The sequence below is a fragment of the Virgibacillus halotolerans genome, from assembly GCF_016908515.1.
GTDB classification, from domain to species: domain Bacteria; phylum Bacillota; class Bacilli; order Bacillales; family Amphibacillaceae; genus Virgibacillus_M; species Virgibacillus_M halotolerans.
Map to the genome: position 1 here is coordinate 346,028 of NZ_JAFBEA010000003.1, position 57,671 is coordinate 403,698.

The 57,671-nt window shown below is 39.7% G+C and carries 63 protein-coding genes and 1 other annotated feature (1 of these 64 cut by a window edge); of the genes, 39 read left to right on the forward strand and 24 right to left on the reverse strand.

Going from position 1 to position 57,671, the window contains the following annotated elements:
* Positions 1–132: 132 nt before the first annotated feature.
* From JOC34_RS10455 to JOC34_RS10480, 6 genes are all read left to right on the forward strand, one after another.
* Positions 133–843: a DsbA family oxidoreductase gene (locus JOC34_RS10455; protein ID WP_205136694.1), complete on the forward strand. Its 711-nt coding sequence runs from the start codon at positions 133–135 to the stop codon at positions 841–843.
* 270 nt (positions 844–1,113) lie between these two features.
* A complete protein-coding gene (locus tag JOC34_RS10460; RefSeq protein ID WP_205136695.1) occupies positions 1,114–2,067 on the forward strand; it encodes an ABC transporter permease in 954 nt (317 codons plus the stop codon).
* The gene (locus JOC34_RS10465; protein ID WP_205136696.1) at positions 2,057–3,007 is read left to right on the forward strand and encodes an iron chelate uptake ABC transporter family permease subunit; all 951 of its coding nucleotides are present in this window, start codon (positions 2,057–2,059) and stop codon (positions 3,005–3,007) included. The genes JOC34_RS10460 and JOC34_RS10465 overlap by 11 nt, the downstream gene beginning before the upstream one ends.
* Complete coding sequence (locus JOC34_RS10470; protein WP_205136697.1) at positions 3,001–3,756, forward strand: iron ABC transporter ATP-binding protein; 756 nt, start codon at positions 3,001–3,003, stop codon at positions 3,754–3,756. The genes JOC34_RS10465 and JOC34_RS10470 overlap by 7 nt, the downstream gene beginning before the upstream one ends.
* Positions 3,757–4,098: 342 nt before the next feature.
* A complete protein-coding gene (locus JOC34_RS10475) occupies positions 4,099–5,064 on the forward strand; it encodes a siderophore ABC transporter substrate-binding protein (protein ID WP_205136698.1) in 966 nt (321 codons plus the stop codon).
* 238 nt (positions 5,065–5,302) lie between these two features.
* Entirely contained in the window at positions 5,303–6,043 is a 741-nt protein-coding gene (locus JOC34_RS10480) for a SurA N-terminal domain-containing protein (RefSeq protein WP_205136699.1), read from the forward strand.
* A 42-nt stretch (positions 6,044–6,085) separates the two neighbouring features.
* Here the strand turns inward: JOC34_RS10480 and hisC are convergent, their stop codons facing one another.
* The 8 genes from hisC to hisZ form a co-directional block, all read right to left on the reverse strand.
* The gene (hisC, locus tag JOC34_RS10485) at positions 6,086–7,141 is read right to left on the reverse strand and encodes a histidinol-phosphate transaminase (protein WP_205136700.1); all 1,056 of its coding nucleotides are present in this window, start codon (positions 7,139–7,141) and stop codon (positions 6,086–6,088) included.
* Positions 7,134–7,775: a bifunctional phosphoribosyl-AMP cyclohydrolase/phosphoribosyl-ATP diphosphatase HisIE gene (gene hisIE, locus JOC34_RS10490; RefSeq protein WP_205136701.1), complete on the reverse strand. Its 642-nt coding sequence runs from the start codon at positions 7,773–7,775 to the stop codon at positions 7,134–7,136. The genes hisC and hisIE overlap by 8 nt, the downstream gene beginning before the upstream one ends.
* 98 nt (positions 7,776–7,873) lie before the next feature.
* Positions 7,874–8,611, reverse strand: coding sequence for an imidazole glycerol phosphate synthase subunit HisF (gene hisF / locus JOC34_RS10495; RefSeq protein WP_205136702.1), 738 nt, complete (start codon positions 8,609–8,611; stop codon positions 7,874–7,876).
* Positions 8,601–9,323, reverse strand: a complete 723-nt coding sequence (hisA, locus tag JOC34_RS10500; protein ID WP_205136703.1) for a 1-(5-phosphoribosyl)-5-[(5-phosphoribosylamino)methylideneamino]imidazole-4-carboxamide isomerase — start codon at positions 9,321–9,323, stop codon at positions 8,601–8,603. Before hisA ends, hisF begins: the two co-directional genes overlap by 11 nt.
* Before the next feature lie 286 nt (positions 9,324–9,609).
* Positions 9,610–10,194 (reverse strand): imidazoleglycerol-phosphate dehydratase HisB, encoded by a 585-nt coding sequence (gene hisB / locus JOC34_RS10505; protein WP_205136704.1) that lies wholly within the window; start codon positions 10,192–10,194, stop codon positions 9,610–9,612.
* The gene (gene hisD / locus JOC34_RS10510; RefSeq protein WP_205136705.1) at positions 10,187–11,476 is read right to left on the reverse strand and encodes a histidinol dehydrogenase; all 1,290 of its coding nucleotides are present in this window, start codon (positions 11,474–11,476) and stop codon (positions 10,187–10,189) included. The genes hisB and hisD overlap by 8 nt, the downstream gene beginning before the upstream one ends.
* Before the next feature lie 5 nt (positions 11,477–11,481).
* Positions 11,482–12,108 (reverse strand): ATP phosphoribosyltransferase, encoded by a 627-nt coding sequence (hisG, locus tag JOC34_RS10515; RefSeq protein ID WP_205136706.1) that lies wholly within the window; start codon positions 12,106–12,108, stop codon positions 11,482–11,484.
* Complete coding sequence (gene hisZ, locus JOC34_RS10520) at positions 12,109–13,362, reverse strand: ATP phosphoribosyltransferase regulatory subunit (RefSeq protein ID WP_205136707.1); 1,254 nt, start codon at positions 13,360–13,362, stop codon at positions 12,109–12,111.
* A gap of 110 nt (positions 13,363–13,472) precedes the next feature.
* Here hisZ and JOC34_RS10525 point away from each other — a divergent pair, with 110 nt between their 5' ends.
* The 3 genes from JOC34_RS10525 (at position 13,473) to murB (ending at position 16,325) form a co-directional block, all read left to right on the forward strand.
* Complete coding sequence (locus tag JOC34_RS10525) at positions 13,473–14,261, forward strand: histidinol-phosphatase HisJ family protein (RefSeq protein ID WP_205136708.1); 789 nt, start codon at positions 13,473–13,475, stop codon at positions 14,259–14,261.
* Positions 14,262–14,476: 215 nt separating this feature from the next.
* Positions 14,477–15,289: an alpha/beta fold hydrolase gene (locus JOC34_RS10530; protein ID WP_205136709.1), complete on the forward strand. Its 813-nt coding sequence runs from the start codon at positions 14,477–14,479 to the stop codon at positions 15,287–15,289.
* 133 nt (positions 15,290–15,422) lie between these two features.
* Positions 15,423–16,325 (forward strand): UDP-N-acetylmuramate dehydrogenase, encoded by a 903-nt coding sequence (gene murB, locus JOC34_RS10535; protein ID WP_239544249.1) that lies wholly within the window; start codon positions 15,423–15,425, stop codon positions 16,323–16,325.
* Between the two features lie 48 nt (positions 16,326–16,373).
* Here the strand turns inward: murB and ehuA are convergent, their stop codons facing one another.
* From ehuA to ehuB, 4 genes are all read right to left on the reverse strand, one after another.
* A complete protein-coding gene (ehuA, locus tag JOC34_RS10540) occupies positions 16,374–17,144 on the reverse strand; it encodes an ectoine/hydroxyectoine ABC transporter ATP-binding protein EhuA (RefSeq protein WP_239544250.1) in 771 nt (256 codons plus the stop codon).
* A 4-nt stretch (positions 17,145–17,148) separates the two neighbouring features.
* Positions 17,149–17,868 carry an ectoine/hydroxyectoine ABC transporter permease subunit EhuD gene (gene ehuD / locus JOC34_RS10545; protein ID WP_205136711.1) on the reverse strand — a complete coding sequence of 240 codons (720 nt, stop codon included), beginning with the start codon at positions 17,866–17,868 and terminating at the stop codon, positions 17,149–17,151.
* Positions 17,868–18,533, reverse strand: coding sequence for an amino acid ABC transporter permease (locus tag JOC34_RS10550; protein WP_205136712.1), 666 nt, complete (start codon positions 18,531–18,533; stop codon positions 17,868–17,870). Before JOC34_RS10550 ends, ehuD begins: the two co-directional genes overlap by 1 nt.
* A gap of 130 nt (positions 18,534–18,663) precedes the next feature.
* Positions 18,664–19,527: an ectoine/hydroxyectoine ABC transporter substrate-binding protein EhuB gene (ehuB, locus tag JOC34_RS10555; protein ID WP_205136713.1), complete on the reverse strand. Its 864-nt coding sequence runs from the start codon at positions 19,525–19,527 to the stop codon at positions 18,664–18,666.
* A 522-nt stretch (positions 19,528–20,049) separates the two neighbouring features.
* Between ehuB and JOC34_RS10560 the strand changes: the two genes are divergently transcribed.
* Positions 20,050–20,481: a GNAT family N-acetyltransferase gene (locus JOC34_RS10560; RefSeq protein ID WP_205136714.1), complete on the forward strand. Its 432-nt coding sequence runs from the start codon at positions 20,050–20,052 to the stop codon at positions 20,479–20,481.
* A 9-nt stretch (positions 20,482–20,490) separates the two neighbouring features.
* On the forward strand, positions 20,491–20,652 hold the full coding sequence (gene ytzI, locus JOC34_RS10565) for a YtzI protein (protein ID WP_205136715.1): 162 nt from the start codon (positions 20,491–20,493) through the stop codon (positions 20,650–20,652).
* Between the two features lie 61 nt (positions 20,653–20,713).
* Here ytzI and JOC34_RS10570 read toward each other — a convergent pair whose 3' ends face one another.
* Positions 20,714–21,268 (reverse strand): M15 family metallopeptidase, encoded by a 555-nt coding sequence (locus JOC34_RS10570; protein ID WP_239544251.1) that lies wholly within the window; start codon positions 21,266–21,268, stop codon positions 20,714–20,716.
* A gap of 488 nt (positions 21,269–21,756) precedes the next feature.
* On the opposite strand from JOC34_RS10570, the gene JOC34_RS10575 reads away from it, so the two are divergent.
* The 16 genes from JOC34_RS10575 (at position 21,757) to JOC34_RS10650 (ending at position 35,177) form a co-directional block, all read left to right on the forward strand.
* Positions 21,757–22,059, forward strand: a complete 303-nt coding sequence (locus JOC34_RS10575; protein WP_205136716.1) for an urease subunit gamma — start codon at positions 21,757–21,759, stop codon at positions 22,057–22,059.
* Positions 22,060–22,109: 50 nt separating this feature from the next.
* Positions 22,110–22,433 carry an urease subunit beta gene (locus tag JOC34_RS10580; RefSeq protein ID WP_205136717.1) on the forward strand — a complete coding sequence of 108 codons (324 nt, stop codon included), beginning with the start codon at positions 22,110–22,112 and terminating at the stop codon, positions 22,431–22,433.
* Positions 22,430–24,148 (forward strand): urease subunit alpha, encoded by a 1,719-nt coding sequence (gene ureC / locus JOC34_RS10585; RefSeq protein WP_205136718.1) that lies wholly within the window; start codon positions 22,430–22,432, stop codon positions 24,146–24,148. The genes JOC34_RS10580 and ureC overlap by 4 nt, the downstream gene beginning before the upstream one ends.
* A 10-nt stretch (positions 24,149–24,158) precedes the next feature.
* A complete protein-coding gene (gene ureE / locus JOC34_RS10590; RefSeq protein ID WP_205136719.1) occupies positions 24,159–24,614 on the forward strand; it encodes an urease accessory protein UreE in 456 nt (151 codons plus the stop codon).
* On the forward strand, positions 24,607–25,293 hold the full coding sequence (locus JOC34_RS10595) for an urease accessory protein UreF (RefSeq protein WP_205136720.1): 687 nt from the start codon (positions 24,607–24,609) through the stop codon (positions 25,291–25,293). The genes ureE and JOC34_RS10595 overlap by 8 nt, the downstream gene beginning before the upstream one ends.
* Before the next feature lie 36 nt (positions 25,294–25,329).
* Positions 25,330–25,950 carry an urease accessory protein UreG gene (ureG, locus tag JOC34_RS10600; RefSeq protein WP_205136721.1) on the forward strand — a complete coding sequence of 207 codons (621 nt, stop codon included), beginning with the start codon at positions 25,330–25,332 and terminating at the stop codon, positions 25,948–25,950.
* Positions 25,943–26,767 (forward strand): urease accessory protein UreD, encoded by an 825-nt coding sequence (locus JOC34_RS10605; RefSeq protein WP_205136722.1) that lies wholly within the window; start codon positions 25,943–25,945, stop codon positions 26,765–26,767. The genes ureG and JOC34_RS10605 overlap by 8 nt, the downstream gene beginning before the upstream one ends.
* 100 nt (positions 26,768–26,867) lie before the next feature.
* The gene (locus JOC34_RS10610) at positions 26,868–28,469 is read left to right on the forward strand and encodes an ABC transporter substrate-binding protein (protein ID WP_239544253.1); all 1,602 of its coding nucleotides are present in this window, start codon (positions 26,868–26,870) and stop codon (positions 28,467–28,469) included.
* A 156-nt stretch (positions 28,470–28,625) separates the two neighbouring features.
* Positions 28,626–29,624 (forward strand): ABC transporter permease, encoded by a 999-nt coding sequence (locus tag JOC34_RS10615; protein ID WP_239544255.1) that lies wholly within the window; start codon positions 28,626–28,628, stop codon positions 29,622–29,624.
* Entirely contained in the window at positions 29,617–30,480 is an 864-nt protein-coding gene (locus JOC34_RS10620) for an ABC transporter permease (protein ID WP_205136723.1), read from the forward strand. Before JOC34_RS10615 ends, JOC34_RS10620 begins: the two co-directional genes overlap by 8 nt.
* An 11-nt stretch (positions 30,481–30,491) precedes the next feature.
* Entirely contained in the window at positions 30,492–31,973 is a 1,482-nt protein-coding gene (locus JOC34_RS22095; protein ID WP_205136724.1) for an ATP-binding cassette domain-containing protein, read from the forward strand.
* Positions 31,974–32,093: 120 nt separating this feature from the next.
* Positions 32,094–32,540, forward strand: coding sequence for a DUF5342 family protein (locus JOC34_RS10630; protein WP_205136725.1), 447 nt, complete (start codon positions 32,094–32,096; stop codon positions 32,538–32,540).
* An 86-nt stretch (positions 32,541–32,626) separates the two neighbouring features.
* A complete protein-coding gene (locus JOC34_RS10635) occupies positions 32,627–33,112 on the forward strand; it encodes a DUF456 domain-containing protein (protein WP_205136726.1) in 486 nt (161 codons plus the stop codon).
* 30 nt (positions 33,113–33,142) lie between these two features.
* Complete coding sequence (gene thiD, locus JOC34_RS10640) at positions 33,143–33,976, forward strand: bifunctional hydroxymethylpyrimidine kinase/phosphomethylpyrimidine kinase (protein WP_205136727.1); 834 nt, start codon at positions 33,143–33,145, stop codon at positions 33,974–33,976.
* A 13-nt stretch (positions 33,977–33,989) separates the two neighbouring features.
* A complete protein-coding gene (locus JOC34_RS10645) occupies positions 33,990–34,541 on the forward strand; it encodes a cysteine hydrolase family protein (RefSeq protein WP_205136728.1) in 552 nt (183 codons plus the stop codon).
* Positions 34,542–34,637: 96 nt separating this feature from the next.
* Complete coding sequence (locus JOC34_RS10650; protein ID WP_205136729.1) at positions 34,638–35,177, forward strand: GNAT family N-acetyltransferase; 540 nt, start codon at positions 34,638–34,640, stop codon at positions 35,175–35,177.
* A 341-nt stretch (positions 35,178–35,518) separates the two neighbouring features.
* On the opposite strand, the gene nikR is transcribed toward JOC34_RS10650, so the two are convergent.
* The 9 genes from nikR to folE all read right to left on the reverse strand — a co-directional run bounded on the left by nikR (position 35,519) and on the right by folE (position 44,031).
* Positions 35,519–35,938, reverse strand: a complete 420-nt coding sequence (nikR, locus tag JOC34_RS10655; protein WP_205136730.1) for a nickel-responsive transcriptional regulator NikR — start codon at positions 35,936–35,938, stop codon at positions 35,519–35,521.
* A gap of 223 nt (positions 35,939–36,161) precedes the next feature.
* The gene (locus tag JOC34_RS10660) at positions 36,162–36,905 is read right to left on the reverse strand and encodes a class I SAM-dependent methyltransferase (RefSeq protein WP_205136731.1); all 744 of its coding nucleotides are present in this window, start codon (positions 36,903–36,905) and stop codon (positions 36,162–36,164) included.
* Positions 36,906–36,923: 18 nt separating this feature from the next.
* On the reverse strand, positions 36,924–38,516 hold the full coding sequence (locus tag JOC34_RS10665; RefSeq protein ID WP_205136732.1) for a nickel ABC transporter substrate-binding protein: 1,593 nt from the start codon (positions 38,514–38,516) through the stop codon (positions 36,924–36,926).
* A 21-nt stretch (positions 38,517–38,537) separates the two neighbouring features.
* Complete coding sequence (locus tag JOC34_RS10670; protein ID WP_205136733.1) at positions 38,538–39,488, reverse strand: oligopeptide/dipeptide ABC transporter ATP-binding protein; 951 nt, start codon at positions 39,486–39,488, stop codon at positions 38,538–38,540.
* Between the two features lie 24 nt (positions 39,489–39,512).
* Complete coding sequence (locus tag JOC34_RS10675) at positions 39,513–40,301, reverse strand: ABC transporter ATP-binding protein (protein ID WP_239544256.1); 789 nt, start codon at positions 40,299–40,301, stop codon at positions 39,513–39,515.
* A complete protein-coding gene (gene nikC, locus JOC34_RS10680; protein WP_205136734.1) occupies positions 40,294–41,220 on the reverse strand; it encodes a nickel transporter permease in 927 nt (308 codons plus the stop codon). The genes JOC34_RS10675 and nikC overlap by 8 nt, the downstream gene beginning before the upstream one ends.
* A gap of 17 nt (positions 41,221–41,237) precedes the next feature.
* Entirely contained in the window at positions 41,238–42,173 is a 936-nt protein-coding gene (gene nikB, locus JOC34_RS10685) for a nickel ABC transporter permease (protein WP_205136735.1), read from the reverse strand.
* A gap of 387 nt (positions 42,174–42,560) precedes the next feature.
* Positions 42,561–43,322 carry an SDR family oxidoreductase gene (locus tag JOC34_RS10690; protein ID WP_205136736.1) on the reverse strand — a complete coding sequence of 254 codons (762 nt, stop codon included), beginning with the start codon at positions 43,320–43,322 and terminating at the stop codon, positions 42,561–42,563.
* Between the two features lie 70 nt (positions 43,323–43,392).
* On the reverse strand, positions 43,393–44,031 hold the full coding sequence (folE, locus tag JOC34_RS10695; protein ID WP_205136737.1) for a GTP cyclohydrolase I FolE: 639 nt from the start codon (positions 44,029–44,031) through the stop codon (positions 43,393–43,395).
* 180 nt (positions 44,032–44,211) lie between these two features.
* Positions 44,212–44,438: a binding site (T-box leader), on the forward strand.
* A 117-nt stretch (positions 44,439–44,555) separates the two neighbouring features.
* Here folE and proS point away from each other — a divergent pair.
* The 5 genes from proS (at position 44,556) to JOC34_RS10720 (ending at position 49,532) form a co-directional block, all read left to right on the forward strand.
* Complete coding sequence (gene proS / locus JOC34_RS10700; protein ID WP_205136738.1) at positions 44,556–45,995, forward strand: proline--tRNA ligase; 1,440 nt, start codon at positions 44,556–44,558, stop codon at positions 45,993–45,995.
* Positions 45,996–46,153: 158 nt separating this feature from the next.
* The gene (locus JOC34_RS10705) at positions 46,154–47,314 is read left to right on the forward strand and encodes a M20 family metallopeptidase (protein WP_205136739.1); all 1,161 of its coding nucleotides are present in this window, start codon (positions 46,154–46,156) and stop codon (positions 47,312–47,314) included.
* Positions 47,315–47,343: 29 nt separating this feature from the next.
* Positions 47,344–48,126, forward strand: a complete 783-nt coding sequence (locus JOC34_RS10710; protein WP_205136740.1) for a transporter substrate-binding domain-containing protein — start codon at positions 47,344–47,346, stop codon at positions 48,124–48,126.
* A 31-nt stretch (positions 48,127–48,157) separates the two neighbouring features.
* Entirely contained in the window at positions 48,158–48,817 is a 660-nt protein-coding gene (locus tag JOC34_RS10715; protein ID WP_205136741.1) for an amino acid ABC transporter permease, read from the forward strand.
* A complete protein-coding gene (locus tag JOC34_RS10720) occupies positions 48,810–49,532 on the forward strand; it encodes an ATP-binding cassette domain-containing protein (RefSeq protein WP_205136742.1) in 723 nt (240 codons plus the stop codon). Before JOC34_RS10715 ends, JOC34_RS10720 begins: the two co-directional genes overlap by 8 nt.
* A gap of 89 nt (positions 49,533–49,621) precedes the next feature.
* On the opposite strand, the gene JOC34_RS10725 is transcribed toward JOC34_RS10720, so the two are convergent.
* On the reverse strand, positions 49,622–50,101 hold the full coding sequence (locus JOC34_RS10725; RefSeq protein ID WP_205136743.1) for a glutathione peroxidase: 480 nt from the start codon (positions 50,099–50,101) through the stop codon (positions 49,622–49,624).
* A gap of 216 nt (positions 50,102–50,317) precedes the next feature.
* On the opposite strand from JOC34_RS10725, the gene JOC34_RS10730 reads away from it, so the two are divergent.
* Positions 50,318–50,554 (forward strand): TM2 domain-containing protein, encoded by a 237-nt coding sequence (locus JOC34_RS10730; RefSeq protein ID WP_205136744.1) that lies wholly within the window; start codon positions 50,318–50,320, stop codon positions 50,552–50,554.
* 57 nt (positions 50,555–50,611) lie between these two features.
* Here JOC34_RS10730 and trhO read toward each other — a convergent pair whose 3' ends face one another.
* Positions 50,612–51,583 (reverse strand): oxygen-dependent tRNA uridine(34) hydroxylase TrhO, encoded by a 972-nt coding sequence (gene trhO / locus JOC34_RS10735; RefSeq protein WP_205136745.1) that lies wholly within the window; start codon positions 51,581–51,583, stop codon positions 50,612–50,614.
* A gap of 412 nt (positions 51,584–51,995) precedes the next feature.
* On the opposite strand from trhO, the gene JOC34_RS10740 reads away from it, so the two are divergent.
* From JOC34_RS10740 to JOC34_RS10765, 6 genes are all read left to right on the forward strand, one after another.
* Entirely contained in the window at positions 51,996–54,035 is a 2,040-nt protein-coding gene (locus JOC34_RS10740; RefSeq protein ID WP_420856126.1) for a heavy metal translocating P-type ATPase, read from the forward strand.
* Between the two features lie 49 nt (positions 54,036–54,084).
* Positions 54,085–54,633, forward strand: coding sequence for a YdhK family protein (locus tag JOC34_RS10745; protein ID WP_205136746.1), 549 nt, complete (start codon positions 54,085–54,087; stop codon positions 54,631–54,633).
* Between the two features lie 185 nt (positions 54,634–54,818).
* Positions 54,819–55,145, forward strand: a complete 327-nt coding sequence (locus tag JOC34_RS10750; RefSeq protein WP_205136747.1) for an ArsR/SmtB family transcription factor — start codon at positions 54,819–54,821, stop codon at positions 55,143–55,145.
* A 44-nt stretch (positions 55,146–55,189) separates the two neighbouring features.
* Positions 55,190–56,137: a cation diffusion facilitator family transporter gene (locus JOC34_RS10755; protein WP_275577692.1), complete on the forward strand. Its 948-nt coding sequence runs from the start codon at positions 55,190–55,192 to the stop codon at positions 56,135–56,137.
* A gap of 391 nt (positions 56,138–56,528) precedes the next feature.
* Entirely contained in the window at positions 56,529–56,831 is a 303-nt protein-coding gene (locus tag JOC34_RS10760; protein ID WP_205136748.1) for a metal-sensing transcriptional repressor, read from the forward strand.
* A 12-nt stretch (positions 56,832–56,843) separates the two neighbouring features.
* Positions 56,844–57,671, forward strand: partial view of a heavy metal translocating P-type ATPase gene (locus tag JOC34_RS10765; protein ID WP_205136749.1) — the 5' end (the start) only. 1,572 nt of this gene lie beyond the right edge of the window; only the first 828 of its 2,400 coding nucleotides appear in the window; its start codon is at positions 56,844–56,846; its stop codon lies beyond the right edge, outside the window.

Consider the following 57,671-nt stretch of genomic DNA (forward strand, 5'->3'; position numbering starts at 1 on the left):
GCGGGTCAGTCCCCCATCACACTATTGCTTTATCACTTTAGTGTGGTGGGGGACTGACCCCTTTCAACAAGCACATTGTTTAATCATTCTGGTGACCTATGCTACAATATTTGTGAGAAACGAGGTGTAGTGATGAAAATTGAAGTATGGTCAGATTTCGTATGTCCTTTTTGTTATATCGGGAAAAGGAGGATGGAATTTGCACTAGAAGATTTTCCCCACAAAGAAAAGGTAAGTGTACAATACAAGAGTTATGAACTTGATCCCAATGCAGATAAAAATCCCGGAATGAACATGCACGAATTGCTTGCTAAAAAATTTGGTATGCCGATAGAAAAGGCTAAAAATATGAATGAAGATGTTGGAAAACAAGCTGCAGAAGTTGGTTTGACTTACAACTTTGATGATATGAAAAGTACCAATACATTCGATGCACACCGTGTTGCACAATATGCTACAAAACACGGAAAAGGCAAGGAACTAACGGAGCGACTCTTATATGCTTACTTTACAGAGTCAAAGCTGATAAGTGGTCATGAAACACTCATCGAATTGGCAAAGGAAGTTGGTCTGAATCCTGAAGAAGTGGGAAACCTACTTCAATTAAATAAATACGCAAATAAGGTTCGCGATGATGAAGACCAGGCACGACAGATTGGTGTACAGGGTGTACCGTTTTTTGTCTTTAATGAAAAGTATGCTGTATCTGGTGCCCAGCCAACAGAAGTATTTAAAGAAGTACTTGAAAAAGTATGGGAAGAGGAAAATAAAGAACCAACAATCCAATCGTTGAATCCAAAGAATTCGGATACAACCTATTGTACGGATGAAGGATGTAAATGAAAGATAACCTGTCACAATGTAAACTTGTGCCAGGTTATTTTATTATGGAAAAGAAGACAGGATTCACGGAATTGTTGAAGAAATCGCTGTATTGATATTGACGAACATTATATATATGGTATACTAATATTTGAATCTAATTGATAATGAATATCATTCTTAATTAGATTGATTAGAAGGTAATAATTATTTTAAATAACCACGTAATATACGATGTAAATGGAAAACTGCTATTGTGGTTGAAGGCGTTTTTCGAGTAGAGGTTATGATATGAAGATACGGTATTTAGTTATAGCATTAGTTGTTCTTTCTGTTGCTTCTGTTTTTATTGGCGTTTCAAATGTTTCGCCACTAGATATATTTAGTCTGACAGAAGATCAGAAACAGGTTCTTTTAGTAAGCAGGCTTCCCAGGCTTTTTAGTATTTTAGTTGCAGGGATGAGCATGAGTATATGTGGTCTAATCATGCAGCAGTTGAGTAAAAATAAATTTGTATCACCGACAACTGCAGGTACACTTGATGCAGCAAGACTTGGAATTCTAGTTTCCATGATGGTGTTTACATCAGCAAGTCCACTTCAGAAAATGTTTGTATCTTTTATTTTTGCACTGTTAGGTACTTTTGTTTTCATGAAGATATTGGAGAAAGTGAAATTTAAAGATGCCATATTCATTCCATTAGTTGGTTTAATGTTTGGAAATATTATTAGCTCTGTATCAACCTTTTTCGCTTATCGAAATGATCTGATTCAAAATATGTCATCTTGGATGCAAGGCGATTTTTCAATGATCATGAGTGGGAATTATGAACTGATGTTTGTAAGTATCCCCATACTGCTTGTGGCTGTTTTTTATGCAAATAAATTTACCATTGCAGGAATGGGCGAAGACTTCTCCAGAAACTTAGGTCTGAATTATCGGCAGGTGGTCAACCTTGGATTAATTATTGTTGCGCTTATTACAGCTTCTGTTGTGCTGTCGGTTGGTGTGATTCCGTTTCTTGGTTTGATCATTCCAAATATCGTAACGATTTATCAGGGCGACCACTTAAGAAAAAGTTTATTACATACCGCGCTCTTAGGGGCAGTATTTGTGTTGATGTGTGATGTCATCGGCAGAGTTATTATTTATCCTTATGAAATTCCAATAAGTTTAACCGTTGGGGTGATAGGTAGTGGAATATTTATCTATCTATTATTAAGGAGAAAGAAATATGGATTATAAGAAAAAAACAATTATCCTCGCCGCAATCGCAACAATACTGGTGCTGTTATATTTGTTTTATGACCTAAGCGGTAACATTGGTTACATATTACCAAGACGTATTATTAAGATCGTTGCAATAATTCTAACTGGTGGGGCTATCGCATTTTCCACAACCGTCTTCATGACGATTACGAACAATCGAATACTAACACCGAGTGTACTTGGACTTGATTCCCTGTACTTATTAATTCAAACGGTGTCCATCTTCGTATTCGGTTCAAGGTCATTAGTGATGATGAGCAGTAAAATCAATTATTTAGTTTGTATTGGATTCATGGTGTTATTCGCTTTAGTCCTTTTTCGCTTATTGTTTAGGGGGGAAAAGAACAACATTTACTTCCTTTTACTCATCGGGATGATCTTGGGTACATTCTTTGGCAGCTTTACATCGTTTATGCAAATATTGATTGATCCAAACGAATTTATGGTCGCCCAAGATAAAATGTTTGCAAGTATTAACAACGTAAATACGGATCTTGTCTATCTGTCAATTGGTCTGGTTCTGTTAATTACACTATATTTTATGCGCTTCTATAAATATTTGGATGTGCTGGCATTAGGGAAAGATGAGGCGATCAATCTAGGGGTTCCTTACGATTATGTCGTAAAACGCTTATTGGTTGTTGTTGCTGTATTAATTTCTATATCTACGGCACTGATTGGTCCGATTACGTTTTTGGGATTGCTGGTGGTAAACATTACGTATGAGTTTATGAAAACATACCGGCACTTTTATATTATTATTGGATCCATACTAATCAGTGTTATTGCCTTAATTGGTGGACAGTTTATTGTAGAGAAACTATTTTCGTTTCAAACAACGGTAAGTGTTATTATCAATTTCATTGGTGGCGTGTACTTTATATATCTTTTGTTAAAGGAGAATAAATCATGGTAGATATAAAAAATGTATTCAAAAAATATAACAAGAAAACCGTTATAGAAGATGTGTCGGTAAAGATTGAAAAAGGGACGATTACATCTTTTATCGGTCCGAATGGTGCAGGTAAAAGTACGTTAATTTCAATGATCAGTCGTTTGATATCAAAAGATAATGGCGATATTTCAATTGATGGGGAAGACATTCTACAATCGAAAAATAAGGAATTTGCCAAAAAGATATCCATTTTAAAACAATCCAATGCAATTAATTTAAAATTGACGGTGCGTGAACTTGTAGCATTTGGACGCTTTCCATATTCACAAGGTAAATTGAAAAAAGAGGATTGGGAAAAAGTAGAAGAAGCAATAGACTATATGGAACTTCGTGACATGCAGGATCAATTTTTAGATGAGTTGAGTGGCGGGCAACGTCAACGGGCACATATCGCAATGGTTATTGCCCAGGATACGGAGTATATTCTACTGGATGAACCGTTAAATAATCTGGATATGCGTCATTCCGTTTCCATTATGAAAACCTTGCGCAGACTTGTCAACGAAATGGGAAAAACAATCGTTATTGTTATTCATGACATCAATTTTGCATCTTGCTATTCTGATAATATTGTTGCACTAAAGGACGGTAAAATTGTTAAACAAGGTCCAACCTGTGATGTGATTGATAAATGTGTGCTAAAAGATATTTATGACATGGATATTGATATTAAAGAAATTGATAACCAACGCATTTGTGTTTATTTTTAATCACTAGTGTTGCATGGATGACGAATAGACCTAAGATTGATTTTAAACAAAAAAAGTCCCTCATACTGGAATGGCACGGCCATGCCGAATCCAGTGTGAAGGAACCCTATTACAATTCATCATACCTTACCCTTGAGATTTGGTAAAAGAATTTGCCTGATTGATTTTGAAACGGTAAAAAGCCGTGTATTTTAATCAGTGTAAAATGATATAAATGCATGGATATATATGTAATGTACTTGAGCGCTCGAGTACATAGAATACTATTTTACGGAATATTCGTTCTAATTCATGCAACATTAGTTATTTAAAATAAAAATTGAAAAAAGGGAGTTTATTTATATGAAGAAACTTGCATTATTTCTAGCAATGGGATTTTTAGCGTTAGTACTCGCGGCATGTGGTTCATCAGATTCAGCAGATGATGCTGATAAGAATACAGATGCTGATAATGGAAAAGACGAAGAAACAACAATTACTGTTAAGCATGAACTTGGTGAGACTGAAGTAGAGAAAAAACCGGAAAAAGTAGTCGTTTTCGATTACGGTACGCTAGATACTTTAGATGAACTTGGTGTTGATATTGCAGCTGTTCCACAAGGGAACTTGCCAGAATATCTGGATAAATATGAAAGTGACGATTATGTTAATGTTGGTAGTTTGAAAGAGCCTGATTTTGAAGCAATTGCTGAAGTGGATCCGGATTTAATACTTATTTCTGGTCGTCAATCTGATGCTTATGATGAATTAGAAAAACTTGGACCGACGATTTATCTTGGTGTGGACACAACGCGTTACATGGATTCATTTAAAGAAAACCTAGCTACAATTGGTGATATTTTTGATAAACAAGATGAAATCGATAGTGAAATAGCAGATATTGAAGAATCTATTTCGGCATTGAATGAGAAAGCAGAAGAAGCAGATAAAGATGGACTTATCATTTTAGCGAATGACGATAAGATTAGTGCGTATGGTCCTGAATCTAGATTTGGTCTGATTCATGATGTGTTTGGTGTTCCTGCATCAGATGAAGGCATTGAAGCTTCTACACACGGTCAGAACGTATCCTTTGAATATGTAACGGAACAAGATCCAGATTTGTTATATGTTGTGGATAGAGGTGCAGCTATTACAGATGGTGAACCATCTGCTAAGAAAATCGTAGAAAATGATTTAATGAAAGATACCAAAGCATATAAAAATGATGATATTACTTACCTTAACCCAGAATATTGGTACCTTTCTGGTGGGGGACTTGTTTCTGTAAAAGAAATGATAGCGGAAGTTGATGAAAGTCTGAACTAATTAACAAAAGAAAAAACAGGCAGCTCCTATATTGGGAGCTGCCTGTTTGTATATATCACGGAAATGTGGCAAAAGTAAGGTATATAAAGGAATAAATGTTACGTAAACGTAAATAAGCCTTCCGAACAATTGGTGTAGAGCGGTTTGTACGGGTTTTACTGTTTTTGACGACTTGAAATCACCATATGAACTGTGATTGAATGGAAACAGACTTAATTAGAAATGAGGGAAAAGATAAATGAAAAAGTTAATGTTATTAGGATTATCACTATGTTTGGCATTGGTACTAGCTGCTTGTGGCAATGATGATGATTCTGCAAAGAAAAGTGATAAAAAAGATGATGAACAAAAGCAGACAGAAGAGCAAGCAGATCCATCTGAACAAGCACAGGAGCCAGTTGAAATTACAGACAAAGAAAAAGTAGATGAAAAAGACCCAGTAGTTAGTGTTAATGGCGACGAAGTAAAAGGTGACAAATACAATTCAATCTATACACAAATAAAAACATCCATGCAACAATATGGACAAGATGTCAGCGATCTGGATGGGTTGAAAGATCAGACACTAGATATTCTTGTTGAACAACAATTAATTAAACAGGATGCTGCAGATAAAGGTTTAGAGGCTTCAGATAAAGAAATCGAGTCCGAATATAAATCCCTGAAGGAAGAAAATGGGGAACAATTGACAGCGGTACTGGAACAATTTGATTTATCGGAGGATGACTTTAAGAAACAATTAGCTGATGATATCATCACCAATAAATATATGGATAAAGAGCTTGAGGTTAAAGTGACTGATGATGAAGTAAAAGAATACTATGATCAGTTAAAAGAGCAAGGTGGAGATGAAGTCGGTGAATTGGATGAAATGAAAGATATGATTAAGGATCAATTGAAACAGCAAAAAGGGCAAGAAGAATTACAAGCCAAAGTAGATAAACTTAAAAAAGATGCCAAAGTAGATAAACTCATATAAAGTAAGGAACACCTCTCCAGATCTGGAGAGGTGTTTTTTTAACTATAGGATTTCATCTAATTTTAGGATAAACTTTGCCATGTCATCTTCTGTGCCAATTGTAATGCGCAAATAGTTATCAATTGTCGGCTGATTGAAGTACCTGATAATAATACCATTATCTTTCAAAATGGTATACAATGCTTCGGCAGATTGATTATAATGACTGGCAAAAACAAAGTTGGTCTGCGAGGGGAGGACATAAAAGCCTCTCTTTTTTAATTCTGCTATTAACCATTCCCTTGTTTGAACAATTTTTCTGGTTGTTTCTTTAAAATAAGCTGTATCTTTGATGGCCGCTTCAGCACCTGCGAGTGCAAGGCGATCGAGTGTGTAAGAATTAAAAGAATCTTTTATGCGAATGAGCGCCTCAATTAAATGCGGATTTCCTAAAGCGAACCCAACTCGTAAACCTGCGAGGGATCGAGACTTTGACATCGTTTGTACGACTAATAAATTATCATATGTTTCCACAAGTGAAACAGCAGATTCAGGCGCGAAATCGATATAGGCCTCATCAATGATCACTGGCTGGTCCGGATTGTTTTCCACAATTTCTTTAACTGCATCTAATCCTAAATAAACACTTGTTGGCGCATTTGGATTGGGGAAAATAACCCCACCATCGGATTGGAAGAATGCTTCCGCTGGCAATGAGAAATCACGTTGTAATGGCACTTCCTCATAAGAGATGTCGAACAGTTTTGCATAGACAGGATAAAAACTGTACGAAATAGCAGGGAATCGAATGGCTTTTCCCGGTTCGAAAAAAGCCATAAATGAAAAGGCAAGCACTTCATCCGATCCATTTCCAACAAAAACATGATCGCTTGATAGTTGGTAGTATGCTGCAATTTCCTGCTTTAGCTGATCAGCAGTAGGGGAGGGATATAGATTTAATTTCCCCTCTACCTCTGATTGGATGGCTTTAACCACATGCGGTGATGGCGCATACGGGTTTTCATTCGTATTCAGCTTTAAAATCTGCGGCTGATTCACCTGCTCACCTGGAACATAAGGGACACTGCGTTTGGCTGCAGTACTCCAAAATTTATCCATTGTTCTGTCCTTCTTTTTGTACGTGCCGTTTATATAATTCTTGTTTAATATTGCTTACGGAAACACCTAATACGTTCATTAAAACCAGGGTATGGTAGGTAAGATCTGCAATTTCTGCTGTCACTTCCTGTTGATCGTTATTTTTCGCTCCAATGATAACCTCACTCGATTCTTCGCCAACCTTTTTCAGGATCTTATCGATACCTTCTCTAAAAAGGTACGTTGTGTAGGAACCGTCTACAGGATGATCACGACGTTCCACGATTTTATCTACCACTTGGGGCAGGATATCGAAGTAAGGGGTTGCCTCCTTCACTAGTGTGTTATGGAAGCAGGATTCCTCTCCTGTATGACAGGCAGGACCAAGTGGATCAGCCTGAATCAATAATGCGTCTGCATCACAATCGTAAGTAATTTGTTTAACAGCTTGTTTATTGCCGGAGGTTTTACCTTTATTCCAAAGTGCTTGTCGCTTACGGCTGAAAAACCAAGTTTCCTTTGTTTGGATTGTTTTTGTTAATGCTTCCTCATTCATATAGGCAAGTGTTAATACTTTACCAGTTTCCGCGTTTTGTACGATGGCCGGAATCAGACCATTTTCATCAAATGAAAGTGCTTCGATGTTTATTTCCATTTAGCATTCCTCCTGATTCAGATTATCAATGGCAGTAAAGAAAGTATAGGTCCCTTTCTTTCTGCATAAGTGTAACTAAGGCAAGCGCCGCCAAGTTTCTAATTCTCTAGATATGCTTTTAATGTAGGTATTTGAATCTCATCGTAATGAAACACAGAAGCTGCGAGGACTGCATCTGCTCCACCTGCTTGTAATGCTTGAGCGAAATGCTCGTGCTTTCCGGCACCGCCACTTGCGACAACTGGTATGGAGACAGCGTCAGCGATGGCTCTTGTTAAGGAAAGATCATAGCCATTTCTTTCGCCATCGGTATCAATCACATTCGCAACGATTTCACCAGCGCCGAGTTTTTCTCCTTCGATTGCCCATTCAACCGCGTCGATGTCTGTTTTGGTTTGGCCACCATGCTTATACACTTGCCACTGGTTATTAGCAGTTTGTTTGACATCCATGGCAAAAACAATGCATTTGGAACCGAATTTGTCTGCCGCTTCTTCGATAAATTGCGGGTTAGCAATGGCTGCACTATTAATCGATACTTTATCTGCACCGGCCTGCAAGACGCGCTCAATGTCATCGACCGTAGCGATACCACCACCAACGGTAAATGGAATGTCGATTGCGTCTGCAATCTCTTTAATTACATCGATAAAGAGATCTCTATTTTCCATAGAGGCAGTAATATCATAAAAAACAAGTTCGTCTGCGCCCGCTTGATTGTACTTTTTTGCAAATTCCACTGGATCTGCTACATCCTGAATATCCTTGAATTTTTTCCCTTTCACAACGCGACCATTGGCAACATCCAGGCATGGTATAATTCGTTTAGTTGGCATGTTCATCCGCCTCCATTAACTTTTCAAGGTTTAGGGTGCCATCGTATAAGGCTTTGCCAATAATAGCACCATATAAATCGAGCGATCTTAATTTGCTAATGTCTTCTGTGGAGCTGACTCCGCCTGAGGCAATCACATCCATCGTTGTTGCTTCATTTACTGCTTGCAACTCTGTGAAATTAGGACCTTGCATCATGCCATCCTTCAGTATATCCGTATATACGATGGTTTTTACACCTAGCGCTTCCAATTCTTTAACAAGATCGATTGCTTTAATGGTACTTGTTTGGGTCCATCCATCGGTTGCGACGAAGCCAGTGCGCGCATCAATGGAAACGGCGATTTTATCTCCGTATTTTTCCACAGCTGCACTTAGGAAAGCTTTATCTTGAATGGCAGCTGTGCCAATAATGACGCGATCGACACCAGCAGCAATATACGTTTCGATGATGTCTAAAGAACGTATTCCGCCGCCAACTTGGACCGGAATCGTGGTCGCTTCAGCAATGGCTTGGATGGCGTTCTTGTTTATTGATTCACCTGTTTTGGCGCCATCCAGATCAACAATATGGATGAATGTTGCCTGTTTACTTTCCCACTTTTGTGCTGTTTCGGTTGGGAATTCGCTATAAATCGTTTCCTGTTTATAATCGCCCTGAATGAGACGGACGCATTTCCCGTTGCGAATATCAATTGCCGGAAAAAGAATCATGAAATCATCTCCCTAACATTTTTAGTTGGTAGCCTTATGGCTCTTTTCGTATAGATTGTTGTTATTCAGCCCGCTGCACTGAATACACTTCGCTTTCCGCGGGTGACCCGTGAGCCTCCTCGAACTCCGTTCTGTGGGGTCTCACTCTGGCCACTAGTCCCGCAGGAGTCTACGTGTATTCGTTCCGCTCAAAGTGTCAATAAATGATGCCCACCAGTAGAGGAACGAGCTTATTTCCACTGTGGCACGATAAGACTAAATAAAATTTTTTTAGAAAAAGCCTTGCTTATAGAGATCCTTTTGTGGAAGGTATGCCTTCAATTCTTGGGTTCTTTTGGGTTGCTTGATCGAGTGCTCTTCCGAATCCCTTGAAAATAGATTCAATGATATGGTGGCTGTTTTTTCCGTAAGCCACATTAATATGCAGCGTTACTTTGGCATGGCTGGCAAATGCTTGGAAAAACTCCTCAACGAGTTCCGTATCAAACGCACCAACTTTATCTTTTAAGCCCTCGACATGATAAACAAGGTACGGGCGGCCACTAATATCCAATGAAATAGTGGATAAGGCTTCATCCATTGGTGTTGTGACCGTTGCATAACGTGTAATGCTCTCTTTGCTACCTAAAGCTTTCTGTACAGCCTGACCAAGGACAATCCCGATATCCTCTACGGAATGATGCTGATCAACCTGTAAATCGCCATTACAGACAAGATTTAGGTCAAAGAGTCCATGCCTAGTCATAAGGGTTAACATATGATCGAAAAAGCCAATTCCTGTCTCTGTTTGAGCATTTCCTGATCCATCAATGGAAAAGTCCAATGCAATCGCCGTTTCTGTTGTTTCGCGTTTTATTGTCGCGTTACGCATGCGGATCATCCTTTCTTATCTTAATAGCATTCGCGTGGGCTGTTAATCCCTCTACATTTGCCAGTGTTTCAATCGCAGTACTTGCTTTAAGTAAAGCATCACGGGAATAGTGAATCATGCTCGATTTTTTCAAGAAATCATAAACGCCAAGTGGGGAAGCGAAGGCCGCTGTTCCGCTTGTTGGCAAGGTATGATTTGGACCGGCAAAATAATCACCTAGCGGCTCTGGAGAATAGTTCCCCATAAAAATGGCGCCTGCATTTTTAACCAAGCCTAATTGTTCCATTGGATTTGCTATCATCAATTGTAAATGTTCTGGTGCAAGCTCATTGACGATGGAAAATGTTTCTTTCTGATTTTCCGTGATAATAATTTTTCCGTTCTGTTTTAAGGATTTTTCAATGATTGTTTTTCTTTCTAGTTCGGCTGTCTGTTTTTCGACCTCATTGATTACTTCATCTGCTACCTGTTTACTGGTAGTTATACAAATCGCACTTGCTTGTTCATCATGCTCGGCTTGTGACAGTAAATCTGCAGCAACAAACCTTGGCGGTGCGGTTTCATCTGCCACTACGCATATCTCGCTTGGGCCTGCGATCATATCGATCGCAACATCACCATAGACCCACTTTTTTGCCCGAGCAACGAATGCATTTCCAGGTCCGACGATCTTAACAACCTTTTCAACAGTTTCCGTACCGTATGCTAAAGCCGCTACTGCTTGTGCACCACCGACTTTATAAATGGTATCGACACCAGTGATCTGCGCCGCAGCAAGTACGTAAGGATTGATTTTTCCATTAGCCTGTGGTGGGGTCGTGATGACGATTTTTTCGACGCCTGCAAGTACTGCTGGAATGACATTCATTAATACGGTTGATGGGTATGCGGCTTTGCCACCGGGTATATAGATGCCAACCCTCTCCAGTGGAGTTACTTTTTGGCCAACCATGATACCATCCTGTTGGTTCATAAACCACGATTGTTCCATTTGCCCTTGATGGAAGGCGGTGATATTTGCCTTTGCTTGCTGCAATGCATCTAAAAATGCGGGTTCAACACTTTCCTTTGCTTCGGTAAATTCCGCAGCAGAGACAATGAAATCATCCAATTTAACACCATCAAATTTTTCGGTATAGTCAAATAATGCTTGATCACCACGCGATTTTACTTGTTGAATGATATCTAAAACGGTTTGATCCAGTGCCGCATCACGTGCTGATGTTTCGGATTGCGCTTCCTTTTGTTGCTGTTTATACTGCTCGGCCGTTATTATTTTCATCGTCATCACTCCAGCGTTTCTTTCAGTCTATTGATAAAATCTTGAATGGTAGCCGTCTTTGTTGCAAAACTTGCCTTGTTAACAATTAATCTCGTACTGATTGTTTCTATTTCTTCTAAAATTGTTAAACCATTTTCATCAATTGTTGTTCCTGTTTCAACGATATCAACGATACAATCGGCCAGCCCTATAAGTGGTGCAAGTTCAACAGATCCATTTAGCTTGATCGTGTCAATCGACCGGTTATCCTTTTGAAAATGGTTTCTGGTGACTGTAGGATATTTGGATGCGACCATCAATTTTTGCTTATCCTTTAAATCAGGATCGGCATACCCGGCTACAACAAATCGGCACTTTCCAATTCCGAGATCTAGCATTTCATATACATCTGCCTGTGCTTCCAAAATATTGTCTCTGCCCACGATGCCGATATCTGCAGCCCCTTTTTCCACATAGGTTGGGACATCAACAGCTTTAACGAAAATCAGTTTCACTGCTTTATCTGTACTATGAAAAACAAGTTTTCTGCTCTTCTCATGAAACTCCTTAAAAAAGATGTCCATTTTTTCTAGCAGAGCGATCGAGTCCTTGGCAGTTCGACCTTTGGCTAATGCCAATGTGATGGTATCCATTTATCGACCCGCCCCCTCTTTTTGAATAAGTTTTGTCAGTTCCGTAAAGTCTGATAGTTTCTGTTCCAACTGGTAGCCGTTCACTGTACATCGTCCCTTATCAAAATAAATGACATTAATAGAAGGAATTGGACCAACATCATCCATTGCATCGATGGGGAAGGTTAAAACTTGATAGCCCGCTTCCCGTAACCTGTACGCTGTTAAAAGTGCTTCCCTTTGCTTCGCTTGTTCATAATAAATGATGATCTCTGCGATCGTATCGTTGGTGGTTAGCGAACCTTGCTGGTCAAGCACCTCTTTTAGAAAATCTACATCGAAAGCAAAACCGATAGCTGTCATTGGATTACTATATTGTCCACCAAAGTTGTCGTATCTTCCGCCCATCAGTACCGGTTTACCAACATCTTCAGTGAATCCTTGGAAGATAATATCCGAGTAATAGTTCATATTGTTAATCAAACCAAGATTACAAACAATAGAATCATCCACACCATAATCACTCAGAATCGTAATAACCTGCTCAAGATTATTTAACTCTTTTTGCATACGCTCGTTTAAAACAATATCTTTTGCCTGTTCGATCACCTGACTAGGTCTTCCATACAGTAACGGGATGCTTTGAATGCTTGCACGCAACGCACTGCTCAATGATAAGCTGGAAAGAAACGTATCTAACTCTGCAATGTTTTTGGATTGAATCAGTGTTTTTAAATGCTCTAACTCCGTATCATTCAATGCCGCCTCTGCGATCAGTTCCTTAAAAAACCCTGCATGCCCAATTTCTATTTTGAAATGCTTGAAATTTAGGTCTGTTAGCGTATGGATGGCTAACATCAGAACCTCGGCATCTATTTCTGGTGTGTTTTGCCCAAAGCATTCAATACCTGCTTGTGTACTTTCTTTCTTGCCATTTTGATCGAAGGTCTGCCGGAAGATATCCAATACGTAAAACAAGCGTAAATGATCATTGTATTGTTGCTTATTTAGTGCTGTCATCCGTGAGATAGGGATGGTTACATCTGGCCGCAGCACTAAAACTTTACCGGAAGCATCAACTACTTTGATCATGTCATCTTTATTTACGGTTCCAGTAATAGCGGAATACATATCATAATCTTCAAAAGTAGAGGTTCTTATTTGCTGATATCCGTAAGTATAAAAGCGATTTTTTAATTTATTGATTAGATCTTCTCTCATTTGAAAATCTGCTACAAGCGGAATAGGCTTGCCGTTGGATGTATTTGATTTCATTTTAAAACTCCTTTCTCACTTTATTGCTTTATTACTTTACCTAATTAAAGTTATACTGTATTCTAAATAATATAAAAGGAAATGTCAACCACTAAAGGAGTGAAATATACATGTTCGATTATCATATTCACAGTAATTTTTCTGCTGATTGCACGACACCAATGGAGAAAACGATTGAACAAGCAATAAGACAGGGGTTGGAAGAAATTTGTTTTACCGATCACATTGACTACGATTATCCGGATCCGACGATTCAATTTGAATTTGATCTGGCTGCCTATGATCAAAAGATAAAAGAAATGCAGGCAAAGTATGCATCATCTATTTGTATTAAAAAAGGAGTTGAGATTGGTGTCCAACCATATCTCTTGGGTAAATATAAGCAGCTCTTAAGCGAAGAATCCTTTGATTTCATTATTTGTTCAATGCACACAACAGAGAAAAAAGATCTTCATTCTGGTGCTTTTTTCAAAAATAAGACCATCGAGGAAGCGTATCAAATATATTATGAAGAACTGCTCTATTGTGTAAAAGAATTCAAGGATTTTCAGATCTTGGGACATTTGGATTTGGTGAAGCGTTATACAAAGCAGGCGAGCAAAAGTGATTTCCATGACTTAATGAGACAAATATTTGCTGAAATCATTCCGAATGGTAAAGGAATTGAGTTGAATACGTCCGGTTTTCGTTACGGTTTGGACAGTGGCATGCCGAGTAAGGATATTTTAAAGTTATACAAGGAATGTGGTGGAGAAATCATTACGCTTGGATCTGATTCCCATGTGGAGACGACCTTAGGTTATCAATTTAGAGAGTCAAAAGAACTTTTGAAATCGATTGGATTTTCTTATCTAGCCACATTTGAAGATGGTAAACCAATCTTTCATCCGATTGAATGATTGATAGTTATGGTGTTTATGACCAATTATTGCAAGCTATGGGGAACGGTATTGTATCACACAATATCAGTTCCTTTTTTATTTTATTCGGTGATGTAAAAGTTTTTCATGATTTGGGAAAGAAAATGTCTAAGATGTAAAGTAATCAAGCCTGGAAAGTGCTATAATGGGGGCAATTATTTCTAAAAACAAATTTGCATAAATGGGGTAAGGTTTTGAAGAAACAACATATTATAGCTATTACATCGTCTTGCATTATTTTACTTGGCGTGCTTACCATTTTATATTTGCCAAATAAGGCAAGCTCCGGTTTCCATACACAACAACCTACCGTGTTTGTTCACGGCTATAAAGGTACTGCTAATTCGTTTGGTTTTATGCTTGACCGGTTTGAACATGAGTACCATTGGGGAAATAAGGCCTTGGTATATTATGTTGCTGAAAATGGAGCAATCCATGTGCATAATCTCAATGAAGGGCAGGGAGATCCAACCTTTATTCAGGTAATCTTTGAAAACAACCGGGCAAGTCTCGAGGATGGAGCAAAGTGGTTAGCGGCTGTGTTTGATCATATGCAACAAAATTATTATATTGATAAGGTGAATCTAGTCGGACATTCCATGGGAGGACTTGTCTCTGTGAAATATCTTGAAAGTTACCAGGGGGATGTACACCCAAATGTTAAGAAGTTAATTACGATAGGCAGCCCATTTGATGGTATATATGCAGAAGAATACTTTCAAATTAATCAAGATGCAGCCGCAACAGATTTAAAGCCGAATTCTGCGGCATTGAAGCTATTACACGAAGGGGATTTCCCTAAAAATATTGATGTGCTAAGTATTGGGAGTACAGGAGATATGATTGCCGTACCCGAAAGTGTGCAGTCATTACGAACCATTGTACCTGATAACCAATTGCAGGAAGTGATGATTAACAATGAGGATTTAGGTCATAGTGGATTACATGAAGATGAAGCGGTAGATAGACTGATACATTCATTTTTATGGAAAGATACGGAAAAATAATCTACAATGTAACAGGTAAGTTAAATTAGGAATGCGCGTTCAAAAGGAGGATAAAAAGGATCGAACTTTTTAAACAACCTCTAGGAATGCAATTAATTTTAAGGGAATGATCCAGGTGGTAAATTATCATCATATGTACGAAAAGCTAACAGCCATCATACCTGAAGAAGATGTGATGGTGGATGAACCATTAAGAAACCATACGTATACCCACTTGGGGGGGATGGCGGATTTTCTAGTAACGCCAGAAACATATGAGCAAGTACAACAAATTGTTAAATTAGCAAATAGAGAAACAATTGCTTTTACGCTTTTGGGTAAAGGTTCTAATTTAATTGTTAAAGATGGCGGTATTCGTGGAATTGTTATGAATCTGAAGAGATTAAAGGAAATAACAACGGATGAAACAACATTGGTCGCGCAAAGTGGTGCAAGGATCATTGATGCTTCACGTGCAGCTTTAAAGCATAATTTGTCAGGGTTAGAATTTTCCTGTGGGATCCCAGGGTCTGTTGGTGGGGCCTTATACATGAATGCAGGCGCATATGGTGGGGAAATAAAGGATGTACTTGTCAGCACAGTTGTTGTTGATCGAGATGGAGAGCTACGAACGCTGACTGCGGAAGAATTGGATTTGGATTACCGTACAAGTAATATTCCGGACAATGATTATATTGTATTGGAAGCTACTTTTGGTTTAAAGACAGGCGAACATAAGGATATCAAGGCAGTGATGGACGATTTGACACATAAGCGTGAAACAAAACAGCCGCTTGAGTATCCCTCATGTGGGAGTGTATTTAAACGCCCGCCAGGTTTTTTCGCGGGTAAATTAATTCAGGATAGTCATCTACAAGGGAAACAAATTGGTGGTGCGCAAGTTTCATGGAAGCATGCCGGATTTATTGTGAATGTGAATGAGGCAACTGCAAGTGAATACATTAATTTAATCCATTTTGTGCAGGACACGGTCAAAGAAAAGTTTGATGTCAATCTGGAACGTGAAGTAAGGATTATCGGCGAAGATTTGATTTAAATAAAATGTAAAAAGGAGCTCCTACCGGTGACGGCGGGAGCTCTCTTCTTAATTGTTGAATCGTTGCAGAAAGTTTTGCAGACGTTCATTTTCTGGATTTGCAATTACTTCTTGTGGTGTTCCTTGCTCAGCGATGACGCCGTTGTCCAAGAACAGTACTTTATCAGCGATATCAAGTGCAAAGTCCATTTCGTGTGTCACAAGTACCATAGCCATTTCGCCTTCTTTCGCTATATCGCGAATGACCTCAAGTACTTCTCCGACTAATTCCGGGTCAAGTGCGGAAGTGACCTCATCAAATAGCATTACTTTCGGACGCATTACAAGGGCGCGCGCCATTGCTACACGTTGTTTTTGTCCTCCGGATAGTTGGCTAGGGTACATTTCCAACTTTTCACCAAGTCCAACTTTCTCAAGCATTTCTGCTGAACGCTGCTTTGCTTCCTGTTTATCAATCTTTTTTACATTTACGAGTGCTGTCATACAGTTTTCCAAAATAGTCATATGTGGGAACAAGTTAAAATGCTGAAACACCATTCCAATGTCACTGCGGACGCTACTCAGATGCTTTTCATTTGCTTGCACCATTTTTCCGTTCTTTTCCATTTTCCATAGATTTTTTCCGTCTACGATGATGTCCCCTGATGTTGGTTCTTCCAGTGTCATTAATAACCGGATAATGGTTGTCTTTCCGGAACCACTTGGACCGATAACCGCTACTTTTTCCGCCGGTTTAATATCTAAGTCAATGCCTTTTAGAACTTCCACATCACCAAAGGATTTTTGTATATTTTGATAGCGTACAATAGGTTCTGTCATTGCATTATGCTCCTTTGCCTTCTGGAATAGGCTTGCTTCCAGATGGTTCTTTTTTATCAAATCGCCGATTCATTTTCTTTTCCAGTTTACCAATCAAAATAGCAGAAGGATAGCTTAATACTAGGAAAAGAAGTGCCACAATCGTTAAAGGTTCTAAGTAATTAAAGTGCTGTGCACCATAATTCTTCGCTAATTGCAGGATGCCAACAACACCAATCGTTGATGCCAATGGAATTTCTTTAAACATGATAATTAAATAGTTACCCAGCATTGGAATCGTTGGTGGAATGGCTTGTGGCAAAATGATTGTAGACCACTTCTTCCGTGTGGAAAAGTTTAATGCTTTCGCGGCCTCCCACTGCCCTTCATCTATACCGTCAATACCTGAACGATAAACCTCACCAATATACGTACTAAAATGAATGCCAAGTCCTAAAATGGCACAGGTGAACGGCGATAGTGTCATGCCGATAACAGGTACGGATGGAAAGGCATAATAGATGAAAAATAATTGAACAAGTGGTGGGGTGGATCGGATAAATTCCATTATCCATCGGATCAACCAGCTCACCGATTTAATCGGAATTCGCTGCATAAATGTCCAAAAGAAACCAAAGATAAGGGCAAAAAGAAAACAGGCAACAGTTAGTCCAGCAGTTATCCCAAGACCTTGGACAACCATTGGAAATGCATCAAAAAATGTATCCCAACTCCACTTTTTCATCAGTTAGCTACCCCCTTTTTAGAAAACTTCTCCATTTTACGCGTCAAGAAGATTAAAGGAAGTGCAAGAATGAAGAAAAAGACGAGCACATAGAAATAAACGGATCCTCCCATGGCAATGTTGGAATATCTGAGAAGATCGCCATGATACAATATGTCGTGCATACTGATTAAAGATACAAGAGATGTTGCTTTCAGCATCTGAATTAAATAGTTTCCAAACTCTGGCAGCATCATTCTGACTGCCTGCGGAAAAATAACAAGCCGCATGCGTTGAAAACGTGACATGTTTAGTGCAGTAGCGGCCTCAGATTGTCCCTTTGCAACAGAAAGAATCGAACTACGGACAACCTCTGACATGTATGCGCCGTAGTTCAATCCAATGGCAAGTGATCCCGCCCAGAATTCATTACCTAAATTAATACCGAACAATATTGGTAATGCGTAAAACAACCAAAATAACTGTACAATTAAGGATGTTCCACGGAAGATCTCCACATAAAATGTTGTGACCCCTCGCAGAATAATATTGTTTGAAAGCCGGCATAACCCAGCAATAAAAGCCATTAAATAGCCGAAGATTGCAGAGGCAATAAGGACCGTTATGGTAACGTTAATCCCCTTTGCTAGAACAGGGAATATTTCTATAATATTACTAATTATCATCACTCCTTTTAGTCGTGTGGCATAGAATTTAAGTATTGTTTAAAAAGAAAGGGTCAGACCCTAGTTGTGAGCCAGACCCCGTGGAGTGTTTAATCCAGTTTAATAAAAAAGCCGATTGGTAACGATGAAATTACTCTTCCCCATTACAGACCATTTCTGCTGTAACATCATCTTCCGGAAAGTTCATTTCTTCACTGAAACCATTGTCTTCCAGAATTTGTGCAACGGTTCCATCTTCTTTTAACTCTTTAAGCTTTTCGTTAAATGCATCAAGTAATTCTTCATTATCGGGATTGAAAGCTACAGCGCCATAGCTTGGAACGCCATCAATATCCGGTTGTTCAAAGTCTTCAACAAATTCTAAGTCATCTGTGTCTGCTGATTCCAGTGCCATTTTAATGGTCATTTCGGTACCAGTTGTTGCATCCGAGCGACCAGATTCTACTGCTGAGAATGTAGCTGGGATATCTGGCGCACTATCTATTTGACCTTCATCTACACCTTCTGATTGAACAAAGCCTACTTCTGTTGCGCCAGACATGATAGTCACCTTTGCATCTGGATTATCAGCAATGTCTTTGTAGCTGTGCAAGTCTAATGGATTCCCCTTTTGTACAATTAATCCCTCACCATATTTCATGTCAGGCTCCGCAAAGGCAGCATTCTCGCAACGCTCCGGTGTAATTGCCATTCCGGATGTAATCGCATCGAATTTTCCAGCAGCGAGTCCGGAAACCAATTGGTCATAATCCGCCAATTCACCTTCGACTTCATCAATACCCAATTCTTTAAATACAGCTTTTGCTGTATCTACAGATGCGCCGGTAAGTTCGCCATCATCATTTTGATAGCCATATGGCTCCTCATTGGCATATCCAACCTTAATTTTCCCTTTTTCTTGCAACTCTTCTAAAACGTTATCATTACTGGAACCGCAAGCTGCAAGCCCTACAACAATGAAAAACAGTAAAGAAGTAAGTAATAGTTTTTTCATTTCTAATGACCTCCCCGATTTTTGAAGCGCTATGAATCCTTTAATAGCGACTATTTACTATGTATCAACAGTCTTATTTAATATGGAAATAAGCTGTGATATGACGATTGATACAGATCAAACAGTCATACATTCATGTTATAGATATTTCCGAATTGCTTCAAACGCAATATATTTAGATAATTTGTAAAAAACCTGCAAATTACCAAGTCCATCCTGTCTCAATTGGTTATACTAAAACATGCTACAAAATGATGCTAATTACTTCGTTATCCCCGTTATTTGCTTGAAAAGGGAAAATAGTTTTTTGGTGTTTATTTTAACTTGTCTTAAAAGTGAAAAATGATTATCTAAGAAATAGCATCCATTAAACTCGACCATTTCTGAATACTATGTATTACCTTTTCGTTTTAGAAGTTATCGTGTGGGGAAAGTCAGTCAAATTAAATTGGTTTACTATCGACAAACGGTTGCCCAATGGGGTACCATAGCAGGTAGTAAAGGCGTCAAAGGGGAAATTACATGTATAAAATCAGAGAAGCTAGAAGTGAGGATTTTCCACGGATTGCTGCAATACATGATGATCCAGGTCATATACACCTAAAAATGGAAGCGTCAATAGAGGAACAGTATTTTAAATCCGTTGTAGCTGCGGATGATATAAAGATGTATGTGGTAGAAAAATCTGGTTTAATCGCTGCGTTTATTTCATTCTATATCTATCACCAGAAGCAAACGATTTTTATAGATAGACTTTCGATAGATAATGCTTATCGAAAAAAAGGACTCGATGAACATTTATATCATAAAGTAGAACGGCTGGCAGAACGAATAGGAATGAAACGTATGTTGGCGGATATCAAAGTGGACGATCCAGATGTTTATGAATTTTTCGAACGTAAAGGTTGGAAACGTTCCGTACAGAAAGATCGATATGAAATTGAATTAAAGTGAGGGCTATTCATGACAATCTATGTTGTTTCGATTATCTTTATTCTCTTTGTTTTGGTTTTGTCTTTGCTTACAATTACCAAAGGTTATGGCTATAAACATTCCGTGGATCCACATCCGGAAGATGAGGAACAAAACGAAGAAGAGCAAGATCAAGAAAAGAAGAACGAATAAAAAGATCGCACAGATTTGTGCGATCTTTTTTATAAAACAGGAAAGGATAGACAGAAATACTTTAATTACCGTTCTCGTCTGGAAGTAATCCTTCTTGCAATTGTTCAATACTTCGTCCAAATGTCATTTGTAAATGTGGATAATCCTTACTGTTCCAATCGCCTCCCCATTCAAAGCCAAGTTCTTTTGCAAGGTCAGCTACTTCGAACCAATCGGATTTCCCGTTCCCATTGCCATCATAATGAATATCCCAAATAATTTCACCGTGCTTATCTATTAACGCATAGTCGAACGCCAGTCCATAATTATGATAGGACTGTCCACCTTTTGCGTAGGTAACAATATTTCCACCCGTGCTCCGACCTTGTTCATATAATTCGTTCTGACTATCGATCGTACGCATTTCTTCGGTAATAACAAGCTCAATATTACTATCAGCAGCTGCATCCAAAAGGGCATTTTTCTTTTCCTCTACAATAGGATGTAGTTCGGTTGATGCTGTTGCTTTTTCTTCTGTTTGTTCTTTACGTTCCATTTGATTATATACAGTAAATAAAAGGATTAAAAATATAATAATAGAAATCCATGTCAGTATGATTTTTTTAGAACCTTTCAATATGTTGATACTCCTTTTGCTGTTTTGATGGGGTTTAACTTGATTTATTGGGGGAAAAATATATAATAGATAAGAGTAGAAAAACTACTACACATTAGCAAAAGTAAACTCTCAAGCTATTTATCATTTCGTTGTTCTACGAAATTAAAATAGATCACCCTCACTTTGAGTTATTCAGGGGATGCACCATCTCTTCCAGCGTTTGGCTGAAAATGAATAACAACCATGACTATCAAACTTTTAACAAGCTAGACCCGGTAAGAATAGGATCAAATCTTTTCCATTATACAATAGGATGTTCATTTAATCACAAATAATAAAAGAATACTTTCGTTGCTGATTGTAGTATGGTTTATTTACTATGTTTTTTTGTGGGTTTTTTATCTTTTCCTTTATTAAATAAAAATTAATAACTTATAGGTTTTCAAAAGCCAAATTAAGGGGAAACTAAGTAAAAATGTGCTATTACATTTATAGGAGGATGAAACATGCAATTATTACCACGTGAGAAGGATAAATTATTAATTGTAGTTGCTGCTGATGTAGCAAGAAGACGGAGAGCGCGAGGGCTTAAACTAAACCATCCAGAGGCGATGGCGCTTATTACATATGAAGTAATAGAAGGTGCCAGAGATGGTAAAACGGTTGCTGAATTAATGGAGTATGGTGCTACGATATTAAAACGAGACGATGTAATGGATGGTATTCCGGAAATGATAGATGATATCCAGGTAGAAGCAACATTTCCAGATGGTACGAAGCTAGTAACAGTGCATAATCCTATCCGGTAAAGTATCAAATTGTATGTGCTACGAAAGATATGAAAGGAGATTGATTGACGATGATTCCAGGCGAGTATATTTTAAAAGAAGAAGAAATTATTTGTAATGAACATGCGATAAATTCCCATGTTACGGTGATTAATACTGGCGATCGCCCTATACAAATTGGTTCTCACTATCATTTTTATGAAGTGAATGATGCATTAAGGTTTAATCGGGACAAGGCTTACGGTAAGCGTCTTAATGTTCCTGCTGGGGCAGCTGTCCGCTTTGAACCCGGTGATGAAAAAGAGGTACAGCTAATCGATTATGCTGGAAAAAGAGAAGTTTATGGCTTTCATAATAAAGTAGACGGGCCATTGGAAGGCGGGGATGTAAAATGAGTTTTAAAATGTCTAGAGAACAATATGCCCAAATGTACGGACCGACAACAGGTGATTCTGTCCGCTTAGCAGATACAGATTTGTTCATACAAATTGAAAAAGACTTTACGAAATATGGTGAAGAAGTTGTATTTGGTGGTGGAAAAGTTATTCGTGACGGAATGGGACAGCATCCATTAATATCACGCGAAGAGGATGAACGTGTACCAGATACAGTGATAACCAATGCCATGGTACTTGATTATACAGGTATTTATAAAGCGGATATTGCTATTCGTGATGGCAGTATTTCCGGTATCGGAAAAGCTGGAAACCCTTTAGTACAGGATAAAGTAGATATAATCATTGGCGCTTCAACTGAAGTTATTTCCGGAGAAGGAAAGATCGTTACTGCTGGTGCGGTTGATACCCATGTGCATTTTATTAATCCAGACCAGGTTGATGTTGCACTTACTGGCGGAACAACGACATTGATTGGTGGAGGTGCCGGCCCTGGTGCAGGATCAAGAGCTACAACTGCAACCCCTGGTAAATGGCATATAGAGCGTATGCTAGGAGCATTGGAAGGGCTTCCGATCAACGTTGGTTTAACGGGGAAAGGTCATGCTGTTGCGAGAGAACCTTTAGCGGAACAAATCCTTGCTGGCGCAATTGGTTTGAAAATCCATGAAGACTGGGGAGCAACACCATCTGCGGTAGATCATGCGTTGACTGTTGCGGATGAATTTGACGTACAGATTGCACTTCATGCGGACACATTAAATGAAGGTGGATTTTTTGAAGATACAATGAAAGCAATCAAGGATCGTGGTATTCATATGTATCATACAGAAGGGGCTGGCGGCGGACATGCCCCGGATTTAATTAAATCTGCAGGATATATGAACGTGCTACCCGCTTCAACGAACCCAACCTTACCGTACACAATAAATACCATTGATGAACATTTGGATATGGTAATGGTTGCCCATAACTTAAACCCATCTGTACCGGAAGACATTGCCTTTGCAGATTCACGTATTCGTAATGAATCGATTGCAGCGGAAGACATTTTACAGGATATGGGCGTATTCAGTATGACGAGCTCCGATGCACAGGCAATGGGACGTGTTGGTGAAGTAGTAATGAGAACCTGGCAAACAGCCGACAAAATGAAAAAACAACGTGGTGTGATGGAAGGCGATAGTAAATATTCGGATAACACCCGGGCAAAACGCTATGTTGCTAAATATACAATTAATCCCGCCATTACACACGGAATTTCGGATTACGTTGGTTCCGTTGAAGTTGGTAAAATTGCTGATCTTGTAATCTGGGATCCAAAGTTCTTTGGAGCAAAACCAGAAATGATTCTAAAGAATGGTATGGCGGTATCAAGTTTAATGGGAGATCCCAATGCTACGATTCCAACGCCGCAACCAATGATTTATCGTCCGATGTTTGCATCATATGGAAAAGGGTTATCAAACAGTTCTATTACGTTTGTTTCACAAGCAGCTTATGATAACAATATCAAGGAAAAGCTGGGACTTCAGAAAATGGTGCTTCCTGTACACGGCATTCGTCAGTTGACGAAAAAAGATATGAAGTTAAATACAGCAACTCCTAATATAGATGTAGATCCACAAACATATGAAGTGAAGATAAACGGAGAAGTGCTCACATGTGAGCCTGTTGACACTGTACCAATGGGGCAGCGTTATTTCTTATTTTGAGGTGAAATAATTGATTATAGAAGAAATAGTAACAAATATAAAAGATTTAGAACCAAGTGAATTAGAGAAGCGTCATAAGGAAAAAGTTTATCTGGAGAGCGCCCATTTAATGAAACGTATTCAACGTGTCGAAACGGACCATGGACGTGAGCTTGGCATCCGTTTAAAGGATCCCCGTGATCTGGAAGCTGGAGATGTGCTCTTTATGGATGACGAAAATATGATTATTATTGATGTACTATCTGATGATTTAATCATTATTAGTCCGCGCAGTATGAACGAAATGGGAACCATCGCCCACCAGCTTGGTAATCGCCATCTACCGGCACAATTTGAAGCAGATGACATGCTTGTACAATATGATTACCTCGTGGAGGAATTGCTCTCAGAGATGGGTATTCCATTTAAACGTGAGGAACGTAAAGTAAAACAAGCCTTTCGTCATATTGGACATAGTCATGACTGATAACGCACTATCTTTATTTCAGCTATGTGATTCCAATTTCCCGACCGGATCCTTTAGTCATTCTTTTGGACTTGAAACTTATATTCAAAAAGATATCGTTCAGGATCCGGAAACATTTTCCGAGTGGCTCAAGGTTTATTTACACGAACAACTCGCATATGCAGACGGACTAGCGGCAAGACTTGTATATGAGGCACTTGATCAGGATGATCTGGAAAAGATTTGGGAATTGGACCGGATATTAACCGTGCAAAATCTGGCGCGAGAATCACGTGATGGAACCCAACGGATGGGTGATCGGATGTTGAATATTGCGGAATCTATTTATGAGATACCAATATTGTCCACATATCGACAACGGTTAAGAAATAAACAATCGTTTGGGCATTCAGCGATTGTGTTCACGATGGTGGGCCATTATTTACAAGTAGAAAAGGAAACGACCATTTTATATTACTTATATTCAACACTGGTTGCCCTTGTTCAAAACGCAGTTCGTGCCATACCATTGGGACAAACCGCCGGACAAAAGGTTATTTATTCTTTTCAAAAGGAATTAAAACAAGCAACAGATAAAATCATGCATTTAGACGAAATGGATTTTGGCGTTGTTTCACCAGGTTTAGAGCTTTCACAAATGCAGCATGAACGTGTAGGAATACGTATTTTTAGTTCATGATGTAGTTTAAATAATTTATAAAAGGACGTGTTAAATATGGAACCAATTAAAATAGGTGTAGGTGGTCCTGTTGGTGCAGGAAAAACGATGTTAGTTGAAAAAATCACCCGTGAATTAGCAAATGAAGTTAGTATGGCAGTAATCACAAATGACATTTATACAAAAGAAGATGCTAAATTCTTAGTTAAGAATGGTGTTTTAGGAGAAGATCGAATTGTTGGGGTGGAGACGGGTGGTTGTCCACATACCGCTATTCGTGAGGATGCATCTATGAACTTTGCTGCAATCGATGAATTACAAGAACAACATCCAGATGTTGAACTGATTTTTGTGGAAAGTGGCGGCGATAACCTTGCTGCAACATTTAGCCCGGAACTTGTTGACTTTTCGATTTATATCATTGATGTTGCCCAGGGGGAGAAGATTCCACGTAAAGGTGGACAAGGTATGATTAAATCTGATTTATTTATTATTAATAAAACGGATTTAGCACCATATGTTGGTGCAAGCCTTGAAGTAATGGAATCTGATACAAAAGTATTTCGTGGCGACAAACCATTTATCTTTACTAATTTAAAAGATGAAAAAGGACTTGATGAGGTTATTGACTGGATTAAAAAGCATGCGTTGTTAAAGGGTTTAGGCCAAGATGTCTAATTGGACAGGGGTTCTTGAACTTGACATGGAAAGCCGTCAAGGAAGAACTGTAGCTAAAAATGTTTACTTTCAGGGCGCTTTTAAAGTGATGCGCCCTGTATATCATAATAATTACAGCTATCCCTGTTATTATCTTTTGAATCCCGGTGGCGGTTATTTAGATGGAGATACGTATCGCATGAGCGTATCGCTGGATGAAGAAGCCCAACTTACTTTGACAACACAATCATCAACAAAAGTGTACAAAACACCGAAATCCTATGTCTATCAGGAAACGGAATTTCACTTGAAAAAAAATAGTTACTTAGAATATTTACCAGATGCACTCATAGCATATGAAAATGCGAAATATGTGCAAAAGAATATTGTCCACATGGAAAAGGGAGCAACATTGCTTTATTCTGATATTGTGACTCCGGGTTGGTCACCAGAGGGAAAACAGTTCAGCTATGATACGTTACGGCTCAAAAGCGAAATTTATATGGATAATGAATTGGTAGCCTTTGATCATATTAAGCTACAACCAGAACAGCAGCATATGACTGGTCTAGGGTTTATGGAAGGGTACACCCACTTAGGATCGTTTATCGTTATTGGCGAGAAAACAAATGAAGCTTTGCTTGATCGTTTGTATGAAGCAATTCAAGAAGATTCAAGTGATTTTGCATTTGGTTTATCGAAGTTGGCAGTTCCTGGATTCACGGTTCGGATTATGGCTAACAGAACACAAATCATTGAACGAATTATTACTACCTGCCATCAAATAATCTGTGACGAATGGTACCAAACGAAACCGAGTTTTTTGCGGAAATATTAGGACCTAGCCCGACAACTCAGAAAGAATTGTCGGGCATTATTTTGGTCTTGACACTATGAAAATAGAATCGTTAATTTAAAATAATAAGGGGTATTTGTGGATGAAAAAAATAGGATTGATAATGATGTTCGTTTTAATTGGTATTTTAGGAGCCTGCTCAAGCGGCGGTGACAACGATAGCAAGCAAACGAAAGAGGAAACAGCAAAGAAGGACGAATTGGTATTAGCAGTTGGCGGAGAAACAGATGAAGGTTTTGATCCGACGACAGGCTGGGGGATGTATGGTTCGCCATTATTCCAAAGTACATTACTAAAATATGATAAAGACTTTAACGTTGAAAATGACTTGGCGAAAGATTATAAAGTGAGTGAGGATGGTTTAACATATACAGTAGAGATTCGTGATGATGTAAAATTTTCTGATGAAGAACCCCTTACAGCAGAAGATGTTGTTTTCACTTTTAGAACAGCGAAAGAAAGTGGTTCGGTGATTGATTTAAGTAATCTCGAAAAAGTGGAAGCTATTGATGACTATACAGTTGAATTTAAATTAAAACAGCCTGAATCCTCATTTATTACGCTTTTTGTAACAACTGGTATTGTTCCTAAGCACGCTTATGATGATTCGTACAATGAAAATCCAATTGGCTCTGGACCCTATCAATTGGTGCAATGGAATAAAGGGCAGCAGCTTATTGTAGAAGCAAATCCTTATTATTATGGGGATAAATCTGAGTTTAAAAAGTTAACATTTCTTTTCTTGGAAGAAGATGCAGCATTTGCAGCTGCGAAGTCAGGAGAAGTGGATGTTGTAGCGATAACACCTAGCTTTGCGAAACAAAATGTTCCTGGCATGGATTTAGTGGAATTAGATACGGTTGATAACAGAGGTATCGTGTTTCCTTATGTGAAATCAGGAGAAGAAACAGCAGATGGAGCACCAATTGGCAATGATGTTACCGCGGATGAAACGATTCGTAAAGCAATTGACATTGCCGTAAATCGTGAAGCATTGGTAGATGGCGTGTTGGATGGATATGGTACACCAGCCTATTCAGTAGCAGATCACTTGCCATGGTGGAATCCGGAAACAGAAGTAAAAGATAATGAAATGGAGAAAGCTAAAAAGATGTTAGATGATGCAGGTTGGAAGGAAAATGATCAAGGCGTTCGAGAGAAAGATGGCCTAGAGGCTTCCTTTACGTTACTTTATCCTGCAGGGGATGAAATTCGTCAGTCCCTATCGATTGCTGTGGCAGATGAAATCAAAGACCTGGGTATTAAAGTGAAAACAGAAGGTCAGAGTTGGAATGACTTGGAGAAAACGATGTACTCCAATCCAGTTATGATGGGATGGGGAAGTCATGATCCACTTGAAATGTACAATATTTACAGCAGTGAAACAAGGGGAGAAGGCTTCTATAATACGAATTATTACTCCAATCCCGTTGTGGATGAATATATGGAGAAGGCGATGCATGCCACAACACAAGAGAAAGCAAATGAGTACTGGAAAAAAGCGCAGTGGGACGGTGAAACAGGTTTTTCATCTAAGGGTGATACACCATGGGTTTGGCTTGTCAATCTGCAGCATCTTTATTTAGTGGATGAGAACTTGGATATTGGCGATCAAAAATTACACCCACACGGACATGGCTGGCCGATCACTGACTTTATTGAACAATGGCATTGGAAGAAATAACAACAATAGATTTTTATCGCAGTTTGGTGGGTAGTAATTCCCCAACTGAATGAACTTTCACTTTATGACTGTGTGTCGGGACAAAAAAGCGCATGTCAATATGAGCCCGGCACGCGATACAAAGAAATAGTATGATCTACAGAAAGAGGGATAGAAATGCGCTTTAAAACAATGGCCTTATACATCTTAGGGAAAGTAGTTAAATTAGCAACATTATTGATTGCCATTAGCATTTTATCCTTTACACTTGTAAGCCTTTCGCCAATAGACCCCGTCCAGTCCTATATTGGTGCAGATATGACGAGAGTTAGCCCGGAGCAGCGCGACAATATCGCGGAATACTGGGGGTTAAACGAATCAAAAGTGCAGCAATTTATGAGCTGGGGGAAAGCGGTTTTACATGGAGATTTAGGAACATCCCTATTGTATCGCAGCAAAGTAGCTGATGTTATTGGGGAGCGTTTTGTTGCTTCATTAGCATTAATGGTTGTTGCATGGGTTATTTCCGGCATCATTGGTTTCTTATTGGGGATCATTGCTGGTATGAAGGAAGGCACGTGGGTGGATCGGGTGATAAAAGGGTATTGCTTTACACTTGCTTCCACGCCAGCCTTTTGGTTGGGTCTATTATTGTTAATGTTCTTCTCTGTCTGGCTTGGCTGGTTTCCGATTGGACTTGGTTCTCCGGCAGGGATATTAGAGGCGGATGTTTCACTGATCGAGCGTTTGAGGCATTTGTTTTTGCCTGCCTTAACGTTAAGCATAGTTGGTGTCGCAAATGTTGCACTACATACGAGACAGAAGTTGGTAGAAGTACTTGAAAGTGAGTATGTTCGCTTTGCTAAAGCAAAAGGTGAACGTGGTGTCACCTTGTTATGGCGCCATGGATTAAGAAACATTTCATTGCCGGCGATCTCCTTGCATTTTGCATCGTTTGGAGAACTATTCGGTGGTGCTGTCTTAGCTGAACAAGTATTTTCCTATCCTGGCCTTGGACAAGCAGTTGTTCAGGCTGGCCTTGGCAGCGATGTTCCGCTTTTATTAGGAATTGTTCTATTTAGTACGCTATTTGTGTTTGTAGGTAATTTGCTGGCCGACTTGCTTTATAAGGCGATTGATCCTCGGATGAGAAGGGGAGGCGAACTGAATGAATGATCGAGTCATCAATGAAAAACAACGGGGGAAAAAGTTGCACTTTAATGTCAGACAGCGCACTGTAGCGATGATTATATTCGCCTCCACTATCCTTTTCGCAATCATTATTAGTGGGCTATTTATAGATACAGAAAAAATAGGTATTAACTTGGAAATTAAAAACCAAGCCCCTTCCTTGGCCCATTTCTTTGGAACCGATTGGTTAGGAAGAGATATGCTTATGCGTACGTTGAAGGGGTTAACATTAAGTCTTGGTGTAGGTATACTTGCTGCACTATCGAGTACGATTATTGCTTTAATCCTTAGTCTGTTTTCTTCCTGGAGTAAAATAGCAGATTATATCGTTACATGGTTAATTGATCTTTTTCTAAGTGTCCCACATATTGTGACGTTAATATTAATATCTTTTGCCGTTGGTGGTGGATTTAAGGGGGTAGTGATTGGACTTGCTTTAACACATTGGCCAAGCTTAGCTCGTTTATTAAGAGCAGAGGTATTGCAACTGAAAACTGCGGAATATGTAGGGGTTTCTGAGCGTTTAGGCAAGTCCCGTCTATGGATTGCCAGGCACCATTTTCTACCTCACTTAATTCCGCAACTTCTAGTTGGGTTTATTTTGCTTTTTCCACATGCTATTTTGCATGAGGCGGCAATCACCTTTTTAGGATTTGGCCTATCAACGGAAACGCCGGCAATTGGGATCATATTATCAGAATCAATGCGATATCTGTCAACAGGTCTATGGTGGCTGGCTTTTTTCCCAGGACTATCTTTATTAATAATGGTTGGTATTTTTGATTTGCTTGGTAGAAGCATACAAAGGCTTATTGATCCATTTCATGGACAAAGGGGATAAGGAGGATGGCTATGACGCAAGATAAAAGAATAGAACAATCCGATCCAACACCCTTGCTTGAAGTGAAGGATTTCTCTTTAACATTTCGTCATTATGGGAAAGGTTTGCACGAAACGGAGCTGGAAGCCATTAGTAAACTGGATTTGACGATCCATCAGGGGGAAATCGTTGCTGTCTTAGGTGCGAGCGGATCGGGAAAAAGCTTGCTAGCAAATGCGATTTTAGGGGTGCTTCCGGAAAATGCAATAACAAAAGGAACATTGAATTATAAAGGGAAAGCACTCTCGAGGGAGAAACAAATCGCATTGCGAGGAAAGCAAATATCACTGATCCCACAATCAGTCAATGCCCTTGATCCTTTAATGAAAACAGGCAAACAAGTGCAAGCAGTGATTAAAGGAAAGAATAAGCAAGCCATTCAACAGGCGATTTTTCAAAAAGTTGGTTTACCTGAGTCGACAGGGGATCGTTATCCATTTGAATTGTCCGGGGGTATGGCAAGAAGGGTACTTGCCGCAACTGCAATGGTGAGCGGAGCAAACCTGGTGATTGCCGATGAACCGACACCAGGTCTGGATCCGATTGCGCTTCATGATACGATAAAACATATGAAACAGCTGGCAGCGGATGGAAAAGGTATAATGTTTATTACCCACGACATTGAAGTGGCTTTACAGCTAGCAGACAAGATTGCTGTTTTCTATGCAGGTCAAACAATAGAAATCGCACATGCAGATGATTTTTCCGGAAAAGGGGAAAATTTACGTCATCCCTATACAAAAGCACTATGGAATGCATTACCAAAAAATGACTTTATGGCACTACCGAAGCCGATTGCAATGGATGTTGAAAAAAGCGACAAGTTGAAACCCGATAAGTCAGGCGCTTTCATGCTTGAAGCAAAAGGAATTAGTTACCATTATCCGAATAACCCATGGCTATTTAAAAATTTGAATCTATCTATTAAGCCGGGCGAGATTGTTGGGGTTTTTGGATATAGCGGTTCTGGTAAATCGACCATGGCACAAATCATTGCTGGGTACAGAATGCCTGTTGAGGGAAAGATAATAATCGATGACAAAGTTATCTCCCCTAGAGGAAGGCATCCTGTTCAAATGGTTTGGCAGCATCCTGAAAAGGCGATTAATCCAAGATGGCGGATGAAGCAAACGTTGCAAGAAACGGGTCCTTTAGATGGGGATCTACTCTCGACGTTAGGGATAAAAACAGAATGGCTGGACCGTTGGCCAAGTGAACTTTCTGGTGGAGAGTTGCAGCGCTTTTGTCTCGCGCGTGCCCTGATGGGAGATATAAAATATCTGGTGGCAGATGAAATGACTACGATGTTGGATGCAGTTACCCAAGCGCAAATCTGGCATTCTTTAATCAAATTGGCGAAACAACGAAATATTGGCGTGCTTGCCATCAGCCATGATCATCAGTTATTGCAAAGGGTATGTGACCGGATAATCGACTTTACTGAAATAAGGTAGGATATTATACAATTTGACATTTATCAACAAAGCGTTTACGATGAGGTTTAATTTTCCTGAAAAAAAGGCATGTTTATTGCTGGAAAAGGGAATATAATAATATACTAATTTTTCAGGGAGGTGTTTCCACTGGTAGATGATTTTAAAGTGGAACCGGTTTTTGAAGATCGACAGCATGAACGGCATCAATTTAAACTTGTCATAGATGGACGGAATTACAAGGGCGATTACATTGATGGAGAAATTCAATGGTTGAATCCACATCCGAAACAGGATGTTGGTGAGGATGAGCTAAAGGCTGTAGAAGCTGAAGTACATGAACTATTGGGTGAACATGGTGTCAGAGATGAAACGGATGATATTGAAGTAGAACCGATGTTAAATAATCAAGCTAGGCAGCTCCATATGTTTAAATTGAAAATTCAAGGTGAAGAGTTTAAAGGAATTTTCCGCGACAATGGAGAAATAGAATGGTTCCACCCTAAACCAAGACGTAAATTAAAAGATGAGCGTGTTGAAAAGGTGGAAGAAAAAGTACAGGAAAAAATGAAAGAACATCTGGAATAGAGAAAATCAAGCGCATCCTAGTTATAGCTGATAACAGGGGTGCGCCTTTTTGTAAAATTTAGCTACGGGCTGACTTGGAGGGTATCATGCTGAATTTCATTATTTGGTTCATTATTATTGCACTATTTGTGCTTAGTTTCGTTGGTCTATTGTATCCGATTATTCCATCTGTGATCGTTATATGGATCGGGTTTCTACTGTATCATTTTATTATTAATTCGGGTGAGCTCAATTTAGTGTTTTGGATCATCATGGCAGTGTTTACAGTGATTTTAATTGGGGCTGACATCATTGCCAACAGTTATTTTGTGAAGAAATATGGTGGCAGTAAATGGGGAGAACGCGGAGCGGCAGTAGCGGTGTTGGTCGGTTCGTTCATTATTCCACCGTTTGGAATTCTGATTGTACCTTTTGTTACCGTGTTTATCATTGAAATGATACAAAGAAGAACAGTACAAAAAGCTTTAAGAGCTTCGTTTGGCTCTTTGATTGGATTTCTGGGTGGAACACTAGCCAAAATTGTCATTCAATTTGTTATGATTATTTGGTTTTTTATCGTAATATGGTTTTAGAAAGTTATTTTGAAAGAAGGTATTTTTCATATGAATAATTATCCTCCACGGGTCCTAACAATAGCAGGCTCAGCTGCGGGCGGAAGTGCCGGAATCCAAGCAGATTTAAAAACATTCCAGGAACTGGATGTATATGGGATGAGCGTGGTAACTGCGATTGTTGGCCGCCATCCGGAAACAGATAAAAATGTGCATCCGCAAACGATTGAAGCGATTGAAGCACAATTTGTGACAGCATTGAAGCAGGTTGGTGCGGATGGACTAAAGACAGGTATGTTATTTTCGAAAGAAGTTATTGAAGCAGTAGCAGCACTGGTTAAGGATGCAGCGATTGAAAATATTGTAGTAGATCCTGTCATGGTTGGGAAATTAGATTCCAAGCTGTTAAAAGACGATGCGATTGATGCACTGAAAAGTAGCTTAATACCATTAGCAACGGTTATCACACCAAATATACCGGAGGCGTCTATTTTGTTGGATGATAGACCCTTAAACAGTGTAGCCGATTTAAAGCAGGCTGCTGTCGATTTACATGCATTGGGTGCGCCCTATGTATTAGTGAAAGGTGGAAGACTTACAGGTCCCGCTATTGATGTTTTATATGATGGGAATACTTTAATCACTTTTGAGGCACCGCGTATTGACACGGTGAACACGAGTGGAGCCGGCTGTACATATTCAGCAGCGATTACCGCTTTCTTAGCAAAAGGAAAGTCAGTTACTGAAGCTGTAGGGCTAGCGAAAAGTTTTGTAACGACAGCCATTGAACATGGCTTTTCCTATACGGAAATGGTTGGTCCAACCTACCATGCAGCGGCACGGAAGTATGGTGAAGCACATCAGATTAAAATTGAAAAATTTTAAGGAGGCATATAAAATGGGGAAACGTGCATTACTGAATGTGGATTATACTTATGATTTTGTCGCACCTGATGGTAAGTTAACATGTGGGGAGCCAGGGCAGGTAATTGAAGATAAAATCGTCTCTATCACAGAAGAATTTATCGAGGCCGGTGATTATGTTGTATTTGCGATCGATAAGCATGAAGCGGATGATGGGCTGCACCCGGAAACGGCATTATTTCCACCGCATAATATTGCAGGGACTTCCGGTCGTGATTTATACGGAAAATTAGCAGGCGTTTATGCGCAAAACAAAGATAAAGCGAATGTTTATTATTATGATAAAACAAGGTACAGTGCTTTCGCTGGAACTGATTTGGAGATCAAACTTCGTGAGCGGGGGATTGAAGAGGTTCATATCATTGGTGTCTGCACAGATATTTGTGTATTACATACCGCAGTCGATGCGTACAACAAAGGATTTAACATTGTCGTACATCAGGATGCGGTCGCCAGCTTTAATCAAGCAGGGCACGATTGGGCATTAACGCATTTTACGAATACGTTGGGTGCACAAGTCGTGTGAAGAGAAGTCGGGAATTGATCCTGGCTTTTTGAAATTTGATTACCACTTTATATGATGACGTGAAAAATATTTAGTAAACAAGTGAGGGCTGCGTCCATGTCAGGTTTATTCAGGGAATATAAATTTGGGGATTATAACGTAAGAAAAGCGGGAGCACAGGATTTAGTGGCTGTATATGGACTTTTGCGTGATACGGCCAGCTGGTTAAAGGCAAAAGGCATTTCGCAATGGGAAGAGCTCCTTCATAGTGAAGAAAATAATGAGGCGAGACAGGCTATTTCATCCGGCATTACCCATTTAGTTGAAGACGGCGACGGGGATTTAGCTGCGATGTTTAATTTATCAGGAAAACAAAACGATTGGGATATCGACATGTGGGGTAAACAGGATGACCTTGCTTATTATTTACATAAGCTAGCAGTGGCTAAAGGTCACCACCAGCAACAAATCGGCAGACAGATCCTGGATTGGATAGATGAAAATATCCTGTTGGAAAATGGGTATGTGCGATTGGATTGTGTGGCGGATAATTCCGTGTTAAATGACTTTTATCAGCGGGCAGGATACACATTTGTGGGATATGCTAGTGAAGGCAAGGATAATTTTTCTCTTTACGAGAAGCTGTTTACAAATTGAACGGGCCTGGGCGGCGAGTGCTGGACCTTGGTCGGAGTGCTGCACCCTGGACCCTGGGCCGCGAGCGCTGAACCCTAGGTCGCGAACGCTGAACCTTGGGCCGCGAACGCTGAACCCTGATCTGCGAGCGCTGGACTCTGGTCCGCGAGCGCTGAACCCCGGGCGTGGCGCTGAACCTTGGTCTGCGAGCGCTGAACCCTGGGTCGCGAGCGCTGAACCTTGGTCCGCGAACGCTGAACCCTGGTCTGCGAGCGCTGAACCTTGGTCCGCGAGCGCTGAACCCCGGGCGTGGCGCTGAACCTCCAGTCGCATGCGCCGAAACGAGCTGTTTTATACAGATGCTATAATTTTTCCAATGGGGCTAATGTTAATCTTCCGTAATCAACGCCTCTTAAACTCGTTAATTGATTGCTGAGCTGTTGTATGTCTTTGGCTTTGCCATTTACAATGATCATCTCAAGGCAAGTGTCTTTATCCAAATGAAAGTGTGTAGTAGCCAGGACATTATCGTGCATGCTATGCTGGATTCTTGTTAATTCTTCCATCAAGTTTCTCTGGTGATGGTTGTAAAATAAAAGAATGCTTCCTGCAACAATTTGTTCATCTTTCTCCCACGAGTGTTGGACTAAGGCGTCTCTAACCAGATCCCTAATGGCTTCGGATCGGTTGGCATATCCTTTTTGTGTTACTAGCCCATCAAATCGGCGAAGCAGGTGCCCCTCCATGGATATTCCAAATCTTTTCAAGCCTGATTCCTCCATAACAAATTCCTCCTTGCTTTTCTTTTATGCTAATTATTCGTAACACCTTTTATTGAAAATAGTAACACGATCAATACCCATTTGTATAGGGTTTGTTACGTTATTTATAAGGTGAAGGGATAGTTTGTATTACAAACTTAACAAATACGTAACACATTAGACTGAAAAAAGACTGCTTATGGGACGCAGTCTCACACTCTTTTCTATTCAGGAACAGAACAGATTATTTCTCAACGACAAGCATAAACAGTGGCGTGGATCTAAATCTAACCTTTTGTTCTGCGTTCCATGCCTTTTCTGTGACATCAATATCACAGAAGATCTTTTTAAAACCGAGTTTAATAAATGTGTCAAAGTCCCATTGCGGACGCATTCTGCTACACATTGGCATGCTTTTTCGATAATCATGCATTGCATCGCTATATTCCAAGACAGGTTTATTAAATATTTCAATATAATTTTGTATATCTTCCTCATGCTTTTTCATGTATTCCTTATCAAAATAACGCATATTCCAATTTGCATCAAAAATAATAATTTTTCCGCCTGGACGAAGTACTCGTTTCCATTCTGTATATGCCTTTTCTGCATCAATTAACGTCCATGTAAGGTTTCGGCTAATAATCAGATCGTATGATGCGTCAGGGGCGTTGATGCTATGTCCGTCAGATAATTTGAACGCTGGCTTTACTCCTTCGCTGGCTGCATTGCTTTTTGCTTGTTCAAGCATCTTCTCCGTGAAATCAATCGCAGTTATTTCATGCCCAGCTAATGCCATAATAATGGCGAAAAAACCTGGTCCCGTACCTACATCGAGGATATCCAGCTTTTCCTTTTCAGGAGCATGTGCAAGAATCATGTCTGTCCAGATCTGTTTCATTTCACTATTTAATTCATTTTTTACACTGTTGCTGTAATTAACGGCACCGTCCGTCCAGTTTTTTATAATCTTATTTTCTAAATTCATCATTGTAACCTCCTATAATTAGTTGTCCGCTATTTTTAATTGGTCCCATTCAATCGGAGCATAAGCATTTACCCCTGGTTTAAATTTTTCGATACGATTGTTCACAGCATAGATCGTTTCGGGGTAGTATAAAGGAATCGCTACTACTTCGTCGTGAAAAAAATTAAATATTTTACCGTAGTTTTTCTGTCTCGTATCTTCGTCCATGCTTAATAATGTTTTATCTATATATCCTTCCAGTTCCTCATCATACCAGACCTTTGCTTTGTTGTTGGTTGACATCTTGGTAAACAATTGCCTTAGCTCACTGTGGGGCACCCATGAATCGGAAGCGGTCCGTTGGAGGAGCAGATCATATTTTCGGCTTCCGAATCCAATGTCTGTATACGTATTTAAATCGACGGTGTTGAGACGGACATTTACGCCAATATCCTTTAATTCCGATTGCACAAATTCAGCCATCGTTTTCCATTCAGGAAATTCGTCTGTACTTAAGACAAGTTCGATGTCTATGGGGTTGCCATCTTTTTCAATGGTGCCGTCTCCATCCGTGTCTTCAAAACCTGCCTCTTTCAGTAGCGCTTTAGCTTTTTCTGGATCATAGTCATACGCTTCATTATTTTCCGCAGTTACATAGGGAACGCTTGGTTGAAATAATCCTCTTGCCGGAGCTCCAATACCATTTAGCAAGTTATTGACCATGCTTTCTTTATTAATAGCATAGTTGAATGCCAGACGAACTTTTTTATCTTGGAAGATAGGATTGTCCTGGTTAAAGCCGATAAAATAGGAACTCATTGTGTCTGTATGGTAGACGGATACATTTGGATCATTCTCTAAAGATTCCACACTTTCAAGTGGTATTCTGCCAATTAAATCACCACCAATAATATCGACTTCGCCGCTTTGCAGTGCCATTACTCTGGCCTGTTCATCGGAAATAACTTTAAATACAAGTTTGTCTATATTTGGTTTTTCTCCCCAGTAATGTGGGTTTGGGACCAAGGTGAATTCCTGATCTTTTTTATAATCTTCTACCATCCATGGTCCAGTACCGACAGGCATTGTGAAATCATCATTCTCGATGGAATCCGGGCTCAAAAATCGAACAGGACGCGGGTAGGATAATTCTGTCAAAATCGGATATGCCTTGTCCTTGAAGACCATTTTTACGGTGTGATCATCGATCGCTTCCATGCTTTCCACATTAACGGAAGTCAGTGAAGAGTGGCGCTGATCGTTTACCCAACGTTTTAGATTGAAAATAACTGCATCTGCATCAAATTCTGTCCCATCGGAAAACTTAACATCATCCCTTAATGTAAAGGTATAGGTTTTCCCGTCATCATCAATCTTCCAATCGGTTGCGAGCTGCGGCTGTATACCATCTTTTCCACCATCTTCGACTAACCCTTCATAAATCAACTTAAAAAGGATATGTGGTCCGTTATAGGACGCTGCATCGAGCTTATTTAACTCCCCGTCTCTATACATTGCAATAACAACTTCGTTTTCTTTGGATGTCTCTTTTGTTTCGCCTCCGCAAGCTGTGAGAAAAGCAAACAGGATGCATAGGACCGTAATCATAAATACCGTTTTTATTTGTTTCATTTTATGCCCCCATCTCAATTGTTAATGATCAACCACATGACATGCAACAGCATGATCGTCACCTATGTTTTTTAATTTCGGTGCATGAATTTTGCAGATGTCTTGTGCCAATAAACATCTATTCTGGTATGGGCACCCCTCATTGGCAATAGCTGATTCGGATTCCGCTGTTTCCTTTAAGCTCATTGTCTGTTTCTCTCTATTTCTTGGGTTTACATCGAGCGTTGCATCAAGCAGGGCTTTCGTGTACGGATGTTTGATCCTTGCATTGATAGAAGGTAGGATTTCCATTACTTTTCCCATATACATAACGGCGACCCGATCACATACTTTTTGTACTGCGGATAGATCATGGGAAATAAACAAATAGGTCAGTCCAAATGCTTCTTTTAAATCCATTAGCAATTGTAGAATTTGATTCCTCATGGTGTAATCCACGCTCGATACAACCTCATCACAAACGACAAATTCCGGATGTAATATAAGTGCGCGGGCAATCCCGATCCGTTGTCGCTGACCACCGCTTAGTTCGTTGCCATACCGGGTTAAATAACTTTCGTCCAACCCAACGCTATGTAAAATGGCACGGACTCTCTTTTCCTTTTCTGCATCACTTTCATGAAGGAAATAGTTGTTTACAGGTTCCATTAGAATTTGCTTTACTATAAAGTACGGATTAAACAAGTTTGTACTATTTTGGAAGATCATCTGTATGTTTCTTCTGATTGGTCGCATTTTATGGAAGTTATAGTTGGAAATATCCTGTCCTTTGAATAGGACTTTACCACTCGTTTGCTTTTCCAACTGTAGCAGTAATTTTCCAAATGTACTTTTCCCGCATCCGGATTCCCCTACAAGCCCTAATGTTTCGCCTTGTTTAATCGTTAAGGTGACGCCTTGTACTGCATAGGATTTTTCTTTTGCTTTCTCGTCATAACTTTTATATAAATCAATCGCTTCTACCAAGCCCATTTGCTAACACCCCCCTTCATGTAGCTATGTTATCGCATTCATCAGTTCCTTGGTATACTTGTGTTGCGGTTTTTCAAATATGTCATAAACCGTTCCGTTTTCCACAATCTTACCGTTGTTCATTACATATACTTGATCGGCTGTTTGTGCTACAACGCCGAGATCATGCGTAATCAATACAACTGCCATACCCTTATCTCTTAATGCCAGTAATTCTTCTAGAATGCCGCGCTGAACAGTTAAATCAAGTGCCGTCGTTGGTTCGTCAGCAATGAGTACATTCGGGTTTGAAATGATCGCCATAGCAATCATTACGCGCTGGCACATACCACCACTTAATTCAAATGGATAGCTATTTAGGATTTTCTTTGTGTTTTTAAGTCCAACCCTGACGAGTACGTCTTCACACCGTTTCATGGCCATGTTTTTTGATATCCTTTCATGCGCTGTGATGGCCTCGATCAGTTGTTTCTTAATTCTAATTGATGGGTTTAACGCGCTGGTTGGGTCCTGGAAAATCATAGATATTTCTTTTCCATGAACATTTCTCAGGGCTCTGTCGCCTAGCTTTCGTAGATCTCTACCATTCAGGAATACTTCTCCTGCTTCGATTCTTCCGGATGTATCCACAATATTAAAGACACATAATGCTGTAACAGATTTCCCGCTGCCGCTTTGCCCAACAATTGCTGTGATTTCCCCTGGATACGCATCTAAACTGACGTCATCGACTGCTTTGATCACTGTTTGACCTTTGTTTGGATAAAAGGATGTCTTTAAATTTTTGATGGATAAAACGGCTTGTTTACTCATACGTATCCTCCTTTAAGGTTGAAACCTTTCGTTGTACGGACCAGGGTTTGATTCGTTGAATGCCTTTTTGGGTATGTGGTGACAGGGCTTCATTTAAACCTTCTCCAAGCATATTTAGTCCAAAAATGACGATCATAATTGCTAATCCTGGCCAAAGCATCAAGGCAGGATCAGTAGCGATGAATTCCCGGCTGTCATTTAGCATAACGCCCCAATCTGCTGCGGGTGGCTGTGTGCCTAAACCGATAAATGAGAATCCGGCAATATGCATAATGATGGAAGCTACATTTAATGTAGCAAGCACGATGATTGGGGATGCTGCATTCAGCAATATGTGTTTTACGATAATTTGAAATTTCGATGTCCCGGCAGCCTCTGCTGCCATCACGAAATCTTTCTCCTTTATTTTAAGCACGGCTCCTCTGATAACACGTGCAAAGGGAGCCCACCAGAGGGAAACGAGTACGAGCATAATGTTCAACATCCCGGGTCCCATCATGCCAACGACAGCAAGTGCTAATATACCCGATGGAAAAGTTAACACAATATCGGCAACGCGCATAATGAAATTATCAATCCGCCCTCCGGTATATCCAGCGATCATTCCCATTGGGACGCCGATAATTAGGATCCCTGCCAGAACAAGGAAAGCATTACGGAGTGTAACTTGTGTCCCGTAAATGATTCTTGATAGAACATCTCTTCCCAATTGATCCGTACCGAGTGGGTATTCCCAGGAAGATGGTAGCAAGCGATTCTCGATGTTTACAGCAGTTGGATCATGTGGTGCAATATAGGTTGCGAAGGCTCCTGCCAAAATAAACAATAGAACAATAATGCCACCGGTTAACGCTAATTTATCATTCTTCAGGCGGGAAAATGTTCTTTTTAATAGATTGGTATCCGTATGTTCTTTCATATGTAGCCCCCTTCCGTTCACTTAAGTTTAATTTTAGGATCAATATACGTGTAACAAATATCAATAATTAAGTTAATTAACACAAATGAGATGGCAACAAATAATATATATCCTTGAATAACAGGTAAGTCTTTCGCCTTGATGCTTTCGAGTGCGAACTTTCCAATGCCGTTCCAGGAAAAGATCATCTCAACAGCGAAGCTTCCGGTAACTAATGTGCCGAAATTACTGCCCATCAAGGTGATACAAGGGATGATTGCATTTTTTAAGCCATGTTTGATGAGTACAGCATTGTTACTTAATCCTTTTATTTTTGCTGCTTTCATGTATGTTGCATCCATTACTTCGATGATATTTGTTCGAAGAAGCCGTGTGTAAATAGCTGCATACCCCAAACTTAATGTAAAGGCTGGTAAAAATATATGTTGCAGTTGATTTCCTGCCACCACGGGAAATATATCAAGGTGGATGGCAAATAAATAGAGTAAAAGCAACCCTAGGAAAAAGTCAGGCATCGTGGCACCACCAGTGGAAATGACCCGGAAGCTATGATCTATCCATGTGTTTTTATATTTCGCCGAAATCATGGCCATGGGTATCGCTAAAAAAATGGACAATACAGCAGCGCAAAGCGCTAGCATAAACGTTGCTGGGAAGCGGTATACAATTTCATCCCAGACAGGCTGGTTGCTACGAAAAGATGTACCAAAGTCGAGTTTGATAACATTGCCTAACCAATTAAAATATTGTGTTACGAGTGGTTTATCAAGCCCAAGTTCTGCTCTTACCGCGTCAACAGCTTCTGGTGTGACTTGCCCGCCTTCGTTCCGGAGGGTGATCTCTGCGACATCCCCTGTTGAGAAATGACTTAGGGTGAAAGCGATAATGGATATGATAAACAGCATCGGGATTACTTGTAATATACGATTAATAATAAAGCGCTTTTTTGTCAAAAGGTTCCACTCCTGCACATTTAAGATAAAGAAGACTTGGTTCAGGTTCTCTTGGTGATAATTAATTGCTACGAAAGTTAATAAAAGTAACACGAAAATATGCGAGTGTTCATCATTAAATGTATTGTGAAAATAATATAACTAATTTAACATTATGCATCTACATAGTCAATCATTCTTTAGGTCTATATTTATTGTATTGAAATGGTAATACGTTATTATTAAAACGTAGCAAAAGGTGGGGGGAGATAGCGAACGAATTGGTAACTTTTTACGATGGGGTGTGGACGTTGGGGGTTTAGGGGGCGGGATCTGAAAGGAAGACAAAAAAAGACCGCACGCCGGAGTATGAAATCCGAACGTGCGGTGCAAGAACGCTAGCAAAGATCAATCTCTATATTTGTTTACAACATGGACTCCGCCAGAAGCAGAAATAACACTACCGGTAATCAAATCCGAATCCTCCTGACACAGAAAGCTGATAATCCGTGCAATATCTTCCCCTGTTCCAGGGCGTCCGATTGGTGTCTTTCCATCGTGTATGTCTCTTACTAGTTGAATTTCCTTTTCCTTCATTTCTCCGATGATATCTCCCGGGGAAACCATATTAGCGGTAATACCATGTTCCGCTTCTTCAATGGCGATTGTTTTTGTTAAAGAAACCAACCCAACCTTTGCGGCACTGAACGCGGAACGATACATCCAACCAGGTGCCTGTTCTGCGTCTTGAAAACCATAGGTAATAATCCTGCCAAATTGTTGATTCCGCATGATGGGAAGGACTAATTTGGCGAAGCGGAATACAGCATTTAAATTACCGCTGATCATCTTATCCCATTCGCTTTCCTCATAATCTGCTAGTTTTTTGCGGGCCGCTATGTAAGGTCCAGCGTTATTAATAAGGTAATCAATCCGGCCGAAGTGTTCCATTGCCTGATCAACAACCTGTAAGATATCTTCCTTTTTGGTAATGTCTCCTTGTACAAAGTGCAGACGTTCCTTGTATTGTTTCCATTCTTCCTTTAATTGCTCCACTCTTTCAGAATCACTTCGATAATTAACGGTGACAGTGCAGCCGTTTTGCAGAAACTCCTCTGTCACCTTTTTACCAAGTCCTTTATGTCCGGCGGTGATTACTGCATGTCTCATCTTTATCACTTTTCCTTCCAATCATGATAATGGGTCATCCGGTTCACCGTGAAGGTAATCATTTTCCAATTTACTTATGGAGCAATGATAAAAGCTCCATCCGTTTACTCGGGTCATTTGCGAATAGCCCTTTAACTGCTTGTGTCGTGGTTGAGGAATCTGTCTTACGAACGCCTCTACCGCACATGCACATGTGCTTGGCTTCAATGACGGTCATGACCCCTTGCGGATGAAGAATTTCTTCCATAGCATTCGTGATTTGATTGGTTAATCGTTCCTGTACTTGAAAGCGCCGTGCGTATCCATCGACGACCCGGGCTATTTTGGATAGACCAGTTACTTTCCCGTCTGGGATATAACCAACATGTGCCACACCAAAAAATGGGGCGAAATGATGTTCACACATGGAGTAAAACTCAATATCCTGTACAAGCACTAAGTCGTTATGTTTTACATCAAAAACTTTTTCCAAGTGGACTTTAGGGTCTTCCTTATATCCTTCTGTATATTCGAGAAACGCCTTCAATACACGGGCTGGTGTTTCTTCCAGCCCTTCTCTGTCAGGATCATCCCCGCATAGCTCAATCAAATCTCTAAGCGCACCCATCACATGCTGTGATTGATCTATCTTCTTATCTATATCCGTTGCATTTTCTCCGAATAGGCTCCGGAACTGTTGAGAAATTAATGTACTCTCATTTACCGACATTTATAATTACCTCACTTTTATATAAAACAGCTTTATTTAACTTAATGTTATAAGATTAATACCTATATAGAATAGAACAATTCTTCCATTATAGTCAATGAAATAGATTGTGGGGAATGGGGACTGTCCCCATTTAAAACCTTGACTTTACGTGTATATCCATATATATTTAACATGATATAGGAAACAATGATGAGGATTAGTATAATTTGATTTGTCTTTTAAAGAGAGGAAATGTGTGGTGCGAGTTTCCAAGGACGCAAATTAGAACCTGCCTTCTGAGTTCGCCGTCGGATAAGCATTTATTGCTGTAAGATGTGCGCGGTTCATAACCGTTATCAAGCTAAGTGTGTGAGGATATATATCCTTGCAAACAAGGGTGGTACCACCAGACCTCGGTCCCTTTTTAGGATGGAGGATTTTTTGCGTTCAAAAAGAAGTTCGATTAAGATTGCCAGTCCTATGACAATGTCGAACGACCCTACTTGGTGTAGGGCATAATTTATATAAAGAGGTGTTTGAGCTTGGCTAAGAAGAATAAGCAGTTTGTTGAGAAAGTAACAGCCATGGAGGATGACTTCGGACAATGGTACACAGATGTTGTCAAACAGGCGGGGCTTGTGGATTATGGACAAGTGCGCGGAACGATGATTATCAAGCCATACGGTTATGCCATTTGGGAAAATGTCCGCGATGAGTTGGACAAAAAGTTTAAGGAAACAGGGCATTCTAATGTTGCTTTCCCATTATTTATACCGGAAAGCCTGTTGCAAAAAGAAAAGGACCATGTGGAAGGATTTGCGCCGGAAGTAGCTTGGGTAACACATGGCGGTGAGGAAAAGTTGGAGGAACGTATTGCGGTCCGTCCGACCTCAGAAGTGCTATTCTGTGATTATTATTCAAAAAATATTCACTCTTACCGTGATCTGCCAATGCTGTACAACCAATGGGGAAACGTTGTGCGCTGGGAGAAAACAACGCGTCCATTCTTGCGTTCGTCAGAATTCCATTGGCAGGAAGGACATACAGCGCATGCGACAGATCAAGATGCGGCAGAAGAAACGGAGCGCATGTTAGGAATTTACGCTGATGTCGTGGAAAAGTATTTAGCTATCCCGGTGCTACGTGGTAAAAAGACAAACAAAGAGAAGTTTGCTGGTGCAAAATATACGTTAACGATTGAAGCATTGATGCATGATGGTAAAGCATTGCAATCTGGTACATCCCATCACTTTGGTACTGGATTTGCGGAAGCATTTGATATTACGTATTTGGATAAAAACGGTAGAAGCCAATTTGTACATCAAACCTCCTGGGGGCTTTCAACACGGATTCTTGGAGCGTTAATTATGGTTCATGGCGATGACCGTGGTTTAGTATTGCCACCTAAAATTGCGCCAACACAAGCGTTGATCCTGCCAATTGCGCAGCATAAAGAAGGCGTGCTAGACAAGGCATATGAACTGCGTGACCAGTTAAAAGAAATTGTGCGTGTAGATATTGACGCAAGCGATAAAACACCGGGCTGGAAGTTTAATGAGGCAGAGATGAAAGGTATACCTGTTAGAATTGAGCTAGGCCCTAAGGATATTGAAAAGGATCAAGTAGTTCTTGTCCGTCGCGATACGGGAGAAAAAGAATTTGTAGCATTTGCAGATCTAGAGGTTCGTTTGACTGCATTACTAGAGGAAGTACAACAAAATCTATTTGATAAAGCTGTGGCCGATCGTGCAGAGAAGATCTCCGTTGCAACCACGATGGAGGAATTCAAACAAACGCTTGATGAAACCACTGGATTCATTAAAGCCATGTGGTGTGGCGATGTAGCTTGCGAAGAAAAGATTAAAGAAGAAACCGGGGCAACATCTCGTTGTATCCCTTTTGAACAAGAAAAAGTCGCAGATACATGTGTATGCTGTGGAAAAGAAGCAAAAGAAATGGTTTATTGGGCAAAAGCATATTAATTTTTTGGGGACAGTCCCCCGCCACGCTAAAGTGCTAACGTGGTGGGAGACTGTCCCCTTTTTTGATCTTTTTATAAAAAGGTATTGCTTTTACTAGTGATACTATGGTATAAATATACATATTATATTATAAATATGCATCACTGATGGAGGACCTTATGAAAAGTTTATTAAATAAAGAAATAGAAGATATCCGACAACAATTATGGAATATGAGTGATCATCTATATGGAAATCCAGAGCTTGGTGACCAGGAGTTCAGGTCAATGGAGCTACTTGTTGATTTTTTGAAAAAACATCATTTCAATGTGGAAACAGGAATAGTAAATCGGCCAACTGCTTTTAAAGCGGAATTTAAATCCGGAAAACCGGGACCTACGATTGCATATTTAGCAGAATATGATGCACTGCCAGGTGTCGGTCATGGATGTGGACATAATATGATTGGAACAATGAGTGTTGGCGCTGGAGTGGCACTTAGTAAACTAGTAAATGAACTTGGTGGGACTGTTGTCGTTTTAGGCACACCTGCAGAGGAAACGAACGGCGCGAAAGTACCGATGAGTGAAGCTGGAACCTTTGACGATGTGGATGTTGCCATGATTCTGCACCCCGGGGATCAGTCTTATGAAAGTGGTGATTCACTTGCAATGGATGCCATACAATTTTCCTACGCAGGTAAATCATCGCATGCAGCAGCATCACCGGAAAAAGGAATTAATGCACTGGATAGTGTGATTCAACTATTTAATGGCATCAATGCGCTAAGGGAACATTTGCCAACAGATGTAAGAATTCATGGTGTCATTCCTGAAGGTGGACAGGCAGCAAATGTTGTTCCAGATAAAGCAGTTGCCCAATTTTATGTTCGAGCGAAAGAACGCAGCTATTTAAACGAAGTCGTTGAAAAGGTGAAAAACATTGCGAATGGTGCAGCACTGATGACAGGTGCAACGCTTGAAATATCAAATTATGAATTGAGCTATGATGATATGGTGACAAATAACGCATTATCACAAGCCTTTACAACCAACTTAAAAGCAACGAGCGCACATACCGTTCATCCGAAAAAGCTTAGCTATGGATCGATTGATATGGGAAATGTCAGTCAGGTGGTACCTGCCATTCATCCGTATATTGGTTTAAATGAACCAGGATTGATCGCCCATACAACAGAATTTGCGGATAAGACAATTACGGAGGAAGGTCATCAGGTTCTCGCCAACGGTGCATTGGCATTAGCGAAAACAGGGTATGATGTATTAACTAATTCAGACCTACTCAAAGAGATTCAAACGGAATTTAATCATTCCAAGTGATTTTATTAAAATATGAAGGAGATAACATCATGAAATTTTCATTCAGCAAAGTCATTGTTTTTATATTATTAATAACTGTTCTTGCAGCTTGTGGAGAAAGTAAAGCTGACACAGCGTCCGATGATTCTAAAGCGAAAGATAAAAAGGTATTGAAAATGGCTACTTCTGCAGATTTCCCGCCCTTTGAATCACGGGACACAAAAGGTGAATTTGAAGGATTTGATATTGAGCTGGGGCAACTTGTTGCAGCAGAATTAGGTTATGAATTAGAAATTGAGGATATGAAATTCGATGGTTTGATTGGCGCTCTGCAAGCAAACCGGGTCGATATCGTCATGTCTGGCATGAGTGCAACGGATAAACGGAAAAAGAATGTGGATTTTTCCGATGCATACCACCGTTCGGGAGAAATGTTCATCATGAAAGATGATACGAAAATCAAAGACTTAGAAAGCTTAAAAGGAAAAACAGTGGGCGTGCAGCTGGGAACGATTCAAGAAGAGGGAGCAGATAAATTAAGTAAGGAATATGGATTTGAAGTGAAGAAGATTGATGATGCCGGTATTATCATCCAAGAGTTAAACTCCAACCGAATTGATGTTGGTTATATGGATAAGACGGTTGCGGATGGCTTTATCAAGGAACAGGGATTGATTGGCTTCGATGATCCGACAACAAGTTCACCGGGAATGGGTATTGCTTTTCCTAAGGGAAGCGAATTAGTCGACGATGTAAATAAAGTAATCAAGGAATTAGAAGAGAACGGCAAAATAGATGAATTACAAAATAAATGGCTATCAGATATGGAATAAAATTGCAGCTAGAGAGGCGAGGTGTTAGGGCATGAATTTGGATTTTAGCCAAATGGTGCCTTATATTCCTTTTATGCTTGAGGGAATATGGGTTACATTAAAATTTGTAAGTATGTCTATTTTGGTAGGATTTATTCTAGGAACAATTTTAGCATTATGTAAAATTACAAAGCTTCCCATATTAAAGGGGTTAGCTGATATATATACATCGATTTTTCGTGGTACACCATTAATCCTTCAATTAATGATTTTTTACTTTGCAGTTCCACAATTATCCGGGTATGATACATCCCCATTTTTATCAGCAATTTTAGCTTTTGGCCTTAATTCAGCCGCTTATGTTTCAGAAATCATTCGAGCAGGTATTTTAGCAGTAGATAAAGGACAAACAGAAGCAGCAGAAGCACTTGGTGTTCCATACAAACCAATGATGATAAATATTATTCTGCCACAAGCTTTTAAAAACATATTGCCAGCATTAATGAATGAGTTTATTACATTAACAAAGGAATCAGCAATCGTATCTGTGATTGGCTATTTGGATATCATGCGTCGGGCACAAATTGTTGGTGCAGATATCTATCGAAACTTTGAACCATTATTATTTGCGGGGGTCATTTATTGGATAATGGTTTACCTGCTTACACAGCTTGGGAAGTTAGTAGAACGGAGGCTTCGTCACAGTGATTAAAGCGACTAATATTACAAAAGTATTTGGGGAAAACACCGTATTAAAAAATATTTCTGCCTCTGTGAAACAGGGTGAGGTAGTGGCGGTGATTGGACCTTCGGGGTCTGGGAAATCGACATTTCTTCGCTGTTTAAATTTATTGGAGCAACCTACAACTGGTGAAATTTTCATGAATGAACAGGAAATTACGAAGGAAAAGACAAATAAATTAGAAGTTCGAAAACACATCGGTATGGTATTTCAGCATTTTCATTTGTTTCCGCATATGACTGTTTTGGAAAATGTTACTTATGCACCAATAAAAGTGAAAGGACTTTCGAAAGAAGAAGCAAAAAAACTTGCGAAACAGTTATTGGCAAAGGTTGGGTTAACAGATAAATTGGATGCCTATCCCAACCGGTTATCAGGTGGACAGAAACAACGTGTGGCGATTGCACGTGCGCTATCAATGGAGCCTGAGATTATGTTATTCGATGAGCCAACATCTGCGCTTGATCCGGAGATGGTAAAAGAAGTATTGGATGTCATGAAAGATCTTGCACATACGGGTATGACGATGGTTGTTGTAACACATGAAATGAATTTTGCTAAAGAAGTAGCTGACCGGGTACTGTTCTTAGATGATGGCGTGCTAGTGGAGGGAGGGGAGCCTGAATCCTTTTTTAATCAACCACAAACGGAAAGGGCACAAGACTTCTTAGCAAAGATATTGTAATAATTTAAGACACGCCATGCGTCTATGCATGGCGTGTCTTATTATTGCAGTTTGGCGAGTAATAATACTCCACTGAATGAAGTTTCACTTTATGCCTTCAAGGCTTTTTCTATATCTTTTTCAATGCTTTCCGGCTTTGTTTGCGGAGCGAACCTGTCAATTACTTCACCATTTTTATCAATTAAAAACTTCGTAAAGTTCCACTTAATTTGTTTCGTGATCATTCCTTTTGCTTCCTGGGTTAAATAAACAAAGAGCGGGTGTGCTTCCTCTCCTTTTACGTCTACTTTACTGAACATTTGAAAGGAAACCCCATAGTTTCGCTGGCAAAAATGAGAAATTTCCGCGTCTGTACCTGGGTCCTGGTTGTTGAATTGATTGCACGGGAAACCAAGTATTTCAAAACCCTGATCTTCATACGTTTCAAATAGTTTTTGCAAACCTTCGAATTGTGGCGTGAATCCACATTCACTTGCTGTATTCACAATTAACAGTACTTTTCCTTTATAGTCTGCCAGCGACTTCTCCTTACCGAGCATCGTCTTTGCAGAAAAATCATAAACACTCATGTGAATAAGCCTCCTTTCCCAAAGGATAGCAATCGAAGGGAATGATGTCAAAGGGTACGTATGGAGTATGCGCGCTTTACAGTTTATAGATTATAACGTTTCATAGAGGTAATATCCAGTATACATCTTGACGATCGTGCTTGAAGATCCCATAATGAATATAGAAATTAGGCAATTTTTAATATGTATTGAATTTTAAAAGGAGGTGAACAATATATGGTCACGGAAAGAAATGTTTTATTGGCATACATATTATGGTTTTTCTTAGGGAATTTAGGTGTTCACCGTTTTTATACTGGAAGAGTAGGAACTGGTATTGTACAAATTCTGCTTAGTGTAGTCGGTTGGGCAACGGTTTGGCTTTTTATTGGCTGGTTTTTCCTTGCTGTTCTTTGGTTATGGTTAATTGTTGATATATTCCTGATTCCAGGTATGTGTCGAACACCAAGATAAGTAAAAAGCCTCAGGCGATGTCTGCTAGACAATTCCTGAGGCTTTTCATACTTATTACTACGCTTCTTGCTTGTTATGTTCGCCTAATAATGCAAGTCTGTGCGCTACTTCTTCGGCAGATAAATCATGCTCTTTTACATACATATTACGTGGGCTTGTACGGCATTCGTGTGTACAGCCGCGCAAATATTTGTGTTCATTTTCTTCTGAACAGAGAATTTGTTTATTACAATCGGGATCGGCACAGTTTACATAGCGTTCACATGGCTCTCCATCAAAATAATCCACGCCGACAATAACGTGTTCTTTTTGGTTAATTGGAACGGAAATCCGCTCGTCAAACACGTAGCATTGGCCATCCCATAGATCCCCTTGTACTTCTGGATCTTTACCATAAGTGACGATTCCACCATGCAGCTGACCCACATCCTCAAAACCCTCTTCTAATAACCATCCAGAGAATTTTTCGCAACGGATGCCGCCAGTACAATAAGTTAGTACGCGTTTTCCATTAATTTGATCTTTATTTTCCCGAATCCAGTCCGGTAGGTCGCGAAATGTTTCGATATCTGGACGAATTGCCCCACGGAAATGACCAAGATCGTATTCGTAATCATTACGTGCATCAATTACAACGGTCTCCTCATCCTGCATGGCCTCATAAAACTCTTTAGGAGACAAGTGCTTGCCTGTCGTTTGTAAAGGATTAATATCATCTTCTAAGCGAAGTGTTACCAATTCTTTACGCGGGCGTACATGCATCTTTTTGAAGGCATGACCATCATGTGCATCAATTTTAAATGCCATATCTGAAAAGCGTGGGTCATCGTGCATCGCTTCCATGTATTTTTCAGTTTGTTCAATGGTTCCAGAAACCGTACCATTGATTCCTTCTTGAGCAACTAAAATTCTGCCCTTTAATTCCAAATCTTTACAAAACTGAAGATGCTCCATCGCATAGGCTTCAGGATCTTCAATGTGAACATAATTGTAATACAGTAAAACCTGATAATTTGTACTGTTTTCCATTAGTGACTACCACCTGTCATTGTATTTGCAAGATACAAATTTCGGTGTCGATATTTGATTTTTTACTCTTGCATAACGGTTATTATACCAACGTTTTAATATAATTACAAAAAAAATCTCAGCACGGGACGATTTTAATATTATATAGACTATTCGGTTTACCGCTGGGCATTAGTCGTAAATCCATCTCTGCATACAGTTTGATTAGTATCGCTACGTTTCGAAACGAGTCACTCTTAAAAGATGTTTATAATTACCGTACAGGGGTATCGTATGGTATGGTGAACTTGGACCTGAGGAAGAAACATTAGAAAATCGCAGTTGTGCTTATACTGATGGTATACATTTGTCGGTGCAAATAATCGATGGTTACAGTTGAAAGTTCACAGCATTTGAAAAGGGGATGTTATTGATGACGAAACAAGATGAACACATGCAACATGATCATTCGAATGGAGCCGCTACTCATGAAGGTCAGGCTCATGAGGGACACGACCATTATGATCATCACGATCATGGGGACATGGTGTCCGATTTTAAGAAACGATTTTTCATTTCTTTAATCGTGACCATTCCTATTCTCGCTTTGTCACCCATGATCCAGGAATTCATGGGTGTGGACTGGCGATTTGCAAATGATCAATACATTTTATTTGTGCTGTCCACGTTTGTATTTTTCTATGGTGGCTGGCCATTTATTACTGGCGGTATAAGCGAGTTAAGGGATAAAAATCCAGGCATGATGACCTTGATTGGATTAGCAATTATCATCGCTTATGGTTATAGTGCACTTGTTGTGTTTGGCTGGACAGGAAATGACCTGTTCTGGGAGTTAGCGACATTGGTTGACATTATGTTACTGGGGCATTGGATCGAAATGCGGTCAGTGATGGGGGCCTCCAACGCGTTGGAACAGTTAGTGAAGCTCATGCCAAACGAAGCACATCGATTAGATGAACATGATCAAGTAGAAGATGTACCATTATCCAACTTGCAGCATCACGACAGGGTACTTGTAAAACCTGGAGAAAAAGTTCCAGTTGACGGGATCATTGTGGACGGGAAGTCTGCGATAGATGAATCGATGCTGACAGGAGAATCCGTTCCCGTTGAAAAGTATCAGGGCGATGAAGTAATCGGTGGTTCCGTGAATAACGAAGGATCTCTCACGATTCAAGTTGAAAAAACTGGTGAGGATTCTTACCTTTCCCAAGTGATTACAATGGTGAGGGAAGCGCAAGATTCTAAATCTAAAACACAGGATTTAACAAATCGGGCTGCTAAATGGTTATTTTATCTGGCGTTAGCTGCTGGCTTTATTACCTTGTTTGTTTGGCTATTGCTTGGTTATTCCTTTGATACCGCATTAGAGCGGATGGTCACGGTGATGGTGATTACATGTCCACACGCTTTAGGATTGGCTGCACCACTGGTGGTGGCAGTTTCAACAGCCATTTCTGCTAAACAAGGATTACTGATTCGTAACCGTGCAAACTTCGAAGAGGCGCGTAACCTGAATGCTGTTGTTTTTGATAAAACGGGCACACTGACAAAAGGGGAATTCGGTGTAACAGATCTTGTGCCTATGGAAGGGCATCAGGAAGACGAAGTCCTATCTTATGCAGCGAGCTTAGAGCAGCATTCTGAGCATCCAATCGCAACCGGCATTGTGACGTCGGCGAAGGAAAAGAAGATTCAATTAGAAAAGGTAGTGGACTTTGAATCGATCACAGGGAAAGGTATTGAAGGGAAAGTAGCCGGTAAGCAAGTGAATGTAGTGAGTCCAGGCTATGTCAATGATCATCAAATGGATTATGACGAAAAGTTATTTAATGCAATGTCTGAAGCGGGTAAAACAGTTGTATTCGTTCTGGTTGAAGATAGATTAATTGGTATGATTGCCCTTGCAGACATGGTCAGAGAAACGGCGAAGGAAGCAATTGCAGCATTAAAAAACAATGGCATCCATTCGATAATGCTGACAGGGGACAATCAAAAAGTGGCTAATTGGGTTGCAAAGCAATTAGATATTGATGAAGTTTATGCGGAAGTATTACCAAATGATAAAGCAGATCAAGTGAAAAAGATTCAGAAAAAAGGTTGGAAGGTCGCCATGACTGGAGACGGCATCAATGATGCACCAGCGCTAGCGACAGCAGATCTAGGTATTGCGATTGGTGCAGGAACAGATGTCGCGATGGAAACTGCAGATGTGGTGCTCGTTAAAAGCAATCCAAAAGATGTGGTTGCCTTGATGGATCTATCCCAAAAAACATATCGGAAAATGATCCAGAACTTATGGTGGGCAACAGGATATAACATTTTAGCTATACCACTTGCTGCGGGTCTATTAGCGCCAGTAGGTATCGTATTAAGCCCAGCAGTGGGAGCTGTATTAATGAGCTTAAGTACAATTATTGTTGCTATCAATGCGAAATTGTTAAAAGCCTAATGTAAAGTAAATTACTGCAACACATATGAACGCAAAAGGAGTATAAAAAATGAAAAGTAAAAAAATGATGCTAGGGATGATATTGATGATATCGGCATTAATATTAGCTGCATGTGGAACCGATAATAAAACGGATATGAAGGAAAACGAAGAAGACATGGGAATGGATCATTCTAGTTCTGGAGACGTTCCGGATAATTTAAAGAAAGCAGAAAATCCAACATATGAGATCGGCAGTAAGGCAATCGTTGAAACAGATCATATGGAGGGTATGCAAGGTGCTGAAGCTACCATTGTCGGTGCTTATGATACAACAGCTTATGTTATTTCATATACGCCAACAACAGGTGGAGAAAAAGTAGAAGATCATAAATGGGTTATTCAAGAAGAAATTGAAAACGCAGATGATAAAGCGCTGGATCCTGGGACAGAAGTTACAATAAGGGCAGATCATATGGAAGGCATGGAAGGAGCGACAGCTGCAATCGAATCCGCTGAGTCAACGACTGTTTATATGATTGATTATACCTCGACAACTGACGGTGAAAAGGTGTCAAATCATAAATGGGTCACAGAAAGTGAACTATCAACGGAATAAAGTTACGTTTTAATTAAGCGCCTATTTTTGTTAACTTTTTGTAAAATAGGCGCTTAGATTATTGCCTTTAATATGTGTATATGTTAATATATGCATATATTGATTAAGTAACTATATTCCGCTAATAAATAAAATCAACGAGGGAATAATTTCTTAAAAAAGGAAACGATAAGGGAGGCAAAAATATGGAAGACAAAGAACCTAACGAAAACGAATCTAATAAAAATCTGGACGAAGAAACATTATTCGTTGTATCGCAAACATTTAAAGCATTGGGCGATCCAACAAGAATTCGCATTCTCCATTTGCTTTTTAATAGAGAGTACGCTGTAAATGAAATTGCAGAGACCCTAGAACTTAGGCAATCAACCGTGTCACACCAATTGCGTTTTTTAAAAAACCTGCGCCTTGTGAAATATCGCAGAGCAGGTACAACTTTATTTTATTCTCATGACGATGAGCATGTCATGCTTATGTTAAAACAAATGATAGATCATGCTTGTCATAGCTAGTAATGCATTTTTTAGATACATACAAAGTATAGGAGGTTTTCCAATTGGGACATGATCATGACCATGATCATACACATGGTGCAAACAAAAAAGCGTTAATGATAAGTTTTATCATTATTACTGTGTACATGATTATTGAAGTTTTTGGTGGATTTATAACCAATAGTCTTGCACTTTTATCGGATGCAGGGCATATGTTAGGCGATTCCATCTCACTGGGCGTAGGGATTTTGGCCTTTACACTGGGAGAAAGAGTGGCAAACTATAGTAAAACTTACGGTTACAAGCGGTTTGAAATATTGGCGGCAGTATTTAATGGTGTAACGCTTGTAATCATTGCGCTTTATATTTTTTATGAGGCGTATCAGCGGTTTAGTGATCCACCGGAAGTTGCTTCAACAGGAATGCTTATTATTGCTACGTTTGGTTTATTGGTAAATATCCTCGTGGCATGGATATTAATGCGAGGTGGAGATACAGAAGAGAATCTAAATTTACGAGCAGCTTATCTTCATGTTTTGGGCGATTTGTTAGGTTCTGTGGGGGCAGTTGGTGCCGCCCTGTTAATTATGTTTTTCAATTGGGGATGGGCTGATCCGCTTGCAAGTGTGATTGTGGCGGCACTTGTATTGGTTAGTGGTTGGCGCGTTACTAAAGACGCTATTCATGTATTGATGGAAGGCACCCCGAAAAATGTTGATCTGGATGACATTATAAAGACAATGGAAAATGTACAAGGCGTTTTAGGGATACATGATTTGCATGTCTGGAGTATTACGAGCGGACAAAATGCGCTTTCCTGCCATGCGGTTGTGGATGGTAATTTAACGATCCATGAAAGTCAAATACTGCTACAGTCGGTTGAACATGAGTTGGGCCATAAAGGTATCGGTCATGTTACCATTCAGATGGAAAACGAAGACCATTCCCATGAGGATTCGCTGATGTGTCAAATTGATCATGGTACCTTGTCGCATGATCACGACGATTAGGAGTGAATCATGCTTATACAAGGACAAGGCGCCAGCTCCGTATCTGTGGTATAAAATGCATTGTATCTGCAAATGTGCATTTAAAGCGTTAATATGGAAAGAATAACCTAGGATACTTTTTTAAAAAGTATCCTAGGTTATTTAAATTGTTAATTAAATGACAGCGACCCACAAAATAGACAATTATTCGTTATCTTAGATACGCAACTTTCGCACCAATAAAGTACGTTCAAAGCGTTAGATGAGTTAAACCTAGAATGTTTCTAAAACTTCCCTTGGCAACCTTATAAAGTAAAGGTTTTTCTTACACAAAATAAATCAGACTTTCTGGTTGACTTATATACAGTAGGGGGGTATAGTATAATTATAAAAGAAAAGGGAAGTGATTCATTTGGGAGAATATCTTCATGATCACCCAATTACACCGAGAACGGATGAGGAAAAACAATCCGTTGTCAATCGGTTGAAGCGAATTGAAGGTCAGGTTCGCGGTATTCAAAAAATGATAGATGAAGACCGTTATTGTGTGGATATATTGGTACAAATCAGTGCCATTAATGCAGCTTTGAAAAAGGTCGGTTTTACTGTAGCAGAAAGACATACCAAACATTGTGTGGCTCACGCAGTAAAAGCTGGTGAAGGTGACGCAGCAATTGATGAGCTGATGGGAATATTGAAGCAGTTTTCTAAATAGGAGGGAGGTAACATGAGCCAAGGCAATATACAAGAGGCAAAACATATTTCTGTAGGTGTAACAGGCATGACCTGTGCAGCTTGCTCTACAAGGGTGGAAAAGGTTTTAAATAAAATGGATGGTGTCGATGCACAGGTTAATTTAACGATGGAAAAAGCTAGTGTAAACTATGATCCTGCTACAACATCAGTAAATGAGATTAACGCCAAAATAGAGAAATTGGGATATGGCGTACAAATGGAAAAAATCAATTTTGATGTATTTGGTATGACTTGTGCAGCTTGCTCCACTCGAATTGAAAAGGTATTGAATAAGCAAGAAGGTGTGAAGGAAGCGAGCGTGAATCTGGCGACGGAGAGTGCAGCTATTGAATATAACCCGGCGTTACTTTCGGAATTGGATCTTGTCGGTAAAATTCAAAAGCTTGGCTACGATGCAAAGGAAAAAACAGATAAGGAAGAAAAACAGACACATAAAGAAAAAGAGATTAAACAAATGCAGATGAAGCTGGTGATTTCTGTAATCCTATCTGTTCCGTTATTGATCACGATGCTTGATCACTTGTTGGGCATCAACCTACCATCCATATTCATGAATCCGTGGTTCCAATTCGCACTGGCAACACCAGTCCAATTTATTATTGGATGGCAATTCTATGTTGGTGCTTATAAGAATTTACGAAACGGTGGCGCAAATATGGACGTATTGGTTGCCCTCGGTACAAGTGCTGCTTATTTTTACAGTCTATATGAGGCATTAAAAACGATCGGCAATCCCAGCTACATGCCACATCTATATTTTGAAACGAGTGCCATTTTAATTACGTTAATTTTGTTTGGT

Bases quoted from the DNA above. Each gene is read 5' to 3' on its own strand.
- JOC34_RS10455 (WP_205136694.1), top strand. From the start codon at position 133: ATGAAAATTGAAGTATGGTCAGATTTCGTATGTCCTTTTTGTTATATC.
- JOC34_RS10460 (WP_205136695.1), top strand. From the start codon at position 1,114: ATGAAGATACGGTATTTAGTTATAGCATTAGTTGTTCTTTCTGTTGCT.
- JOC34_RS10465 (WP_205136696.1), top strand. From the start codon at position 2,057: ATGGATTATAAGAAAAAAACAATTATCCTCGCCGCAATCGCAACAATA.
- JOC34_RS10470 (WP_205136697.1), top strand. From the start codon at position 3,001: ATGGTAGATATAAAAAATGTATTCAAAAAATATAACAAGAAAACCGTT.
- JOC34_RS10475 (WP_205136698.1), top strand. From the start codon at position 4,099: ATGAAGAAACTTGCATTATTTCTAGCAATGGGATTTTTAGCGTTAGTA.
- JOC34_RS10480 (WP_205136699.1), top strand. From the start codon at position 5,303: ATGAAAAAGTTAATGTTATTAGGATTATCACTATGTTTGGCATTGGTA.
- hisC (WP_205136700.1), bottom strand. From the start codon at position 7,141: ATGGATAAATTTTGGAGTACTGCAGCCAAACGCAGTGTCCCTTATGTT.
- hisIE (WP_205136701.1), bottom strand. From the start codon at position 7,775: ATGGAAATAAACATCGAAGCACTTTCATTTGATGAAAATGGTCTGATT.
- hisF (WP_205136702.1), bottom strand. From the start codon at position 8,611: ATGCCAACTAAACGAATTATACCATGCCTGGATGTTGCCAATGGTCGC.
- hisA (WP_205136703.1), bottom strand. From the start codon at position 9,323: ATGATTCTTTTTCCGGCAATTGATATTCGCAACGGGAAATGCGTCCGT.
- hisB (WP_205136704.1), bottom strand. From the start codon at position 10,194: ATGCGTAACGCGACAATAAAACGCGAAACAACAGAAACGGCGATTGCA.
- hisD (WP_205136705.1), bottom strand. From the start codon at position 11,476: ATGAAAATAATAACGGCCGAGCAGTATAAACAGCAACAAAAGGAAGCG.
- hisG (WP_205136706.1), bottom strand. From the start codon at position 12,108: ATGGATACCATCACATTGGCATTAGCCAAAGGTCGAACTGCCAAGGAC.
- hisZ (WP_205136707.1), bottom strand. From the start codon at position 13,362: ATGAAATCAAATACATCCAACGGCAAGCCTATTCCGCTTGTAGCAGAT.
- JOC34_RS10525 (WP_205136708.1), top strand. From the start codon at position 13,473: ATGTTCGATTATCATATTCACAGTAATTTTTCTGCTGATTGCACGACA.
- murB (WP_239544249.1), top strand. From the start codon at position 15,423: ATGTACGAAAAGCTAACAGCCATCATACCTGAAGAAGATGTGATGGTG.
- ehuA (WP_239544250.1), bottom strand. From the start codon at position 17,144: ATGACAGAACCTATTGTACGCTATCAAAATATACAAAAATCCTTTGGT.
- ehuD (WP_205136711.1), bottom strand. From the start codon at position 17,868: ATGAAAAAGTGGAGTTGGGATACATTTTTTGATGCATTTCCAATGGTT.
- JOC34_RS10550 (WP_205136712.1), bottom strand. From the start codon at position 18,533: ATGATAATTAGTAATATTATAGAAATATTCCCTGTTCTAGCAAAGGGG.
- ehuB (WP_205136713.1), bottom strand. From the start codon at position 19,527: ATGAAAAAACTATTACTTACTTCTTTACTGTTTTTCATTGTTGTAGGG.
- JOC34_RS10560 (WP_205136714.1), top strand. From the start codon at position 20,050: ATGTATAAAATCAGAGAAGCTAGAAGTGAGGATTTTCCACGGATTGCT.
- ytzI (WP_205136715.1), top strand. From the start codon at position 20,491: ATGACAATCTATGTTGTTTCGATTATCTTTATTCTCTTTGTTTTGGTT.
- JOC34_RS10575 (WP_205136716.1), top strand. From the start codon at position 21,757: ATGCAATTATTACCACGTGAGAAGGATAAATTATTAATTGTAGTTGCT.
- JOC34_RS10580 (WP_205136717.1), top strand. From the start codon at position 22,110: ATGATTCCAGGCGAGTATATTTTAAAAGAAGAAGAAATTATTTGTAAT.
- ureC (WP_205136718.1), top strand. From the start codon at position 22,430: ATGAGTTTTAAAATGTCTAGAGAACAATATGCCCAAATGTACGGACCG.
- JOC34_RS10595 (WP_205136720.1), top strand. From the start codon at position 24,607: ATGACTGATAACGCACTATCTTTATTTCAGCTATGTGATTCCAATTTC.
- ureG (WP_205136721.1), top strand. From the start codon at position 25,330: ATGGAACCAATTAAAATAGGTGTAGGTGGTCCTGTTGGTGCAGGAAAA.
- JOC34_RS10605 (WP_205136722.1), top strand. From the start codon at position 25,943: ATGTCTAATTGGACAGGGGTTCTTGAACTTGACATGGAAAGCCGTCAA.
- JOC34_RS10610 (WP_239544253.1), top strand. From the start codon at position 26,868: ATGAAAAAAATAGGATTGATAATGATGTTCGTTTTAATTGGTATTTTA.
- JOC34_RS10615 (WP_239544255.1), top strand. From the start codon at position 28,626: ATGCGCTTTAAAACAATGGCCTTATACATCTTAGGGAAAGTAGTTAAA.
- JOC34_RS10620 (WP_205136723.1), top strand. From the start codon at position 29,617: ATGAATGATCGAGTCATCAATGAAAAACAACGGGGGAAAAAGTTGCAC.
- JOC34_RS22095 (WP_205136724.1), top strand. From the start codon at position 30,492: ATGACGCAAGATAAAAGAATAGAACAATCCGATCCAACACCCTTGCTT.
- JOC34_RS10635 (WP_205136726.1), top strand. From the start codon at position 32,627: ATGCTGAATTTCATTATTTGGTTCATTATTATTGCACTATTTGTGCTT.
- thiD (WP_205136727.1), top strand. From the start codon at position 33,143: ATGAATAATTATCCTCCACGGGTCCTAACAATAGCAGGCTCAGCTGCG.
- JOC34_RS10645 (WP_205136728.1), top strand. From the start codon at position 33,990: ATGGGGAAACGTGCATTACTGAATGTGGATTATACTTATGATTTTGTC.
- JOC34_RS10650 (WP_205136729.1), top strand. From the start codon at position 34,638: ATGTCAGGTTTATTCAGGGAATATAAATTTGGGGATTATAACGTAAGA.
- nikR (WP_205136730.1), bottom strand. From the start codon at position 35,938: ATGGAGGAATCAGGCTTGAAAAGATTTGGAATATCCATGGAGGGGCAC.
- JOC34_RS10660 (WP_205136731.1), bottom strand. From the start codon at position 36,905: ATGAATTTAGAAAATAAGATTATAAAAAACTGGACGGACGGTGCCGTT.
- JOC34_RS10665 (WP_205136732.1), bottom strand. From the start codon at position 38,516: ATGAAACAAATAAAAACGGTATTTATGATTACGGTCCTATGCATCCTG.
- JOC34_RS10670 (WP_205136733.1), bottom strand. From the start codon at position 39,488: ATGGGCTTGGTAGAAGCGATTGATTTATATAAAAGTTATGACGAGAAA.
- JOC34_RS10675 (WP_239544256.1), bottom strand. From the start codon at position 40,301: ATGAGTAAACAAGCCGTTTTATCCATCAAAAATTTAAAGACATCCTTT.
- nikC (WP_205136734.1), bottom strand. From the start codon at position 41,220: ATGAAAGAACATACGGATACCAATCTATTAAAAAGAACATTTTCCCGC.
- JOC34_RS10690 (WP_205136736.1), bottom strand. From the start codon at position 43,322: ATGAGACATGCAGTAATCACCGCCGGACATAAAGGACTTGGTAAAAAG.
- folE (WP_205136737.1), bottom strand. From the start codon at position 44,031: ATGTCGGTAAATGAGAGTACATTAATTTCTCAACAGTTCCGGAGCCTA.
- JOC34_RS10705 (WP_205136739.1), top strand. From the start codon at position 46,154: ATGAAAAGTTTATTAAATAAAGAAATAGAAGATATCCGACAACAATTA.
- JOC34_RS10710 (WP_205136740.1), top strand. From the start codon at position 47,344: ATGAAATTTTCATTCAGCAAAGTCATTGTTTTTATATTATTAATAACT.
- JOC34_RS10715 (WP_205136741.1), top strand. From the start codon at position 48,158: ATGAATTTGGATTTTAGCCAAATGGTGCCTTATATTCCTTTTATGCTT.
- JOC34_RS10725 (WP_205136743.1), bottom strand. From the start codon at position 50,101: ATGAGTGTTTATGATTTTTCTGCAAAGACGATGCTCGGTAAGGAGAAG.
- JOC34_RS10730 (WP_205136744.1), top strand. From the start codon at position 50,318: ATGGTCACGGAAAGAAATGTTTTATTGGCATACATATTATGGTTTTTC.
- trhO (WP_205136745.1), bottom strand. From the start codon at position 51,583: ATGGAAAACAGTACAAATTATCAGGTTTTACTGTATTACAATTATGTT.
- JOC34_RS10740 (WP_420856126.1), top strand. From the start codon at position 51,996: ATGACGAAACAAGATGAACACATGCAACATGATCATTCGAATGGAGCC.
- JOC34_RS10745 (WP_205136746.1), top strand. From the start codon at position 54,085: ATGAAAAGTAAAAAAATGATGCTAGGGATGATATTGATGATATCGGCA.
- JOC34_RS10750 (WP_205136747.1), top strand. From the start codon at position 54,819: ATGGAAGACAAAGAACCTAACGAAAACGAATCTAATAAAAATCTGGAC.